The organism is Bacillus sp. SN1, assembly GCF_002796895.1.
GTDB classification, from domain to species: Bacteria; Bacillota; Bacilli; order Bacillales; family Bacillaceae; genus Bacillus; species Bacillus inaquosorum.
On record NZ_PHIE01000003.1, the window covers coordinates 402,126 to 459,286 of the forward strand.

A 57,161-nucleotide genomic window follows, 5' to 3' on the forward strand; every position below is an offset into this window, starting at 1 on the left:
GCAAATTCTCCGAAACGTTATTATAAAACTTCCTTTATGCAAGGATCACTTAGCAACATTCTCAATCCTAAAACTGTTTTGGTTTATGTTACAATCATGCCCCAATTTATCAATCTGAAGGGAAATATAAACCAGCAGCTCATTATTCTAGCTTCAATCTTAACCTTAATAGCGGTGTTGTGGTTCCTCTTTCTCGTTTATATTATTGATTACGCAAAAAAATGGATGAAAAACTCGAAGTTCCAGAAAGCTTTTCAAAAAGTAACTGGCATTATATTAGTTGGTTTCGGCATCAAAACTGGTTTGAATTAATATTCGGTTCCGTTGGGTGTTTGGTGCACACAAAAAAGACAAGGGAGTGAGTATCCCTTGTCTTTTTGTTATTTCATCTTATGTCTCCTGATGGTTTGCACCTTATATAAAATAATCAATAAAACAAACCAGACCGGAGTGACAAACAAAGCAACACGTGTATCATTCGCCAGTGCCAATACGACGAGAATGAATGCGAGAAATGCAAGTGTTAAGTAGTTGGATAATGGGTAAAAAGGCATTTTAAATTTGCTTGCTTTCGCTTCATGCGGCCTTGTTTTTCGATATTTCAAATGGCAAATCACCGTAATGCCCCAAATGAAAATGAAGCATATTGTAGAAACACTAGTAATCAGTGTAAAGACTTGCTCCGGTATAATATAATTCAGGCTAACGCCGATCAGAATGGCGATGGTTGAAAAGAACAGCGCATTGCTTGGAACTCTAGAAGAAGTCAGTTTCTTTAGCAAGCCAGGTGCGTGATGATCCTTGGCAAGAGAATAGACCATGCGGCTTGTGCTGAATAAAGCGCTATTGGCCGCTGATGCAGCTGATGTTAATACAACAAAATTGATCATACTGGCAGCGGCAACGATGCCTACAGCAGAGAACACTTGAACAAACGGGCTTTCATTTGGATTCAAAACATTCCAAGGGTAGATACACATAATCACAAAAAGTGCGCCGACATAAAAAAGTAAAATCCGGGCAGGGATTTGATTGATGGCTTTAGGGATCACTTTTTGGGGATTTTCAGTTTCACCTGCTGTCAGTCCGACAAGTTCAATTCCCACAAAAGCGAAGACAACCATTTGAAATGAAAGAATAAATCCATGCCATCCATTTGGAAACATGCCGCCATGGCTCCAAAGATTCGTGAGGCTGGCTGAGCTGGAAGCTGCAGAAAAACCTTTCGCAATCAAGAAAATACCAGTTACGATAAGAGCCAGTATGGCAATGACTTTGATCAATGCAAACCAGAATTCTAATTCCCCGAAAAGTTTAACGGTGGCAAGGTTCATGATCAGCAAGATGATCAGCGCAAGAAGACCCGGCAGCCATTGAGGCACATCGGGAAGCCAATATTGCATATAAATACCGACCGCCGTTAAATCAGCCATCGCGAGAGAAATCCAGCAGAACCAGTAGGTCCAGCCAGTGATAAACGCTGCCATGTCGCCTAAATAGTCCCTTACAAAATCAACGAAAGAGTGATACCCCGCATTTGATAAGAGCAGTTCTCCGAGCGAACGCATAATGAAAAAGCAAAAGACTCCCGTGATCAAGTAAGCAAATAAAATGGATGGTCCCGCAAAGTGGATGGATTTCCCTGAACCTAAGAATAAGCCTGTTCCGATTGCACCCCCAATCGCCATTAATTGTATATGCCTGTTTTTAAGGCCTCTAGACAATTTTTGCTGTTGTCCCAAATTGCCTTTATTAGAATTGCCTGTCAATTTTATTTTCCTCCAATAATAAAAGATGAATAAAGTTTTATCGGATATTATACCATTTAAGAGAATATAATGTTTAATTTTTAAATATTAAAAATAAATTTTCCTTGTTCGTAAAGCAGTTGAATGCCTTTTATGTTCTATATTACTTGCTAGTTATATTGAATAGTAGAAAAACAGGAAAATCATCAGTGTTGTTCATGTTGAAAAAAATGCAAAATATTTTTAGCCAGAAAAGGAGGAACCCGATCAAAAAGACATCGTTTTGACGATGTCTTTTTTGTTTTGCTAGGATATATGATGACAGTATGCTTATGAGGGCCAGCTCATTTATAAGGATACAGGCGAAATGTATGACACGAGGCAGGACATAGAATGAAATTGCAAACAGCACAGCTATTGACTATTTTATCTGAATACCAGTTTTTTGATTGGGAGCATCATGAGAAGAATAAATATCGCCAGAGGAGCTGGTGAATCTGATTTTTTATTGTGAATCACTATGGCGGACACATAAAGTGTCCGCCATTTTTTGTTTTCAAAAGATGTCATGTCCAGCGGGGATGTGTTTTTGGGAAAATTGTCCTGATCTATTAGAATCATTTTCTGTCATTCGGGATTTTGCCATCATTACGTTCCTGAAGAATGATAAACTGTTTACTGATTATTACTTTGGAAGGGGCGCAGGCTTGAAGAACTCCGAATCTAAAATACTAATATGAAATATAAATGATTCGAAGTGATAAACACATAGGCATAAAAGGTCAGTATGTCAATCTGCTATAAAGACCTTTCTGGAAGTGTATCAATAGATAATTTCAAGGCTGTCCGCCATAAAAATTCGGAATATTCTTGTTAAGGGCTTACCTAATAAGGACAAAGGATGATAGACGTGAAAAGAATAGAGAAAATATACCTTCAGCTCATGCATAATTTTCATGACTCCAGCTTAGATCATCTTTTAAAAGTACAGGGGAATTCAGCAAAGGAAATTGCTGAGCAGCTGAAAATGGAGCGGTCCAATGTCAGTTTTGAATTGAACAATCTCGTTCGGTCCAAAAAGGTCATAAAAATTAAAACGTTTCCTGTACGATACATCCCAGTCAAAATAGCGGAAAGGTTATGTAACAAGAAATGGGATACAGAGATGATGGAAGTGAAAGACCTTGAGCCGTTTTCCGGGAATCCAAAACAGAATCATCAACATATTTCCACGAATCCTCTAGAACTTATGATTGGGGCAAAAGGCAGTTTGAAGAAAGCAATTTCCCAGGCAAAAGCAGCTGTCTTTTATCCGCCGAACGGTCTGCATATGCTCCTCTTAGGGCCTACAGGTTCCGGTAAATCCCTTTTTGCGAACCGGATTTACCAGTTTGCCATTTACTCTGACATTTTGAAGGCGGGCGCACCGTTTATTACATTTAACTGTGCAGATTACTACAACAATCCTCAATTATTGCTTTCTCAATTATTCGGGCACAAAAAAGGTTCATTTACAGGCGCAGGGGAGGATAAGGCTGGTTTAGTCGAACAGGCCAATGGGGGCATTCTTTTTATGGATGAAATCCACCGTCTTCCTCCTGAGGGACAAGAAATGCTGTTTTATTTTATTGACAGCGGTTCTTATAACCGGCTTGGAGAATCTGAACATAAACGAACATCGAACGTATTGTTTATTTGCGCTACTACAGAAAATCCGAGTTCTGCACTATTGAAAACATTTTTGCGAAGAATCCCAATGACCATTCATATTCCTTCGCTTGAAGAACGATCCCTTAAAGAAAGAGTGGATCTGACGACGTTTTTATTAGGGAAAGAAGCAGAGCGAATTAAGAAAAATCTGAGTGTGCACATAGATGTCTATAATGCGCTTATTCATTCTGCAAAATTTGGGAATGTGGGGCAGCTGAAATCAAATGTCCAGTTAGTTTGCGCACACGGATTTTTGCACAACCTTGACCGAGATGAGGTTATTGAACTGACTGTCCGGGATCTGCCAGATGAAATCAAGCAAGAATGGATGTCCAGCAGCAAAAACATGCAAAGAAGCAAAGCCATTTCTGAATATGTCAATATTACAACGATTATATCTCCGATTGTAGAAGATGAAACAACAAAAATTGACGAAGACCTCTCATTTAACTTGTATCATTTGATCGAGGAAAAAGTGAAAACCCTCATGAAAGAAGGATTATCCAAAAAGGATATTAACCAATACATCTTGACTGATGTCCATTTGCATGTCAGAAGTTTTTTTCAACACCGGGCGTTTCAAAAGGACAGCCTGCTGACATTCGTTGAAGACGACGTGATTCAAATGACAAAACAATTAAAAGAAATAGCTGAACATGAGCTTGATTGCTCATTTGACCGTAAATTTATTTATTTCTTGAGTATGCATATTGACGCATTTTTAAAGCGCGGAAAGCAAATTGATGTTTTAAATACACAGGAGACTGATGAAATCCGTGAGACTCATGTGAAAGAATACAGGGTGGCGATGATTTTTAAAGATAAAATTCAGGAATATTTTAAAGTCGCCATTCCGGAAATAGAAGTCATCTACTTAACGATGCTGATTCATTCCATCAAATCGTTAAAAGAGAACAAAAGAGTAGGGATTATCGTGGCTGCTCATGGAAACAGCACGGCGAGTTCAATGGTTGAAGTCGCAACAGAATTGTTAGGCAGCACTCCAATCGCAGCAGTTGATATGCCGCTTACTGTTTCACCTTCGGAAATTATCGAATGCTTAGCGGAAAAAATGAAACACGTTGATGAAGGCGAAGGTGTTTTAATGCTGGTAGACATGGGGTCACTTGCAATGCTGGAAAGCAAGCTGGAGGAAAAGACTGGCATTGCCATCAAAACAATCAGCAATGTTACAACCTCAATGGTGCTTGATGCCGTCAGAAAGGTGAACTATTTGAATTTAAATTTGCATGCGATATATCAATCGGTCACGAAAGATTTTATCGAGTTATGGGAGCGGCAGCCAGCGGCATTCGGCAAACAGAAGGCATTGGTCTCCATCTGCACGACAGGCAGCGGAACGGCCAAAAAGCTGGAAGACATCCTGACAACGATCGTCAACAAGGCCTCCGATACCCCGATTCACATACTGACCGTTTCATCCATTAAATTGGCAAACAGCATTAAAGAAATTGAAAAAGAGTATGAGATCCTTGCGACAGTCGGAACGAAAGACCCTAAAATCAATGCTCCGCATGTATCTTTAGAAGTGTTAATTGAAGGGGAGGGAGAGAAGCTGATTCAACAGGCGATTACAAAAGGCAGCATTCCGTTAAGCAGCGGATTAAACGGAGCAAATATCATTGTCAGGGAGCTTTGCGAGGATAGCTTGAAAAAGTATCTTGTCTTCTTGAACCCTCACCATATTATTGAAATGTTATTAGAGTGGCTGCAAACCGTTCAGGATGAGCTGGGAGTCATTTTCAATAATGCAGTTTTGATCAAAGTCATCATGCATACGGCTTTCGCCTTTGAAAGGGTAATTAAGCAGAATCCGATTGCTTTCTCAGAGGAAGAAGAAATAAATGATCAGCTGAAAGAAATGTTTAACGTGACAGAGCGGACATTAGCCCCATATGAACAAAAGCTTGGACTTCGCATAAGTGATGATGAAAAATTATTTATTGCCGCCATATTCGCTGAAGAAGTGCATGGCCAGCTGTTTTAAAAGCGGTTTTTTCAAGTGAACCTGTATTAAATGGAACGCCATTTTAATACAGGTTTATTTTTTTGATCTCAAGTGTTTCAACAGCAGACTGTCATGGGCTGAAATTTAAATGAAAACGCTTAACACAACTTTGTTGGCACGATCCTTGCATTATAAATAGATGTACAAAACAAAGAAAGGAGCAATGGATATGATTTCAGTTATTATCAGTGGTCATGGAGATTTTCCCATAGCATTAAAAGAATCTTCAGGGATGATATTCGGTGAAGAAAATAATCTGATTGCAGTGCCGTTTTTTAAAGGAGAAGGCATTCAAACGCTGCAAGAAAAATATCATCAGGCGCTCAAGGACATTCCGGAAGAAAATGAAGTGCTTTTTTTAGTTGATATTTTTGGAGGGACGCCGTATAACGCGGCAGCTTCATTCATTGCTGAGGATCAAAGAATGGATATGGCAGCCGGCGTAAACCTGCCGATTCTGCTGGAGGTATTAAGCCTGAGAGAACATGTGACTCTCAAAGATTTGCTAAACAACTTAAAAACAATGAGCCAGCAAAGCTTTCAAGTGTGCAGTGAACATTTAGAAAAAGTGAAAACAGCCAATCAAGAAACAAGAGAGGATGAATTGTGATGAACATTGTGTTAGCAAGAATTGATGACCGCTTTATTCACGGCCAAATCCTGACAAGGTGGATTAAAGTCCATGCGGCAGACCGAATCATCGTTGTCTCCGATGATGTTGCACAGGACGAAATGAGAAAAACGCTGATCCTTTCTGTTGCGCCTTCAAATGTAAAGGCGAGTGCCGTTTCGGTTTCAAAAATGGCAAAAGCGTTTCATAGTCCGCGCTATGAAGGGGTAACGGCAATGCTCTTGTTTGAAAATCCGTCCGATATTGTATCGCTTATAGAAGCAGGCGTGCCGATCAAAACCGTAAACGTCGGGGGAATGCGTTTTGAAAATCATCGCAGGCAAATTACAAAATCAGTCAGTGTCACAGAACAAGACATAAAGGCGTTTGAAACATTAAGTAACCTGGGGGTGAAACTGGAACTGAGGCAGCTGCCTTCAGATGCCAGCGAGGACTTTGTACAGATTTTACGGAACGTAACAAAATAATCAAGGGGATGAGAATATGTCTTCATTACAAATTATTTTGTTGTTAATCATTGCAGCAATCACCGGCATCGCAAGTGTATTGGATGAAGGGCAGACACACCGGCCGCTTGTGGCCTGCACGCTAGTCGGCTTGGTGCTTGGGGATCTAAAAACAGGAATTATTCTCGGAGGCACCCTAGAGCTGATGGCGCTGGGCTGGATGAACGTCGGCCTTGCCATGGCGCCTGATACAGCGATCGCCTCTGTCATCTCAACCATTTTAGTCATTACCGCTGATCAGGGAATTGGCGAAGGCATTGCCGTCGCTGTTGCTTTGGCAGCTGCGGGTCAGGCGCTTACTATTTTTGTGCGGACGATCACTGTCTTTTTCATTCACCGCGCTGATCGATATGCAAAAGAAGGGAATATAAAAGGAATTGAAATTATGCATATTACCGCGATGGTGTTTCAAGCGCTGCGCGTCATGATTCCTACATTGATTGTAGCTTTGATTAGTGTCAGCGCTGTTCAGGCGTTCCTGGGAAATATTCCAGATGTCATTACAAAAGGGCTGCAAATAGGCGGAGGCATTATCGTTGTTGTCGGATATGCCATGGTGATCAATATGATGAATATTCCTTACTTAAAGCCATTTTTCTATATTGGATTTTTATTAGCGGCGTTTACTGATTTCAACTTAGTAGGATTTGGAGCACTTGGTCTCTGTCTAGCACTTTTATACCAGCAGGTGATGCAAAGACATAACGCGCACGGAGCGGTGGCCGCCGCTTCAGACAGTGGGAATGTTGCTGTTTATGATGACGATGATGACGATCTTGATGCCTAGACAATGAGGGGGGATGAAAAAATGGAGAAAGAAAAACGATTAACGAAAAAAGAAATTTTCAGCATGTTTATTCGTTCAAATTTTTTGCTCGGCTCCTTTAACTTCGAACGTGTGCAGGCCATGGGATATTGCTATGTCATGATACCGGCGATCAAAAAATTGTACGGTCCCGGAGCGAAAAGAAATGAAGCATTACAGCGGCATTTGGAATGGTTTAATACACATCCATGGCTGACAGCGCCTATATTTGGCGTGACGGCAGCCATGGAAGAAGAAATGGCGAACAATAAAGGAATTGATGGAAAAGCAATAAGCGGAATGAAAATCGGTTTGATGGGCCCGATAGCGGGTGTAGGCGACCCGATCTTCTGGGGAACGATTCGTCCGGTCTTAGCAGCGTTAGGGGCATCGCTTGCTTTAGGAGGAAACATTGCCGGCCCTTTGCTATTCTTTTTCTTGCTGAACGCCATTAGATTAAGCACAAAATATTATGGATTAAAGTATGGCTATGTAAAGGGAATGGAGATTCTTCAGGATTTAGCGGGGAATCGCATTCAAAAGCTTACAGAAGGCGCTTCGATTCTCGGATTATTTGTAATGGGAGCTCTCGTTTCCAAATGGACCACCATCAACATTCCAATCGTTGTGTCCAGGATTAAGGATGAAAGCGGAAAAGTGGATGTTCAAACCGTACAAAATATATTAGACAGCATCATGCCGGGTGCGCTGCCTCTCGGATTAACGTTATTGGTGGCGTGGATGCTGCGCAAAGGGGTGAATCCCCTTCTCATTATATGCGGCATCTTTATCATCGGGATTCTTGGGTATTGGGCTGGATTCTTAGCATAAGCTTTGTGACGTAAGAAAGAAGAGGGAAACTGCAGCCGTCTTTTCATATATGAATCATTCAGATAGCAGCGAAACAAAGGAAGAGTGTCAGAAACGGATCAACTTGCGCAGCAGTCTCTCTTGAAATTGTTCAAACATGAAGAGAGGAGCGAAGAAACAAATGAAAAAAAGACTTATTCAAGTCGTCATCATGTTCACCCTGCTGTTCACTTTGGCATTTCCAGTTGAGGCAGCCGATTCAAGCTACTATGATGAGGATTATCGTCCTCAATATCATTTCACGCCGGAGGCAAACTGGATGAATGATCCAAACGGAATGGTCTATTATGCTGGAGAATATCATTTGTTCTATCAATACCACCCATACGGTATGCAGTGGGGCCCCATGCATTGGGGGCATGCCGTGAGCAAAGATTTGGTTACGTGGAAGCACCTTCCTGTTGCGCTGTATCCGGATGAAAAAGGCACGATCTTTTCCGGAGGCGCAGTTGTAGATAGGAATAACACAAGCGGTTTTCAGACAGGCGAAGAGAAGCCGCTTGTGGCCATTTATACACAGGATCGGGAAGGCCATCAAGTGCAAAGCATTGCCTATAGCAATGACAAAGGAAGAACGTGGACGAAATACGCAGGCAACCCTGTCATTCCGAATCCGGGAAAAAAAGATTTTCGAGATCCAAAAGTCTTTTGGTATGAAAAAGAAAATAAGTGGGTGATGCTGCTTGCGGCCGGTGACCGAATCCTTATTTATACATCCAAAAATCTGAAGGAATGGACGTATGCAAGTGAATTTGGACAGGGGCAAGGAAGCCATGGGGGAGTATGGGAATGCCCGGATTTGTTTGAGCTTCCGGTAGACGGAAATCCGAATCAAAAAAAATGGGTGATGCAGGTCAGTGTCGGAAACGGAGCGGTTTCGGGAGGATCAGGCATGCAATATTTTGTGGGGGACTTTGATGGAACTCATTTTAAAAATGAAAATCCGTCAGACAAAGTTCTCTGGACAGATTACGGCAAAGACTTTTATGCGGCTGTATCCTGGTCCGATATTCCGTCCTCAGACGGCCGGCGGCTTTGGTTGGGCTGGATGAGCAATTGGCAATATGCGAATGATGTTCCTACATCCCCATGGAGAAGTGCAGCGTCCATTCCACGAGAGTTAAAATTGAAAACGCTTACTGGAGGAGTTAGAGTTGTCCAAACACCAGTAAAAGAGCTACAAACCATTCGCGGGACCTCTAAGAAGTGGAAGAATCAGACCATATCGCCCGCAAGCCAAAATGTGTTAGCAGGCCTGTCTGGAGATGCGTATGAATTACATGCAGAATTTCAAGTATCTCCAGGTTCAGCTCCTGAATTTGGTTTTAAGGTTCGAACAGGCGAAAATCAATTCACGAAAGTCGGCTATGACCGAAAGAATACCAAACTGTTCGTTGACCGGAGCGAATCGGGAAACGTCACCTTTAATCCAACATTTAACACTGGGATACAAACAGCTCCGCTCAAGCCGGTAAATGGAACCATAAAGATGCGCATCTTTGTCGACCGCTCTTCAGTTGAGGTATTTGGGAATGACGGACAGCAGGTCATAACCGATATCATTCTCCCTGATAGATCAAGCAAAGGTCTTGAATTATATGCTGTAAATGGAGGTGTAAAGCTAAAATCTTTAACGATATATCCTTTAAAAAAGGTGTGGGGAACGTCGCCTTTTATCTCTAATTTGACTGGCTGGACAACTGTAAATGGCACGTGGGCCGATACAATTGAGGGGAAACAAGGGAGGTCGGACGGCGACTCCTTTATCTTGTCTTCAGCATCTGGATCAGACTTCATCTATGAATCTGATATTACCATTAAGGATGGAAACGGAAGAGGGGCAGGAGCGCTTATATTCCGCTCTGACAAAGACGTCAAAAATGCTTATCTTGCCAACGTCGATGCGAAGCATGACCTAGTGAAATTTTTTAAATTTGAGAACGGTGTTGCTTCTGTCATTGCCGAATACAAAACGCCGATAGACGTGAATAAAAAGTATCATCTGAAAACTGAGGCCAAGGGCGATCACTTTAAAATCTATTTAGATGATCGTCTTGTGATCGATGCAAATGATTCCACATTCTCTGAAGGTCAACTTGGCTTGAATGTGTGGGATGCGACTGCTGTCTTTCAGAATGTAAACAAGGGATCTTAAAATAGCGGGATTTTCATGAAGTTCAATTCCCTGACTTGCAACATTTTCTCTTGAAAAAAGGCACAGACCCAAACGGTCTGTGCCTTCTCATTAATTCAACAAATTCAATGATTCGCGATTAAATGCTTCCAAATCATCAGGTGTTCTGCTTGTGACAATGTTGTGGCTGACGACTACTTCTGCATCTTTGTAGTTTGCGCCGGCATTGATTAAATCTTTGCGGATGCTGCGGTAGCCTGTGATATCTTTGCCTTTCAGAAGATCCGTATCAATCAATACTTGTGGGCCGTGGCAAATAGCGAAAATAGGTTTTTCATTTTCGACAAAGGCTTTAGCAAATTCACCCGGACGGTCATCTGCACGAAGCAAATCCGGAGAGAATCCTCCAGGAATTAAAAGTGCATCAAATTCACTTGCGTCCACATCAGAGATTGCTTTGTCGATCTTTACTTTCTCGCCATGCTTACCGGTAACTTCTTTTCCGGCTTCTAAATCGATAGTTACGACACTGTAGCCAGCTTCCTCGTATGCTTTTACCGGACTTGTATATTCGATATCTTCGAATTGGTCTGTAACGAGAACTGCAATTTTTTTGCTCATATAAAAAACCTCCTATAACCTCTCTATGCCTATAGGATAACAGGTAGATTGACCGGCCTTCAAAACATTTGCTTAAGGAGATCGTTTTTCAGTGAGTTTCCATACACCCATTGAAGAAACGATGGAAGCATTGCATGATGTGGTGAAGGCCGGGAAGGCAAGGTATATTGGCGCTTCTGCGATGTATGCGTGGCAGTTCCAGAAGGCGTTACATGTTGCAGAGAAGAATGGATGGACCAAATTTATGTCGATGCAGAATCACTTAAACCTGATATACCGAGAAGAGGAGAGGGAAATGCTGCCGCTTTGCAAAGAAGAAAAAATTGGAGTGACTCCGTACAGCCCGCTCGCATCTGGAAGATTGACACGTGAATGGTCTGAAACAACGCATCGCTCTGAAACCGATCAAATCCAGAAATCCAAATACGATGCGACTGCTGATGCTGACCGTCTGGTCGTGGAGCGGCTTGCGGAAATTGCAGAAAAACACGGAGTTTCCCGAACCCATATCGCGCTTGCTTGGCTGCTGCAGAAGGAACCAGTAACAGCTCCTATTATTGGTGCTACGAAAATGTCCCACCTCGAAGATGCTGTCAGAGCTCTATCTGTTAAGTTAACATCTGAAGAAATCGCGCTTTTGGAAGAACCATATGTACCCCATCCGATAGTCGGCCACCATTAAATGCCGTTACTATGGAGATAAGGAGCATGGGAGCATGATTGAAAAACAGTATACAATTATTGCAAGTACAGGGTTTGCACGTGCAGCAACCTTGCTGGTTCGTGCAGCCTGCAAGTTTCATTCTCACGTATTTCTTCTACATCAAAAGAAATGCGTTAATCTGAAAAATCCGCCAAAGTCCCTTATTGATGTGATGTCATTAGGCATTACACCTGGTACTCACATTCAAATCAGAGCTGAAGGGATTGACGAGGAACAGGCTTTGCAAACGATAGAAAACCAGGTGGGAAGAAGCGGGTTCATAGACAGCTCATGAATCGGGCGGAGAAGGAGAAGCGGAGGAATTATTATGATTCCTCATAGTCGCCCTCACTTCTATTCAGCTTTTTCTTAACATACAGAAGCTGAGGCACAGTTATAGTCAATCAAGACTGTTCCTCAGCAAATCAATCATTGTCCGTTAAAGGGTTGGCAATTGAATCGCCGTATTAATATTTTGTAAATTCAGCTTGACTTGTTCGTCTGTATTCCAAGGATGGTACCAGCCCTTTTCCATCATATAGCTTGAGATTTGTTCGTGCATATCGAGGGCTTCCTCTAAATGCCGGATAAGGATCTCTTTCACTTCAGGCGTTCCCGCTTCCGTTGCGGCCATCGCATAATTTCTGACTCCGTTTTTTGCTGCAATCAATAAGTCCATGGCGATGATTTGGTCTGTTAGAACATTCATGCCGGTCAGATATTCAATGATAGGATTCATTATTCACTCATCTCCTCATTCATGCTTTGCATTAGATAAAATAGAGGCAAATTCCTGCAGCTGCCGTGTGGTGATGTCAACGTCTTGCTGCATGATTGCTTTAAGCTTTGGATCAGACACCAGTGCCTTCATTGTTTTGGATTTCGTTAAACAAAGTGTCTTAAATGCAGTCATTTCTTGGACTTCTAGCACTTCATGTAAGGCGTATTCCATTCCCGTCACCTCCGTTTTCTTAAGGTTTTAACACAACTTTTATACAATCATCCATTTTGGTATCAAAAATGTCATAGCCATGCTTGGCCTCACTGAGCGGCAGAACATGACTTACAACGTCTCCCGGATCAATTTTACCGGTTGACACTAACTCAAACATGTATGGCATATAGTGGATCACCGGAGCTTGTCCAGAGCGTATATTGACGTTTCGTTGCATAATATCACCTAATGGAAAACCGTTATATCGGCCGCCATATACACCTGTAATTTGTATGGTTCCTCCTTTGCGAACGGCCTGGGAAGCAATGACCAATGCACTCATCGTTCCGCCATGAAGCTTTAATCCGCTGGCAAGGAACTCGAGGTCGCTCATTTTCCCATCCATCCCAACAGCGTCAATGACAACGTCCGCTCCGCCTTTGGTGATTTCCTTCAAGTAACTCCCTGTATTCTCATGGTCTTCAAAATTAACGATTTCTACTTTGTTTGTTCGTTTGGCATGCAGTAAGCGATAGTTTACATAGTCAACTGCTATGACGCGTTTTGCGCCCTTTAGCCAACAAAACTTTTGAGCAAACAGGCCGACTGGTCCGCAGCCGAGAACAATAACTGTATCGCCGTCTTTAACCCCGGCATTGTCAACACTCCAAAAGCCGGTGGTCATGGCATCCGCAATCACGCTTAATTTTTCATCGGGTTCCTCGCAGGTTTCAGGAATTTTAAAATGGGTAAAATTCGCAAACGGCACTCTTAAATATTCTGCCTGCCCGCCTGGATAACCGCCGGTATGCCCTGAATAGCCGAAATAGGCGCCCATTTCTCCATTGTCATTAGATTGATCACATTGGCTTTCCAGTTGGTTTTTGCAAAAAAAGCATTCACCGCAGGCGATCGTAAAAGGAATAATGACGCGGTCACCTTTTTTCACCTGTGTAACCCCTGGTCCAACTTCTTCCACGATTCCCATCGGTTCATGGCCGATGACATAGTCTTCTTGTAGATTAGGAATCAATCCATGGATTAAATGTAAATCTGATCCGCAAATGGCTGTACTTGTGACTTTTATAATCATGTCATCGGACTTTTCAATCTTTGGATCTGGCACATCTTTGACAACAACATTTTTAATGCCTTGATACGTTACTGCCTTCATGCTGTAAAACCTCCAGTGTTAGTGTTCATCAGGTGTCCGGTCAAACATCCCTTTTCGATTTGTGTCCTCAGGAAAGAGGTTCATGTTGCCGACCATGATCGTGTTTTTTGCAGAGAGCTGATCCAGCTTATACTGTTCGCTTAGTTCATATGGATGGAACCATTTTTTGCTTATCATCAATTCCGTAATTTCTTGGTGCATCGTGATTCCTTGCATCAGCTGCTTCCGCAACAAAGCTCTTACATCTGGTGATGCGGTTTCAGTCAAGGCAACAGCAGTATTCCTCACGCCTTCTTTTGCTCGAATAAGAAAATCCATCGCAAATGTGGTATCTGCAAGTTCAGGCACATGTAGCGAATTAATTGGGTCTAAGTGATCATGATTCAAAGGGGCTTACCTTCCTTTCAATTGATGATTGGCGTTGGGCGGCTTTGAGGGACGGGGGCTTGAAATGGCGCACGCTCATAAACCGCTTGTAAATCAGTAAGGTCTTGAATGGATTGCTGCACATCTTTTTGCATCAAGTCCTTTAGGTCCTGGTCAAACACAAGTCCCTGCATTAATTTCGATTTCGCTACACAAAGTGTTTTAAAGTTAACAATTTCATGTAAGTCTACAGCCTCGTGAGCAGCTAATGTTTGATGATCCATCTTTAATTACCTCCTTTAATCAACGTTACATTTCCCGAAATGAAGATGAAGCATACAGAAAGAACTTTTCTCTGCTAAAAATGGCATATTCGGAATGTCCACAAGTCGCTTTATTCTCATCAAACATACAAAGCGCTTTTACGCAGTGACGTTTATTCTCGTTTCTAATTAAACAGCTTCTGTTGCACAGTTAATGAAATGATCACAAAAAAGTGATTTATTGCCTTGTCTCATTAAAAATGGACAGGTCATATTTGCAAATTCTGAAAACGCACGATGTCACGAGTTTTTTGTCGAAAACATAGGAATAATTCCACTTTTGAAAGATCTAGTTTATGGTACATTGATAAATATATGGTAGAGAGAGGGGGCGCGGTTTTTCCTTAACTGGATGTAAGAAAGTCAAACGCACGACATTTAAGGGGGAGGATATAAGGTGAAGACATTAAAAACACTAAGTACACTAACGGTGATGATTGCATCATTGCTCATTTTTTCTAGCCATGCACTTGCCGCTCAGTATTATACGGTCTCAACAAGCAGCGGTGCGCCTGTAAATATGCGCAGCGGCCCAGGTACAAGTTGGGGGATCGTAACGACTATTCCGAGCGGAACCCGCATCCCGATCTATTGCTACAAAACCGGTACAACTGTAACTGGAAAGTATGGAACGAGTAATATTTGGAATTACACAGAGCGGACGCTTGCCAGCGGGGAGATCGTTCCTGGATTTGTCTCTGATACATATATGTATACAGGCTCAGACGGTCCGGTTGTTCCTAAATGCAGCTGGTAGCATCTGTTCTATCATTCTTAAAATGAAGGAATTGAAGAAAGAGGGATGACATTGACTAAACTGAAAATGCTGAGTATGTTAACCGTTATGATTGCATCATTATTTATTTTTTCTAGTCAAGCACTTGCCGTTCAGTACTTTACTGTCTCAACAAGCAGCGGTGCGCCTGTAAATATGCGCAGCGGTCCAGGTACAAACTATCCTATTATGCTTTCCATTCCTAGCGGCTCGCGTGTTCCTTACTATTGTTACGCTTATGGAACGACTGTTACCGGGAAGTATGGAACGAGTAATATTTGGGATCAAATCCAGTGGAAAGATTCCCGGGGGATCGTGAATATTGGATATGTTTCTGACACATATGTATACACAGGTTCAGACGGCCCTGTCGGTTACAAATGCAATTAGCTTCGGATCAAAAGTAATATCGAGATAACCGGCCCTCTCTTAGGTGGCCTACTTAAAGAAACCATACCAAGTATTATCGGTATGGTTTTTTATGTTTATATATTTGGATTTGCCAGAACAGCTGAGACGTTTAATAAGCAGATCAAGGAGAGGCTTGAGCATAAAAAACATGTTATCGGTACTCTGAAAACTTGAACTAACTTGTATATACAAGTTAGAATATAGCAGTATGAATAGTGAAAAGGTTAAGGAGATTACATCATGAAAACTGAAAAACAAAAAATGTTAGATGGCGAACTTTACAACGCAGACGACCCTGAATTAAGAAGGGAAAGAATGAACGCTAGAAGATTAACTAGAATGTTTAATGAGTCACTTGAAACGGATAGCAAGAAAAGAACCCGTTTATTAAAAGAATTGTTTGGTTCTACTGGGGAACATGTTTACGTAGAGCCGACATTTCGTTGTGATTATGGCTACAACATACACGTTGGAGAAAATTTCTTTGCTAATTTTGATTGTGTGTTTCTTGACGTTCATGAGATTCGAATAGGAGATAACTGTTTTATTGCACCAGGAGTTCATATTTATACTGCGACTCACCCGCTCCATGCACATACAAGAATATCGGGAGCGGAATACGGAATTCCAGTCATAATCGGTCATAATGTCTGGATTGGCGGGAGAGCTGTTATTAACCCAGGGGTAAAAATCGGCAATAATGTTGTAATCGCTTCGGGTGCAGTTGTCACAAAGGATGTACCAGATAACGTCGTGGCGGGTGGAAATCCTGCGAAGATACTGAAGCGGATTGTAGAATAGCTGATAGGGTATATCCTCAAAATAACTCACCATGTTTTGATGACAAAAAAACGTATAGGAGTTAAAACATAAATACGAAGAAATTATGATTTAACTGGCAAGCAGATTAGATTCTCTCATTTACTTCATTACGTTTTTCTTTTAAACTATCAATACCTTCATTTTTTGACAGAGGTGAATAAACATGTTCTGGGCTCCATTATTTGAAAATGATGTACCAGTAGCACTTCTCCGCCCTTAGTGGAGTAAGGTGACTACTTCTCTCCGTTAGGGGCATTTATTGACCTAAATGAAAAACGGAGGGTGCAAAAATGAAAAACACTTTGTTAGGTTCTATATATTTGGCTTTAGCCGCCAGCATTTGGGGTGGTATGTACGTTGTCGTAAAGGTTGTCGTATCGGTTATACCCCCCTTAGAGCTGGTATGGATGCGATATGCTGTAGCAATTCTCGCATTGCTCATTATCGGTTTGGTAAAAAAGCTATCCTGGCGAATTCACAAACGTGACCTTTTATTAATCATAGCCATTGGGATCATCGGGAATACAATTTCAATCGTTACACAGGAAGTCGGCACTAACCTATCTTCGGCACAAATGGGAGCCATTATTACTTCTTCCACACCTGCATTTATGGTGATCTTTGCTAGGCTTTTGCTAAAAGAACGGTTGAATGTAAAAAAGGGAATATCTGTGGCTTTGGCGACTATCGGCGTTTTCATGATTGTAGGGAACGGTCACATTGACATGACGAATCAAATGGGCGGAATTTCGCTGCTAATTGCTGCTTTAACATGGGCGCTGATGTCTGTTCTTTTAAAACGTGTTCCAAATCATTATTCTCCCATTGTGGTGACAACTTACTCAATCTTGGTTGCCATGATTATTTTGACTCCTTTTGTATGGATGAACGTAAATGAAATTCATTTCTCGCAGCTGGCCCATCCGACAATATGGGGCGGGCTATTATACTTGGGGATTGTTTCAACAGCTTGTGCATTTATATTTTGGAATCGCGGATTACAAATGCTGAATGCATCAAGTGGAGGATTATTTTTCTTTTTTCAGCCTCTCGTTGGAACATTGCTCGGATGGCTTTTGTTAGGAGAACGTATAGGCGGAACCTTCTGGGCAGGCTCAACTTTGATTCTAGTTGGTGTGCTATTAGTTATACGGGAAAAAAGTAGATGAATAAAAAAGAAACCTGCGGATTCACAAAGTCCAAAGGTTTCTTTTTTATTTTAAGATCATATAACAAAAATAGCTAAAGAGTAAAAAACGCTCTTGCGAATTCCTCCGATAAAGTTAGTTGTACATGGTCCTATGTTTATTTTCTAACATATCGTGTAACCTCTCAGCGAATTCTTTATGATGCATTGTGTTATAACCTGCGTGGTTTCCAGGAAATTCAACAATTTCCGTTTCCAATTGTTCCGCTAAGGCGTTTGCGCAACGATAAGGAAAAAAATCCCGTGAAGCATTTCCGCCAGCTGGGAGTACCTTCATCGGAGCAGATGTAAACACCATCTTTAATGCTTCGATATCTAATGTATAGTTGAGAATTCCCTGAATTTCATATTCAGTGAAATACGTTGAATTACCGAGAAGCCGCTCTGTCAGCACATCCTTTGATTGTTCGTCTGTTTCTAAACTTGACAATAATGTAATGACCTCATTCCGGTGATTTTTCTTAAGGTCTTCCATGAATTGCTTGGCTTGTTTCAGCTCATTTCCATTTAAAAACTGCAATAAGACTGGTTCGTGAGGGATCATGACACTTACCTGTTCGGGATGGCGTATGCACAGATCAAGCCCGATAACAGCGCCGGAGCTGTTTCCAAATACGTATGCCGGCTTGTCGGTGAGTTTGGCGAGAAGACGGTGGGCGTCATCACTGTGTGTTTCCACACGGTAATCCTCAGTCTGATTGGTGAGATTGCTGCGGGAATGGCCTCGGCGATCGTAAGTAACAACCGTGTACCAGTTGGCCAGATGGTCTGCAACATGATGGAACTTGTCGGCATCACCGCCTCCGCCATGGATCAAAAGAATGATTGGACCTGTGCCACGCACTTTATAGTGGATGTTCGCTCCAGGTACTTGCAATGTTCCATTGTTTACTATATTCATTTGTAAATCCTTCCTTTCTTCTCATCTCCCTTAACTTTACACAATTGGCCAATGGTATCATATGCAGAAAATAACTAAGAAATAAACTCGCCATATCAAAAAGCACTGATTACATTTCATCAGTGCTTTCGTTTTGTTTATTTAGAGTAGACAATTTTTTTTATTGTTTCAGTAGAGAGGTGATATTCATCAGATAATTGATTAATTGTTTTGCCGTTTTTAAATGCTTTTTTAATAGAAGTGTTTCTGTCATCGATTAGCTTTCTTGTTCCTGAACACGCACCCCATTTTTGATGAGAGGTTTCAGGCTTAGGGATATATATTGTTTTTCCTTGAACGTACTTTTGAATTTCTGATATCAGCTTTTCAGGTAAAATAGCGGTTGCTTTTACATATGCCATATCTGCCAGCTCCTTATTTTTTTATAGCCAAATAAGGTGCAAAGCCACTATATCGAAAAGCTTACTTGGGCGATCTTTTAGAAAGTCTACCCCATGCAAAGTATCGCCTTTCCAATAATAGGCTTTGCATGGGACGTTGCGGAATCTAGCATTCTTATCTTACTTGCCATTTTCATCACCTCCCAACTATTCGATGATCATTTCCATTATAAAATAGATTAAAGCCTTATTGCATTTTGTTAAATAAAGTTGCAGCAAAAGGGATTCTCCCAGAGAGAGGGGGGCTAAGGCTGATTGGCAATAAAAAAAGAGTAAAATTCAAGCTGCCAGCCTTTTATTATTACTTTAGATTCAAAATATTGACAAAACGATGTATTTTCAACAATAGAGCAGCCCCTTGCTGTATACTGTGTCTGTATTTACAATATTTAGTAGGAGGTAATCGAATGAAAATCAGTTTGAAGAAAAAAGCGGGTTTTTGGAAGAAAGCAGCGATTTCATCACTTGTTTTCACCCTGTTTTTAACCTTGATGATGAGTGAAACGGTTTTTGCGGCGGGACTGAATAAGGATCAAAAGCGCCGGGCAGAACAGCTGACCAGTATCTTTGAAAACGGCACGACGGAGATCCAATACGGATATGTGGAGCCATTGGATGATGGAAGAGGCTATACATGCGGACGGGCAGGCTTTACAACAGCTACCGGGGATGCATTGGAAGTAGTGGAAGTATACACAAAGGCGGTACCGAATAACAAACTGAAAAAGTACTTGCCTGAATTGCGCCGTCTGGCCAAAGAAGAAAGCGATGACATCAGCAATCTCAAGGGATTCGCTTCCGCCTGAGAGTCGCTTGGAAATGATAAGGAATTCCGCGCTGCTCAAGACGCAGTAAATGACAGCTTGTATTATCAGCCTGCCATGAAACGATCCGATCATGCCGGACTGAAAACGGCACTGGCAAGAGCTGTGATGTACGATACAGTTATTCAGCATGGCGATGGTGATGACCCCGACTCCTTTTATGCCTTGATCAAACGCACGAACAAAAAAGCGGGCGGTTCACCTAAAGACGGAATTGATGAGAAGAAATGGTTACATAAATTCCTGGATGTGCGATATGACGACCTGATGAATCCGGCAGATCCTGACACCCGTGATGAGTGGAGAGAATCGGTTGCCCGTGTGGACGTGCTTCGCTCAATCGCCAAGGAGAACAACTATAATTTAAACGGACCGATTCATGTTCGTTCAAAGGAATACGGTAATTTTGTAATCAATTAAGCAGAGAGTGAAAAGAAACCGCTACAGATGAACTAAATCTAAAAGATACCAAAGATGTTGGTATCTTTTTTTATTTGCAGTAAAAAAGTATTCAATTTTCTCTATAACGATTAGGTTTTGGTATCCTCTGGGGTAATTATCCAGATGGATCAGGTTTAGTGTCCGGTTCGGTTTTTGGGTAGACTGCTGGGTCCAAATCCTCAAAATTTTTGAAGCAGACAGTTTGGGAAAGAAGCTGCAATATGTAAAGGGGAGCTTATTACAGAGCCCTCCTTTACATCATTTGATAGTCACCCTGTGTATAAACTGCTCCGTCCATAATACGTCGTGCGGTACGGACGATTTTTATACCAGAGGGCTCCAACATTGTTTCGATGATACCAGAAGAATGAGCCAGTCGAACCTTTGTAGAATGGATTTTTGCTATTCTTGCAGGGATTGTACCTTCCACTGAAAGTGCTGTCGTTGTACATATCGCCCCAGTGACAGCTAGTGCTTGATGAGGCTTTTGCATGGACATCATCCTAATGTGTAAGTCCATCTCAACGTTTGAATGCCAAGCACCTGTACTATCCTTATATTTCTCTGGTTTTGATACTATAGCTAGTTTGGGGACAGCTGGTGATAACTTTGTAGCAGAAAATCGATTGGCAAAGCCGCATTTCTCTGCAGCAATGGATCTTAATTCTTCAAATTGAGCCAGCTGTAGATCAGTAAATTCTTCTGCAAGTTCTGTTCCATCCAGGCCGATACTGCTCGCTTCCACAAAAACTAATGGATTTGCATAGTCGATAATAGACACCTCTATTTGACCTTGACTTGTATCTAAAAACTCCGAACTATTTCCAGTAGGCAATAAATGACCAGTGACTGAACCAGCAGCATCATGAAAGTTTAAATAGATTGGAGATCCAGATCCAGGTACTCCAGATATAGTAACATCTCCGTCATATTTGACCTGACCGTCTTCCACTTCCACTTCCGCAATGATCATTTTATTCGTATTGGTATTCAGTATCCTTACCGTAGTCATTGGTTCTGTCGCTTTTACAAGTCCTTCTTCGATAGCAAATGGACCAACAGCAGCGGAGATATTTCCGCAGTTCCCCTTAAAGTCCACTTTTTTTTCCGAAATACTGACTTGACCGAACGTGTAGTGAACATCAATATCCGATGTATATGCTTTCTTTATTATTGCCACTTTACTAGTAAGGGAATTACCGCCACCCAAACCATCTATTTGTCTTTTATCAGGACTTCCCATGACATCAAGCAAAAAGGGCTCCCATTCGTTTTTATTGTTAGGCATAGCTGATTCATGGAAAAAAACGCCTTTGCTTGTTCCGCCTCTCATGATTGTTACGTTCGTCTTAACCATCTTCATCATCCTCATCCTAAAGGTAGTATTTTATGTTTTTTAGTGTAGAAGGTAAAAAGATGAAAATAAAATATAAATTTTCTTAATATTCAATAAAAAAACTTTTATAATTGTGAAAGAATGACTAGAAAGGAAGATGAAAATGGATGAAAAAGATTGGATTTTATTGAAAATTCTTTACGAAGAACAAAGTGTAACAAAAACAGCAGAGCGATTATTTACGTCACAGCCTTCCATCACTTATCGGTTGAATAAGATTGAGGAGAATTTCGGAATTGAATTATTCACCAAAAGGCATAAAGGAATTACCTTTACTGCGGAAGGAGAACACTTAGTTTCTTATGCAAGAAGAATGTTACAGGAACTCCAAGATACCAAAGATAATATCTCTAATCTAAGCAAAGAGGTGCAAGGACATCTAAGACTGGGGGTTTCAAGCAATTTCGCTCAATATAAGCTCCCTAAGTTATTAAGGGAATTTTCCATTATGTATCCTAATGTCCAATATAGTGTACAAACAGGCTGGAGTACAGATGTCATGAAATTATTAGATGCTGGTATTGTACAAGTCGGTATACTGAGAGGAAGCCATCGCTGGAAAGGGGAGAAGGAACGGCTGACACGGGAAAAATTACATATCATCTCAAAAAAACCAATAACGATAGATCAACTTCCTTTTTTACCTTTTATCAAATATAAAACGGATGCTTCTTTAAAAACGATAATAGATGATTGGATGCATACTAATCTAAAACAAGCACCCATCATTGCAATGGAAGTGGATCGACAAGAGACTTGCAAAGAGATGGTAAAGCATGGTCTTGGTTACTCCATAGCACCAGAAATTTGCCTGCGGGAATCTGATCATTTGTACACAATGGAACTATATAATGCTAAGGGTAAGCCATTAATGAGAGATACTTGGCTAATGTACGATCAAAAATCATTAGGAATCAAAATCGTTAAAGCATTCATTGATTTCTTAAAGGGTGAACAAATGGTAACCATTTAATATGATCATAGAATTTGTTTTGCAACACAGTAAAAAAATATTTATTTAACTTATTACACCGTATAGGATATGTTAATCAAAAAGTCATTTGAAAGCGCATTCATGGAGGTGTAATATGCTTACTATTTTAGGTTTTTTGATGGTAACTGTTTTTACAATATTAATAATGACAAAGAAAGTCTCGCCTATTGTTGCCTTAACCATCACTCCTATTGTTTTTGCTCTTATTGGAGGTTTTGGTAAGGATATTGGTGACATGATTTTAGAAGGAATACAAACAGTTGCAAGTTCAGCGGCATTGCTGTTGTTTGCAATTCTTTTTTTCGGAATTTTAATCGATGCAGGTTTATTTGATCCACTAATAAAAAAAATCTTATCTATAGTAAAGGGAGACCCTGTGAAAATAGCGATAGGGTCTGCCGTATTGGCAATGCTTATCGCTTTAGATGGAGACGGTACAACTACCTATATGATAACAGTCTCAGCAATGTTACCTTTGTATAAAAGAATTGGTATGAATCCCATGGTTATGGCGACATTAGCAATGCTGTCGTTGAGTATCATTAGCGGAATGACTCCATGGGGTGGACCAGCTACAAGAGCTATTTCAGTGCTAGGTTTAGATCCTTCAGATTTCTTTGTGCCATTACTTCCGACCATGATTGGAGGAATTGCATGTGTAATATTTCTGGCCTTTCTAATGGGCAGGAAAGAAAGGAATCGAATAGGCATCGTTAAATTAGAGCCTAGAAATATAACAAAAGACAGCTCTCAATCTTATATGGCAGCTACGTTGGATGGCGAGCAATTGAAAAGACCACGCTTAATATATCTTAATTTATTCCTTGTTATAAGTATCATGGTGTTGATTGTGCTTGGAACTAAGCATCCATCCGTTTTATTTTTAATTGGTTTTGTTCTTGCCCTTACTATAAATTATCCGAATTTAAAGATGCAGAAGGAGCGAATCGCCGAGCATTCTGGTAATGCAATTACTGTAGTATTATTGGTATTCTCAGCTGGAGTATTTGCTGGTATATTATCCGGGACAAAGATGGTGGATGCCATAGCAGGATCATTAGTATCCATCATCCCCTCATCAATGGGGCAGTTATTTCCAGGTATTGTAGCACTCACTAGTATTCCGTTTACTTTTGTTTTATCAAATGATGCATATTACTTTGGAATGGTACCTATCTTTGCAGAAGCTGCCTCAGCATATGGTATAGAACCAGTAGAAATTGCAAGGGCTTCTATAATGGGGCAGCCAGTTCATCTGATGAGTCCATTAGTTGCATCAACACTACTGTTAGTAAGTATGCTTAAAATTGACTTAGGATCCTTTCAAAGGTTTGCCGTTAAGTGGGCTGTAATTACATCTTTAGTTATTACTTTGTTAGCAATAATTACAGGGGCTATCACTATTTTGTAAAGAGACACTCCTCTGCATTTTGATGACAATGCAGAGGAAGCAGCGGTTTGGATTCGCTCGACCATCAAAAGGTTGCCGGAAAAGTATCGAGAGGCGCTCGAACTGACTGAATTTCAAGGGTTATCACAAAAAGAGTTAAGTGAAAAGCTCGGCATTTCTTACTCGGGCGCAAAATCAAGGGTACAACGCGGACGGGGAAAATTAAAACAGCTGCTTGAAGGTTGCTGTCATTTTGAAGCGGATCGATATGGAAATATCGTAGACTTTCGTATTGTAAAGGAAACTGACTGACAAAGTCAGTTTTTTAATGAAATTGGCCATCAGCTGCCAGATACGATTCAGTCATATGAGGAGCATTTTCCCTTTGATGTTTGCAAGGGATATATGTATAATATAAATCGTAACGTTTTCGATTTAATGAAAAAGGAGTGTTGGAATGAAGATTTTAATTGCAAAGAGGTTAGGTATATTAACTATTGGTTCATTACTCGTATTGGCAGGATGTCAGACTTCCGGTTCATCTAAAGGTGAGTCTCATAAAACAACATCATCCTCAGCAGTTGAAGAAGACTCTTCTAAAACGCAAGAGCAAACATCTGAAAGTCATACACACGAACATTCTCACGATCATAGTCATGCACATGATGAAGAAACAGAAAAAATTTATGAAGGCTATTTTAAAAACAGCCAAGTAAAGGATCGCTCACTTTCTGATTGGAAAGGAGATTGGCAATCTGTATATCCATACCTGCAAGATGGTACTCTTGACGAAGTGTTTTCATATAAATCGGAACACGAAGGCGACAAGACAGCTGAAGAATATAAAGAGTATTATAAAAAAGGGTATAAAACAGATGTTGAGCGTATTGTAATTCAGAAAGATACTGTAACGTTCTTCAAAAATGGAAAAGAATATTCTGGTAAGTATACGTATGACGGGTACGAAATTTTAACATATGATGCAGGCAATAGAGGGGTGAGATACATATTCAAACTAGCTAAAAAAGCTGAAGGGCTTCCTCAGTATATTCAGTTTAGTGATCATAGTATCTTTCCGACTAAAGCTAGTCATTATCATCTCTATTGGGGTGACGACCGTGAAGCTTTACTTGATGAAGTCAAACACTGGCCTACCTACTACCCGTCAAAAATGGATGGACACGATATTGCCCATGATATGATGGCGCATTAAATGATGATTACCATGAAATATGATGTTCTTTTATAATAAAGTTGTTCTGTAATTTATAGAATGCGGAAACACGCCTAGACCTTTATGAATGCTTAGATGCCCCTGTGTTAGCTGCTGGCTCCTCGTCAGCAGCTTTTTGCTTCTGTAGTTTTCTTCCGTTTTTTTCTCTCCGCCTGTCGGTGACTTCTATTTCATTGACGCCTAGAAAAAATAAACAAAACATTAATAAAACAACGCTATTTCATTAATAAATGTAAGATACGATCAATAATAACTTGACGGTTGGGGAAAAGCTTTTTGAGATAAGAGTAAGGGAGAGTATGATGAAAAAATGAAATTACTAAGGATGAAGAAGCATTTAGTAGTGGCTTTATTTTCTCTGGTATTATTTCAGAGGCTCCCGGAAACCTTGGAAGGGCTTCATGGCTTGGTTAAATTTAATAGAATCCTCATTCATGGACGAAATCTATTAAAAGTACGAATAGATTATGAGGAGCCTAATCCACCTTGCTATTTTTCCTAATGAGGCATGAAAAACATTTTGTCGTTTAAACATAAAATAATAAACGGTTTAGAGGGTGTAGAAAAAGAACCAATGGTTTAAAGCCAACGGTTCTTTTTCTTTGTCATATTTAAAGCAGGAAAAATGGTTGAAATGCGGCATGTGCAGCCGTGAGTTGAAGGAATGTAACAGATCGCAGTCATCATTTGATGCAGTTAACGGTGCAACCGTTCTATTGATATCAGCACTCCATGCTTTGAACAACAAAAGACATGCCGTACTTGTTAAAGCAAATATCATGAAAAAACGATGTAACCGGGAATGCTATATCTACACGCGATTTTCTTATTGTAGCATCGTCCCTCTTCCTATCGAACGAAAGCGCGGGTGTTCTGCAAGTATGGAGCTTCTCATTTCTTTTACTGCTGGATGGTCTGATGCAAAGAACTGAAGTTTGGACTCGTAAAGCTCAACTAATTTTCCGTTATCCAGTACACCTAGTGTGTCACTCAATTGATAAGCGGCTTTCAAATCATGCGTAATAAAAAAATACGATAACCCAAACTCGTCTTTGAGCTCTTTTAACAAATCGAGTATAAGCGTTTGGGTAACCATGTCCAGACTGCTGACTGATTCGTCTAATACGATCAGTTTCGGTTTGAGCGAGATTGCTCTGGCGATATTGATCCGCTGCAATTGACCGCCGCTGAATTGGTGCGGATATTTTGTTAAATCATTTTCGCTTAGGCCTACCCTTTCCAGCAACTCGATAATAGTTCGTCTTTGTTCCGCCGTAGTGAGGGTTTCATAGTTTTCTAATGGTTCTGCAATAATCCGTTCCGCCGTCATTCGCGGGTTGACGGACGAGTATGAATCTTGAAAGACAGCTTGAAGGTCACGACGGATTTTTCGCCGGATCGATTTATCTGCGCTATACATATCATGGCCTTGAAAAAGGATTTGACCTGATTGCGGCCGTTCTAAACCAAGCAACACTTTTCCCAATGTACTCTTACCGGCTCCACTTGCCCCAATCAAGCCTAAGCATGTACCCTTCTCAATCGAAAAGCTGACATCGGAAAGGACTTGTTTAGATTGAAATTTCCATTTGAACAATGAACGCTCCGCATAACGATGAGAGACTTCTTTCACTTGTAATAAACTCACTTGTTCACCTCATTAAAATGCCGCTCTTTTGTCAAATTGACCCAATGGCACGTTCATCAATTGGCAATGTCAAACGTGCACTTAATAGCTTCTTTGTATATTCATGCTTTGGTGCATCAAACAGCTGAAACACATCTGCTTTTTCTGCGATTCTCCCTTTCTGCATCACAGCGACTTCATCCGCCATTTCAGCAATGACGCCCAGATCATGAGATATAAGCAAAATCGCCGTTCCACATTCAGAGCGCATGGCGTCTAAATGTTTCAGCACGGTCTTCTGATTATTTACGTCTAGTGCAGTTGTGGGTTCATCCGCAATGAGAATGCTTGGATGTAAGCATACAGCGGTTGCAATCATCACCCGTTGAAGCATTCCGCCGCTTAATTGAAAAGGGTAAGATTTTAAAAGTTTAACAGGATTGGATAAGCTCACATTATGCAATGCTTCTATTGCAAGCTCCTTTGCCTGCTTTTTGTTAAAAGACGTATGAGAGCGAATCGTTTCAATCATTTGATGACCAATCGTAAAAACGGGTGTAAAAGCGTTCATCGGATTTTGCATAATATAGGCAATATCTTTACCACGGATATTACGCATTTCTTTATCTGCCAATCCATTTAATTCTCGGCCTTGTAATGAAATGCTTCCTTCCACCTTGGTTGTTTTCTGATGAAGCATCTGAAGAATGGACATGCCTGTTACTGTTTTTCCGCATCCGCTCTCACCAATCAGGCCAAGGACTTGACCGCGCTTCAGTTCGAAATTGACGTGTTGCACTAGAGTTGAAACTCCTTCGTGCGTTTTGGCCTGTACATGCAAATCTCTAACTTGCAGCACTGGTGATTGTTCTGTTCCCAACTTCTTCATTCCTTTTATCATCGACGTTTGATTCCGTATTTTTCTGATAAGCTCTCGCCCAATAAATTGAACGTTACAACCACAATCATGATCATCATCCCTGGATAAATCATCAACTCAGGGTTCGTCCGGATATACGATTTACCTTCATGAATCATCGCTCCCCATTCCGCAGCCGGTGGCTGGACGCCTAATCCAAGAAACGACATAGCGGATATGTCCATAATGGCCCAGCCCATTTCCAATGTACCCATGACAACGAGGGGAGGGAGCACATTAGGTATGATATGTTTTTTCAGAATCTTCCATTGTGATGATCCATTGATTTTTGCGGCTTTAATAAAGTTTTCCTCTTTCAGACTAAGCACCATTCCTCTAAAGATTCTCGCATAGTAGACCCATTGCACAAGCATGAGGGCAAGAATGACTTGAGGAAGTCCAGGTCCGAATATGCCTACTAGACCAAGAACTAAAATTAAGTTCGGAAAGGCCATCACACCATCACAACATCTCATTAACAAATGATCAATCCATCCGCCTTTATATCCCGAAATCGTACCGACGATGAGACCGATCACAAGTGAGGAAATAAAAATGAGCACTGCAAATCCCAAAGAAATTCGTGTTCCGTACAAAAGGCGGGATAAGTTGCATCTTCCTAAATGATCAGTTCCTAAAGGGAACTCCATGGATGGAGGGTGCAGCTTATATGCCAAATGAACAGCAACAGGGTTATTCGGCGCAATCCAAGGGGCAAATACAGCGATGAGAAATAGGATTGATAATATGATGATACATGCCGTTATCACTTTTTGACTTTTATATATCATGCGTATGCTTGTGATCATCGATACTGCCCTTCTTTCCTGGAAATGCGCGGATCAATATACATTTGAATGAGATCAACGATTAAGCTGCTCAATATAAAAAATGTGGCGGCTATGAACACATAGCATTGAATGACAGGGATGTCACGATTGAAAATGGCCTCAATAAAATAACGGCCAAAGCCAGGCCAAGAAAAAACCACTTCAACAATAATTGTTCCGGTGAGAAGTTTGCCAAGATTCATTCCTAGGCCTGTAATCATCGGAGAAATGGCCATTTTCAATACATGCTTAGCCATAATGCTTTTATTCTTCAGTCCTCTGATTTTTGCGTATTGTACATACGGTTCTTGCAGGTTTTCTATAACACTGGCGCGCAAAAGCCTTGTATACATTGCAATTAAAGGAAGCGCCAGCGTCATTGACGGCAGTACGAGGTGCTGCCATGTTCCAATTCCTTCTACTGGAAAAAGATCTAATTGAACAGAAAAGAAAAAAACCAACATATACCCTAACCAAAAAGTCGGAATGGATGCCCCGAAAAAGGAAATGAAGCGACTGATATGATCAATTGCGCGATTTCTTTTGATTCCCGCAAAGAAGCCGAGAGGCACACTGACAAGCACCGCGATCAATAAACTCCCAAGAGCAAGTTCGATCGTTGCTGGCATTCGGAGTGTTACCTCGTCCCAAACCGGCTTATTCGAAACATAAGAAATGCCGAAATCCAATTGGCATATCTTCAAAATAGAGTTTACATATTGAATAAAGAATGGTTGATCTAAGCCAAACTCATGTCTTTTTTGCTCTAGAATGTCATCGGTTGGCTGGATATGCGCTGCGGCTACATATGCTTCAGCCGGGTCAACCGGTGAGAGTTGAATCATTCCTGTTGTCAGAAGCGTGGCTAAAAGAAACACTGGTATGATGGACATGATTCGTTTTAATATATAGATGCCCATAAAAGCCTCCTACTGCTTAATGCGAATACCTGAAAATGGATGTTCGTCACGGTTGGCAGGGAAAGTAAAGTCTGTAATATTCTTTTGGTAGATCGCTGTCTTTTTTATATAAGAGATAGGAACGATGGCTCCCTGATCTTGAAGGGATGTTAAAATAGATGAGTAAAGATGTTGACGCTCTTTTTCATCAGTTGTTTTGGGAACCCTTTCCATCTGCTTCAATAGCTCATCCTTGTTTGGATATGCCGAAATCGCTTCATTAAATCCAAATCCTTTTGACGCGACAATGTTTACAAATGTATGCGGGTCATAAGGCGCGCCATAGTTGCTAAAGAAGTTCATATCAAATTCATTCGCTTTGAACCGTTTAACCTGAGTTGCCAATTCTACTCCTTCAAGATTCAACTTCACCCCAATCGCTGCCCACTCTGCTTGCAGCGTTTCTGCCATTGCTTTTTGAATGGATTCCGCTGAATCATACATTAAACTAAATTCAAGAGGCTTTCCGTCTTTCTCACGCACCGTCTTGCCATTAGGAAGCTTCCAGCCTGCTGCATCTAATAACGCTGCCGCTTTTTCCGCATCATATTTCACTGGCTTTACATCAATATCAGACGTGTATGGGAAGGTTGTCGGCAAAATATAATCTGCTTTTTCTTCTAACCTGGAGGTAATGCCTTCCACCATGGCGTCTTTATTAAAACCATAGTGCAGGGCTTGGCGAACACGTTCATCAGAAAGCTGTTCTTTTTTCGTATTCATGACAAGCTGTCTCGTCGCCACCGGTTCGGAAAGGCTTGTTTCATATTGTCCTGTCGATTGCAGCTGCTTATATGCATCCAAACTGATGACGCCTTCACCGTAAATTAAGTCCAGTTCACCTTTTTCAAATGCGAGTACTCTTGTTTCTGCGTCTGGGATGACTTTCACCTTGATTTTCTCGGCTTTAGGCTTTTCACCCCAATAATTTTCATTGCGTTTAAAAATCGCATATTCATCGGTTTTATGCTCTTCCAATACCCATGGACCCGTCCCAACTGGTTTTGCTACACCTTTTGATGTATCACCATCTTTAGGGAATCCAGCCTCTCCTAAAAACCGAACAGGCCGTACAACTGCCAGCTCCTGAATGGTTGGATAATATGATTCAGTCAGTGTCAATTGAAATGTATGATCATCGATCACTTTTGTTTGAGCTATTTTTGTAATAAATCCTAACCAGCTATGTAACTCAGGATGTTTTAAAATGGAGTCAAAATTCTTTTTCGCGATTTTTGCATTAAATGTTGTCCCATCAGAAAATGTTACATTCTTACGCAAATGAAACGTATACACTTTGCCGTCATTAGATATATCCCAAGACTCAGCTAAATGCGGTTTAAGCTTTCCGCCCGCTTCATAAGAGACCAAAGGCTCATACACCATTGACTGCGTAAACAATTGGGAAGGATTATAGACATGTGGGTTTATTTCTCCTATATCTCTAGGCCAAGCAATTGTGACCATATTGTTAGGATCTTTCTTCTCTGTTTGTCCTGCATTTGTACATCCTGCTAATAAAATAGAAAAGATGAGCATCGATAAGAAAGTAAATTTAATTTTCAAACGAATTTTCCCGCTAAGCATCTGTATTTCCTCCTAAGTGATGTTGATAATCATTTTCATTTTATGGAGGCAGCATAACCTTGTCAATGTAAGAATATAGGTATTGATTTTGAACCCGATGTTCTGCCAACGGCTGTGGGTAGTAATCGCAACAAAAACAAGTATTGGAGAATAAATGTATAGATAAAATGCCAAAGCTCGTTGCAATCCAGGCAGAGAATGATGCGCCGTTGGCAAGGCATTTATGTCGAACCTACAACAGCTGCAAACTCCGTAAACAATGGAACCACAAAAACCAGTAAAGTAAAACGTGACACAACTCAAAAACTTTTTCATACCTAATCGCATGCTTTCATTTTATTTGAATATAGTGTCTCTACTAATTCCTCCTGATTCTATGGATATTCATCGTCCCTTTATTCCATCTAACACAATGACTTGGACTTCTAACCAATAGATCTGACAAATCATCAATATTGGGGTTAACTTTTATATTTTCTGATTGAGTTCATTCATTTTTGTATCCATGAATCAAAAAAGGATAACCTCTAGTAGTAAACGAAATAAGCCTCATCGACGTTGGTTTTTAAGACAGATTCCAAAACGGATTTTGAAGGTAACCGTGTATAGTGGAAGAAAGAATTCTTAGAACTAAGAAGAAAGGAAGAGATTGATGAAGGAATATTTTACAATTGGAGAAACGGCCCGCTTAAATAACATCTCAATTCAAACATTGCGCTATTATGATAGGATCGGAATTTTCAAGCCTCATTATACTGATCAGGATAATGGCTATCGATATTACCATGTGAAACAGTTCTTTTATTTAGATATTATCAAGTATCTAAAATATATTAGAACACCTCTGGAAGAAATCAAGCGTTTCAGCTCCTATACTTGCACCCCGGAAGATATGCAAAACTTTCTTGAGGGGCAAGAAAGCGTTATTGTGCAAGAAATGGAAAAACTCGAACGCGCTCGTCAATTACTTCATAGGAGAAGGAAACAGCTTAATGAACAATTAGACATATGCAGTAAAAAAGATGAAGGTTTCGTTTATTTTAAGTATATAGATGAACAGACAATATTAAAAGTAGAGACGCCTCAAGTGAATCCTCATGAGCAATCCGGTTTGTATTACAGAAAGCTAGCTGATGTTGTGGAGAAAATAGGAGATGTAGTAGATAACTATTATGGATTCATTTATGATTTCAAGCTCTATAAGGATTCTCGTGACATTTATTGCAATAGTATTTATACAACTGTTTGCAATGGAAAAAAGATAGACATAGGAGAAAAAAACATAAGGTTAGACACGATCCCATCCGGTGAATATGTATGTATCGCATTTGATTGGTCTGCAAAAAATTATGATGAATATTATCAAAAACTTTATCAATATATTAAATCTCATGGCATCCAAACAGATGGAAAAGTATATCAAGTTTCTCTTCCAATCGACTTCAACTCATTAAGAGAAGAAAATTTCCTCACAGAATTAAGAGTGCTAAAAAAATAACGAACCCTTGACCCTATAGTTGCTATAGGGTTTATGATTTGTTCATCATTCTTATGAATATTTGAAAGGAAGGTGTATAAGATGACAAATAAAGAAGATAAGACGCTTCGGTTACTCATGCCGCAATGGCAAGGCGGAAACAACCCTCCGTATGTACTGGGAGCACACTTATTAAACTGGCTTGCTCCTAAAACGAATGGTCCATTTGAAGAAGTACCTGTCGATTTAGATGCGAACCTTGAAAAAGAGCAGGGGATTGTTGGCAGGAGTGTTTTATTAAAGCAAGCTCGATCTGCCAAAAGCTTAATTCAAAAGCACAGGCCTGATCGTGTTATCGTTCTTGGCGGCGATTGCGGTGTAGAACTTGCTCCTTTTGCATACTTAAACGAAAAATACGATGGAGATACCGCTTTGTTATGGGTCGATTTACATCCTGACGTGTCCATTTCTGAGGATTGGCCAAACCACCATGCTCATGTACTTACTAATTTAATGGGTATCGGTGATAAGGAATTCGTCGCTGAGGTACCTCGTCCATTTAAACCGGAACAGGTATTGTTTGTCGGGTTGAACGATATGATGGAAGCACTTCACTCTAAACCGTTGCAGAATATGAAATTCGATATTGCAACCCCAGATGATATTGAAGAAGACAGTTCAAAGGTACTTCAGTGGCTGGATTCACGCAAACCTTCTAAGGTTATCGTTCATTTTGATTTAGATGTACTGGACCTAAGGGAATTCCGTTCTCTCTTAATTGGCGAATCCTGATACTTACGATGAAATGGTTGGAAAAGCTCCAAAAGCATCCAGCATCGAAACAATTATACGGGTGCTTCAAGATGTAGCCAAAGCCCATGATGTTGCAGGATTAGGGATTAAAGAACATTTTCCATGGGATGCGTATAACTTACAAAATATGTTGCAGCGACTTCCATTACTGGGGGATATCAATAAAAAGGATAAAGCCCCATTTAACTGGATCTTTTAAACATGATGAAAAAACTAGAATACTAAAGAACCAACTAATTTCTACATGATCGTCAAGAGAAACGGGATTTTAAGTTTTCCGTTTCGCCGTTAATAAAGGGAAAAGGCTTTACCTATTTTAAAACGAGAATGATTTTACATGATGCAGAAGGTTGTTGTTTACTAAATATCCGTTCGTTGTAGTATCAATGGACGTAATGAATGAGAGAAGAAGTTATTTAACAGTTCACTGCTGTTAATAAAAGCCTGATTAAAGCACACCAGCTCTTGAAGTGACAAATTAGCTCAAAAGTATGGTGAAGGAAGATAGACTCCTCAGAACAATGAAGTTTCATATTAGAGCTGTACGTGCTGCTTTAGCTTTTGATAGCGTTTACGTTGAAACACGTTTTATCGTATCTCAAATTTTAATAAAAAATGAATCTAAAACAAAAGGAGCGATGAATATGAGAGCACCGATAGATGAACCAATTTGGTACGCCTACCCTGGAATGGTAGCTGTAGTTACGGCTCAATATCAAGGTGAAAAAAACGCAATGGCTTCCGGTTGGCATACGTATATCGGATCTTCTCCTGGAATGTATGGGATATCAGTAAACAAAGAGACATATACTTACAAAATGATTGAGAAAAGTGGTGTTTTCGGTGTGAATTTCCTTCCAGGGAAATGTTCGGAATTCATCCAAGCATTAGGCACCCATAGTGGCAGAGATATAAATAAGTTTGAAGAATTTAATATTCAATACGAAGAAGGGCTAAAAGCTGAGATACCAATTTTAACTGATGCGTATTTTGCTTATGAGTGTAAAGTACACAGTATTTCCACTTTGGGCGATCAAGAGTGGATTGTGGGAGAAGTTTTACAGAGATATCAAGATAAAGAGCTTTTCTTAAAAAATGGAATGCCAAATTTAGAAAAATTGGATATTCCGCTTCATATTGGAAAGTCTAGCTACCGAATATTAAATAATAAAGCAGAGGAACGTCAACACGACTTTTATCCCAAAACTGATTGAAACATTCAGGTTCCTCCACATTCATTGTTACGTGGCATACATGCTCATAAAACCACTATGCCTTGGGGTGCAGTGGATTCCGCTGGAAATCCATTGACTTATACTAAGCAAAAAGAAACCTTAGACCGCAAAGCTTCTTCAAGAAAGCTTTGCGGTTTATATTTCTAAGCCCCGATTCACCTCACTCTGAAAAGGTATTTCAACTTTCTCTTTCATCAACAAAGTCCATAAAGAACATTCCCTCACAAAATGAAAAGAAGGATCATGTAATGCGTTATTTCTCTTATCTATTAGCGTTTTTAGCAGGAACAGCTCTTAGCTTTGAAGGAGGCATATATTCCGAAAAACAATAGGGAAATTGGAAACTAGTTTTTACAACTTCTCTATGGGGTCCAAAAAAAGAGGGGAGAGATCCAGTATTTGATCCGGAAAAACTAGGGATAAAGAATGCACATTTTTGGGAGAAAGAGTATCAAGTAATAAAAAACGATGAAGAAGAAAGTAAGGTCAAGGAAGTGCTTTAATATTCTAGGTGAACGAACGATATCCTTAGAATATTCTGGTTAGCTGAAGAACCAAGGGTTTTTAGCCATTGGTTCTTTTACTATTAGATGTTATTAATATGAGGACCAAAAGATTATGGTTTTATTTCATAGTATCGTTCGACAAATTCCGCGAATTGTAGACAACTTCCTGATTATTTGGATAATTATCTGGATAGGAGGGGAAAAGTTGTCATATTTCATTATACTTATATTTGTTGCATTAATCGGAGCATTGGTAACAGCAGCAGTCGGTGTCATATCTTTAAAAGTGGAGATGATCTCTCCGAAAACTCCAATAGAGTCTAAAGAGGAAGAACAGAAAAGCTTTTATACGCTGAAATAAAAGAGAAGAGCATCTCCTGCGGGGTGCTTTTTAATACAGAGGAGTTGGAAAATCTGAATCAAACTAATTTATTTTTAAGATTCGCCCTTGAAATCGCTGCACTCATTTCCATAGGTGTGTTTGCATGGACCCACTTTAATGGTTTTTTTAAATATGTTCTAACATTAGTTTTACCGATTGCAGTTATGATGATCTGGTCCGTGTTTGCAGTGCCTAATGATCCTAGTCGAAGTGGACAAACTGTGATAGCTGTAAACGGGGTAACAAGATTAGTTATTGAATTATTGATCTTTGCAATGGCTGTTGCAGCGCTTTATTTTAGTCATGTAAAAACGGTTGGTATTATGTTTTTTTGTCTAATATTGCTACACTACATAATTTCAGCTGATCGTATAAAATGGCTTCTAAATCAATAGTAAATTAGCAAACACAGTGGACGATTTTTAAAAACATATCGCTCAATATACAGTAATTTCCCTGGTTCAGAAACTTTGCAGGGTGAGTTAGACACATAACAAAACAGACGCCATAAAGATTTCTTATGGCGTCTGATGGATATGGGGTAAGGTGAGTTCTTAACAGCTACCGAAGAAAGATGTCCCAACGATAATTAATAGGATGAATAGCACCACAATTAATGGAAATGACCGCATAACATCACCTTCCTTAAAAGAGGATAGTACATGATATGCTGATCGAGCTCATTCGATAGTGATGATAGTTTAATTGATTATAAAATGAGTTTTTAGTCTAAGTGGAATAATTAATAATACTTTAAACAAACTCAAACTCATCCGGGAATGGGCTTTGTTCTGAAGTGAAAACCTTGTTCCATCGTATATTTAGTACCAAGTAATCCTACTAAACGAATACCTTTTCTAATCATTTCTTGGATATAGCCATTCACATTATGCATAGTATTTATACGTATTACAATAAAATCTGCACCGACTTTTTCTAATGACCTCGCAACTTCCCCCAAAGCTTTACCGATTTTATCCAAAGCTCCTTCGGATTGATAATGCTCACTCCTTAAAATCAACACTATATAAAAGACATTGCCGAGTGCAGCCCCCTAACTTCTTTTTTATTTCCTCATTGATAATTCGATAGTACTCAGCTGAAGATTCAATGGAACAGGAGTTGTCCACAAAAAAAGAGGAAAATCCCCTTATCTCTCAGATACTTTTAATACCAACCTTGATATAAGCCAGTCCATGTGCCGTCACTGTTCTGCCAGGCATCTTTTAAATAGTATTTAACACCAGCAAATACCGTTACATCGGCAAGTTCTCCGCGTGTGTTAGCTGTGAGATATATAGTTTTTATCTCAGCTTGAGGAGTTACTGCCTTCTGACTGGCGCTATCTACAGTAGGGGTTGCAGCAAAAGCAGGAGTAGCGGAAACGAGTAAAGCAAGGGACAGCGCGGAACCAGTTAAAACTTTGTTCAATTTCATTCTAAACACTCCTTTTGTTTTTTAATACAACTGTATTATTACATGAAATACAAAAATATCCAAGGTATTTTTTGTTAATTTTTTGTGAACTTAGTTCACTATAAAAATCCGCCCGATGTGTCTGCTTTTTTTGTTTGATCAAAAATGTAATGATCATAGTTTCAAAGGAGCTAATGGACATGAGTGAAAAACAAAACGAAAAGGTATACGATCTTTCATTCTTTATGCCAGAACAAACAATTGAAGCGGAAGAAGTAAAAGTGGCGATTTCTAAACGATTCGTAGATGAAGAGGGCAACGTTGTTCCATTCATTTTCAAAGCAATTACAACTCAACGAATTGACGAGTTAGAGAAAGAGAATACAACTACAAAAATGTAAAAGGCCGCGGCCGCGTAAAGGAGTTGGACAGCCAACGCTTTTATGGTCGCATTTGAAACAACTGCTTACCCGAACTTTAAATCTAAGGAATTGTGTGAAGCTTACAAAACAGAAGGTTCAGTGGAAGTTGCAAAACATGTTCTTTCTGTCGGCGGTGAATATGCAAACTGGTTCAACAAAGCAATTGATTTTGGCAAAGAGGGGAAGAATAGCTGGTTCACATTCGCAAACAAAGAGGAAACACTATTTTCGTAAGTATTAAGTAAGAATTGCTGCTCGGATATTCACCAAAAGGCATAATATGATAGAGTGTTAGCATTGTTTTATAAACAGCACCTTCTTATAATTGAGTGAAAAAGGATGCGTATCATGCCGATTAATTCTTTTGAAAACTATCCGATGAGCTGGAAGCCATCGATTGATAAAACGGAAAAGCCTATCTATAAAGCACTTGCAGGGCAATTGGAACAGGATATCGTAAACGGAGTTTTATTACCAGGAACAAAACTTCCTCCACAGAGAGAACTGGCTGATTATTTGGATTTAAATGTAAGTACCATTTCAAAAGCGTTTAAAGTTTGCGAGTTAAAGGGCTTGCTAAGTGCATCTGTGGGAAACGGCACATTTGTATCATACGATGCGTTATCAAATGCGTATTTACTTGAAGATACAAAGCCGAAACATTTAATTGAAATGGGAGCAACACTGCCTGATAATGCTTCTTACGAGCCCCTGTTACTCCAACTAAAAAACATGCTGCAAGATGAAGATTACGGAAAATGGTTTGGTTATGGTCGGGCGGGCGAAAGCCTTTGGCAAAAGGATGCAGCTGTAAAGCTAATCCGAAGAGGCGGGTTTGAAACAGCCGTTGATCACATTTTATTTGCAAATGGGGGGCAAAATGCGATTGCTGCTGCATTGGCGAGTCTTTGTAAGCCTGGAGATCGCATTGGTGTTGACCATCATACGTACCCTGGATTAAAAACTGTTGCATCAATGCTTAGTGTGCAAATCGTACCGATAAAATCAGAGAACTATGAAATGAGTCCGGAGTCACTTGAATATGCTTGTAAAAATGAAAATATTAAAGGCATTTATTTGATCCCAGATTATCATAATCCGACAGCTTCCTTTATGTCTGTTGAGAAACGAAGAATGATTGCAGAAATTGCAAAGAAATATAATCTGTTTGTTATTGAAGATGCAACGTACCATCTTCTCAACAAAAATCCACTTCCAGCACTTGCATCATTCGCGCCGGAACAGGTTATCCATATTGCAAGTTTATCAAAATCGTTAGCACCAGGGCTGCGACTGGCCTATGTAGCAGTGCCGAGTCAATTTAAGGAGCAAATGTCAAAGGCGCTCTATAATTTAAATATAACCGTTTCCCCGCTATTAGCTGAACTTACTGCACGCACGATTGTATCAAATCAATTTGAAGTCTTAATTGAGGGGCATCGGGAACAAACCATTCGCAGAAACCAAATCGTCAACCGATATTTTGCGGACTATACATGTTTAGGTGTAGAAACAGGCATTTTTCGTTGGTTGTTGTTGCCGGGTAAAATGACTGGTGCTGAATTTGAAGAATTAGCTGCACAGCATGGAGTGCAAGTGTATGCGGCTGAACGCTTTGTAGTGGGAAATAGTTGTCCGGAAAGGGCTGTAAGGGTTTCTGTATGTGCACCAAAAACTCTCGAAGAGCTTGAGCAAGGATTAATGATCCTTAAACGTTTGATAAACGGTATTACCTAATATTGTTCGCCATACAATTATTATATTGTATGGCTTTTTTGTGCGTGTTATGATGATCCACATCTAGAGGGAGGTTTATAAATTAGGCTTTACGAAAGGCAGGTAAGAGTATGTTAAAAACAACAGACGTTCAAACAGCTTCATTACAAAGTTACATCAGTTCTCCAGAAAAACAAAAAGCATTATACAAGCGTACATTATTCGTTGTAAGTATTTCACAAATTTTTGGCGGTGCAGGGCTGGCGGCAGGAGTTACTGTCGGTGCGCTTATTGCACAGCAAATGCTTGGTACAGATGCGTTTGCTGGTCTGCCTTCTGCTTTATTTACTTTAGGATCAGCAGGATCTGCATTATTTGTCGGGAGACTATCTCAACGCTATGGCCGCCGTACAGGTCTTTCAGCTGGCTTTGTGATTGGCGGACTTGGAGCAATAGGAGTCATCATTGCAGCCATCATAAATAGTATTTTCTTGTTATTTACTTCATTGATTATTTACGGTGCTGGAACAGCGACAAATTTACAAGCTCGTTATGCAGGTACGGACTTAGCAAATAATAAACAGCGGGCGACTGCTGTTAGTATTACGATGGTTTTTACAACATTTGGCGCAGTTGCGGGTCCAAGTTTAGTGAATGTCATGGGGAATTTTGCTATTTCTATTGGTGTTCCATCACTTGCTGGCCCTTTCATTTTAGCAGCAGCAGCATATATCTTAGCTGGTGTTGTCCTTTTCATCATGCTTCGTCCAGATCCATTAGTGATAGCAAGAACAATCGAAGCGACCAACCAAGAACCTAGTGATAAAGGACATTTGGAAACAACCGAGCACACAGAAAACAAAAGAGGCATAATTGTTGGTGCTGCGATTATGGTTCTTACCCAAATTGTAATGGTGGCTATTATGACAATGACACCAGTCCATATGAGTCATCATGGACATGGCTTGGGTGCAGTCGGTCTTGTCATTGGTTTTCATATAGGTGCCATGTATCTCCCTTCACTGGTTACTGGTGTTCTTGTTGATAAGCTGGGACGTACTGCAATGGCGATTGCTTCTGGAATGACGTTGCTTCTGGCAGGCTTAATGGCAGCATTTGCACCAGGAGATTCTATGGTTCTTCTCGTCATTGCTCTTTCTTTACTTGGATTAGGATGGAATTTTGGTTTGATAAGTGGGACTGCACTTATTGTTGATTCAACTGAAACGGCCACACGGGCTAAAACTCAAGGTACAGTAGATGTTCTGATTGCGTTGTCAGGAGCTGCTGGCGGAGCATTGTCTGGAATGATTGTGGCAGGTTCAAGTTTCCTAACATTATCATTTACTGGAGGGATTTTATCCTTATTGCTCATTCCAGTGGTGGTATGGTCTCGTAGAGGTAAAAAATAAGCCCAAATTGTTTTGTGAACAGTAAAATTGTGGAACTGGTTGGCTCCGATAGTTTTTTAGGAATGGGGATTACATATTAGTCTTCTTAAATATGTAATCTCCTGTATAAAAAATAGAGAAAGCCAGAATACTAAATCTTTTTTATTAATTTGCCTAATTTTAAATGGCTTTATGGAAATCATCTAAGAACCTATAGTTCTTTTACCATTACCTTCTCGCCATTAAAATCGAGTTCACCATTAAAGTGAAAACCAAACCTCTGATAAAGGCATAGAGCATGAATATTATTTTCAAATATACTTAAATAAATCCTCTTACTTTTATATAGCTTAGCAAGGTGCTGAATAAGAGCTTTAAGTATTTTCTTTCCTAATCCCTTTCCCTGATAGTGTTCGTCAATAAAGAATCGATCAAGCCAGACTCTCCCATTCTCATTGTCTTCATCATACTCAGGAAACAATCCATACATTGCAAAACCGACTAGATCTCCTTCATAGTAAAGTCCGACAGGTTTATAGTAGTGACATTCTTTTGCATCCTCTAAACATACTTTTGTTGATTCAATATATGATGCTTGATTCTCGCTGACATGCAAAGCAAGAATAGCGGCACGATTATCACCAGTTACTGCTTTTATTTCGATACTCATACTACACGCTCCTTATTTTTCTTATTCTGCAAAGGATAATATACATTCACGGGTTTATATGCATGTTGGAGTGAGTATGGAGACTTTCAGTGATTAATCCACTGGATAGTCACCATGTTTGTAAAAATAGATGCGATGTTTAAAAATTAATTCGTGACTTTTATAAGAATGTCGTGATGCCATTTTTCCTTAGATAATTTTTGTTAAAGTATGTTCTTTTTAACTAAACGGGGCACTATAATTGAATTATAGGTTCATAGATATCACAAAAAATTTATAAGGGGGATTTTTGTGTTTCAAACCTTAGACCATTTTTTCAAATCTTGGGAGTTCGAAGCCGATGCTACACAAAAACTACTAAATAGTCTAACTGATGAATCGCTTAAACAAGAAATAACTTCACAAAATTGGACTTTAGGCCGTATAGCTTGGCATACTGTTGCTGCTATTCGCATCATTACCTCAAACACAGACTTAACGTTTCACGCTCCAGCTGAAGATTATCCTGTTCCTTCTTCAGCTCAGTTTATCGCTGACAGCTATGATCAAGCAAGTAATGCATTTGTACAGGCGTTAAAAGACCAGTGGACTGACCATACACTTCAAGAATGTATCAACTTTATTGGTCAACAATTGCCAAATGGTTCACTTTTGATGTTCTTAATTCAACATCAAAATCACCATCGAGGACAAATGACTGTTCTTATGAGACAAGCAGGTTTAACTGTTCCAGGTATTTATGGTCCAGCAAAAGAGGAATGGACAAAATTCGGTTTGGAAGCCCCGAAAATGTAATCAAACTTTTTTATAAAGAAGTTAAGCTATTACAACATGTTCTTTTATTACTGTTATTAACATCAATTTGATTAATTTTTATTCGAAACACTTCAAATTCTTTACAAAAAAGGCTTTTGTAACTGGAAATATACCTCTACTTTAAAGGGACTCGAACTAACAAAGAAGATACAAAACGATACTTTGTATCTTCTTTGTTTTTTCTTTAGAGTTATATACCCTTATATGGTATCCATGACATGGCAACAATTTCAAGTAAGAAGTAGTTAACTAGGGGTTTCAGGGATAGAAAAGAACAAAGTTTCCTTAAGAATTAACGAGGTGAGATTATCAATATGAAGATAACTAGAGAAAAATTAGAAAAACAACAAATTTGGATATATGGTATATCTCTTATTTTCATAGGAGATACCAGGAGTAGCATCAGCCATTTTAGTTAGACCAATGTTAGTTCCCATCGCCATCATTGCAGCGGGGTTTTGGTACTTAAAATGGATGAGTTTTTAGTGCTTTTGTTTAAAAATAACCAAGTACCATAAACAGTCGTTTTTAGAATTTGCTAATTGAATGTATCTGATTGAAAAATTACAGTTGACCATAAAACCAATATCCGATATATTGGTTTTATGAAAAAAGATATTATTAAACCCATTAAACGTACGTCATTAAGAGATGAAGTATATCTAACTTTGAAAAAAGCAATTGTTACATTAGAGCTGCAACCGGAGCAACGCTTAAATGACAAAGAGTTAGCAGAAGAATTCGGAATTAGCCGTACTCCGGTTAGAGAGGCTCTAAAACGTCTTGAAGATGAAGGACTGGTTGAATCTATTCCTGGTTCAGTGACTCGTGTTGCACCATTAAATCTTGAGGAGGCAAAACACGCATTTACTGTGGTAGCAGCTTTACATTCATTAGCAGCTCGTTTAGCAGTACCATTACTCAAAGAGACAGATATTCAAGAATTAGAGTTCAGTAATAAAGCCTTACTACTATCTATTGAGAAAAAAGATATTATAAAAGCAATTGAAGCCGATGAGTTATTCCACAATGTTTTTCTAGATGTGGCGGGAAATCCTGAAATCATTCGCGCGCTAGAACGAAGTATATCTAAGATTCAACGCCTTGAAATTTCTCAGTTCACTTCTATAAATGGTTTGAAATCAGTAGAACAACATCAGCACATTATAGAAGCATGCAAAAATAAAGATAAAGAAACAACAGCACATCTTGTAGAACAAAACTGGTTAAGTCTGGGGGAATTACTGACTTATGAGACAGATTGAGGTGAGAAATTTGCGCCCTATTTTTTTAGGTATATGTGCTGCTTTCTTTTTTGCTTTCACATTTATATTGAATCGAGCAATGGAATTATCAGGTGGTAGCTGGATATGGAGTGCCTCATTACGATTTGTTTTCATGCTTCCATTTCTTTTACTTCTTGTTATGAGTAGGAAAAAATTAAAAGTATTATTACAAGTTATGAGAGAGAATTTAAGAGCATGGTTTTTATGGAGTTTCGTAGGTTTTGGTCTATTTTACGCTCCATTATGCTTTGCCGCTGTACATGCACCAGGATGGATAATTGCTGGGACATGGCAAATTACTATTATATCAGGATCTTTGTTAGCTCCTCTTTTTATTCAAACCATTGAAACACCAGATGGAATTCTTAAGAAAAGAGGAAAAATCCCAATGAAAGGTATGGGGATGTCATTAATTATTCTTCTTGGTATTTTCTTTATGCAAATGGAACAAGCAAAATCGCTTGCTGTAAAAGATATTTTGTTAGGTATTATCCCTGTTATTGTAGCATCTTTCGCTTACCCGCTCGGGAATCGTAAGATGATGGAGGTTTGTGGAAATCGTCTAGATGCTTATCAGCGTGTCCTTGGAATGACATTAGCAAGCTTACCATTTTGGTTTTTACTATCCTTGTATGGTCTTTTTACAGAAGGATTGCCTAGTAAAGAGCAAACTATGCAATCTATTTTAGTTGCTATTTGTTCGGGTGTAATTGCAACTATCTTATTTTTTAAAGCGACTGATATGGTTAAAGGAGATATGCAGAAACTTGCAACTGTTGAAGCAACACAATCCATGGAGGTACTTTTTGCTGTTATCGGAGAACTAATTTTATTACATTCTTCATTTCCTTCTATTTTATCTTGGTGTGGTATGTTTGTAATAATGCTAGGAATGATAGCACATAGTTATGTTTCCCATAAAGGTGAAACAGCGCATAACCCAAATATTAGTGCTTAATTGATATTTTAAAATGTATAGTATGAACCCTTTTCTAGTTAGTATAGGTAATTTTATTACTTTTTGAAAAATGTAGCACTCTAAGTTTTATGTCAAAATTTAATAACTAAGTAAAAGGATACGAACAAAAACCGATGTCCCGCACATATAGGAACATCGGTTTTTTCTTTATGAAATGAAATTTTGCTTTAGCGTACGAAATTCGCGTTTTGTTGGTGCTTCCCCATTGACATCCAATTCAAAAACGAAATTACATTAATTAAAAAAAGGAGAAGTGATTATGGCACTAACAGAGGTAGTTGTAAGAGAGATTTTAGATAGGTTTTTTGATAGTACAGCAATGGGGAACGAATCATTCTATGCTGAGATCCTCTTGGACTATCAGGTATGTGTAGCTACACGAACTTGACACTAATGGCTAGTTGAACAGCTTATTAAAAAAATAGAAGGGAGCACCTTAAACAAGGACTTTATTTCAAATCGTAAAATAACCTTATCAATTAATTCCCATATGAATTTTTTTGTATGAGAATGGTGTCATATTCATAGCTTGTTGAAATTTACTTATGAAATAACTGGTACTGTTAAATCCAACTTGATAAGACACTTCTGTAACATTGGTTTCCGGGTGTTGCAGTAACAATAAGCTTTTTTGGATTCTATAATCCAGTACATAACGTAACGGCGTCTTATTCAGCATTCGTTTAAAATAACGGCAGCACTCAGATCGGCTCAATTGGCCAGCTTTTGCAATGTCCTCTAATGTAATTTTTTCAGCATAATGGAGATGTATCCAGTTTAACATTTGTTTCATTCGATGACTTTTTATCATTTCAGATTGATCATACTCTAAATGAAAACCATTGACGACCAAGTTTTTCCATATCGAAGTTAATTGCATGGTAATGTCAATTTCATAAAGCGATTTCTTTTGTTGAACCAATTGATTTATTTTTTTTACAGCTTTTAGAATGTTTTTTGCCCAATGCTGATTTCCATCCAAAAATAAATAGGATAAATTTGTTGAAAAAATATAGGGCTGAACATAGCTTGAAAACAGTTCTTGAGATAACACGAACTGGGGTAAAACATTTAAGCAAATATACGTACAATCTGAGCCATCCTTTTCTTCTGCCATGTGCAGGCAGCCACTATTGATAAATAATCCATCCCCTTCTAAAACCACTATTTTTTCTTCATTTATTTGAAAGACAGCTTCCCCTTTTAGTATCAATACAAATTGAATTTCATCATGCCAATGAAGCGGTATATAGCCATTTATATTTTGATTGATCCTTGTCTCGTAACATGCAACTGGTAATTCTACCGTTCGGTGCTCTGTTAATTCTTTTAAGTTTTGATCAATCATAAAACTTTTCATTTGGACATTCTCACCTCAATATATTTATATTTTTTCATTCGATTTGAGTATTTTTTATGAGAATCTGAATTTATTATAACACTATTATTATATTTATTAGTGAGGAGTCATGTATGAATACTTCTAAAAGAAGAATGGGATTGTTCTATGTTATAACAGGAGCGACATGTTGGGGAATTGGGGGTACAGTAGCAAAAAAACTTTTTCAAGATGATCAAGTTGATGTAAATTGGCTTGTAACGATACGCTTGCTTACGGCAGGCATTTTACTCTTAATGCTCCAATTGTTCAGAAAGAATCGGTCTCAGGTTATTGAGGTTTGGAAAAACAAAGCGTCAGCTGGTCAGCTTCTAATTTTCGGGTTGTTTGGAATGCTTGCTGTGCAGTACACATATATGGCATCCATTCAACATGGGAATGCTGCTGTTGCTACGTTATTACAATATTTATCCCCAGTAATCGTCATTATCTACTCGGTTTTGCGAAAAAGAACTGCTCTGACCAAACAAGATATCATAACAGTATTGCTTGCGCTGACGGGGTGCTTTTTTCTGCTAACAAATGGTTCCATTTCTCAACTTTCAGTACCGGAAATTGCGGTAGTATGGGGAGTTTTATCAGGATTCGCGGCAGCTTTTTATACTTTATATGCTGTTGGTTTATTAAATAAATTTGATTCCCTTGTTGTTGTAGGTTGGGCTATGATTATTGGCGGTTTTGCATTAAGTTTTATTCATCCGCCATGGCAAATGGATTTTAAAAGCTTAACTGCTCAGGCATATGTATATATTTTATTTGTTACGATATTTGGAACAATGATTGCGTTCTGGTTCTATATAAAAAGTTTGCAAAGCCTTTCACCCAAAGAAACAAGCCTGTTAGGCAGTTTAGAGCCTCTATCAGCAGTAGTAACAACTGTCGTTTGGCTAAAAGAACCATTTGGTTTTTTTCAATGGGTTGGTGCTTTCTGTATTATAGGTATAACTTTAATATTGACTTTAAATAAAGAGCCTTCTATGCAGAGTGAAAAATCTATATTGAAGATTGGGGAATAATGCAAATAAGTTTCTGTCTATAAAAAGGTCGTCGTGATGTTGGTGTTCGTAAAAATATTGTTGAGACCTATTGTTAGCTGTTATTGGGGAGCAACTAATAATTAAAAGAGGAGAGATAGATTAAAAAGGTAAATGACTTAATGGATTCTGTGCTTTATAAATTCTTAACAGAACTAATGATTAGAATAATAAAAATAAAGAAGACGAAGAATATGTATGTTTAAAAAAATTGGTGTTTTTATATTACTCTCTTTAATAAGCGTTTCAGCTTTTTCACAAACGACATCTGCTCATACAGTTAACCCCGTGAATCCTAATGCTCAGGCGACAACGAAGGAGTTGATGAATTGGCTAGCTGAGAATCGCATACTGTCAGGTGCATTCGGCGGATTCACAAATGCATCGTTTTCAAAAATTGAAGCCCAATACTGGACAGTCACCAGCCGTGTACGGTTGTGACTATTCGAGTGGATGGTTGGAGAAACCTGATATTTCTGATATTAATGATACCATTGACTATAGTTGTAATAGTGACTTAATCTCATATTGGAAGAGCGGTGGAATACCTCAGATTTAGTCTACATCTAGCTAATCCCACGTCCAGTACTTTTGGAAAAAATGCTTCCCATATTAGGTTTGGACAATTATTTTATAAATTTTGACAAGGTATATAATCCGCATTTTAGAAATGGGCTAAAAAAATATTTTAAACATCGGTTGCTAGGTAAGCAAAACTTTTCTGGAGGGACCGCAGTCAATTATATGACTTATATTCCTAATTTTTTGAATGTCATCTCCAAACTCGAGCCTAAATGGCTTGATTTAAAACGGCTAAGACGTGTACATATTCTTAAGTTTATGGAATGGCTTCACATACATTCAAAAAACACTATTAAACATAAAGCTAATAATCCCAATGGATATATTCGGCAGTCTCTGCATATTGTGCAAAAATTTCTGATAGATATACAGAATTATCAATATGATATGGCACCAGAAACAGATATCAGAATCCTTATCTTCCCTGAAGATAAACCGAGAGAAAAGAAAAAGGCGTATGATCAAGTCGATTATATTCCTGATTTCGTACTAGAGCAGTTGTTTCGAGAAATCGATTACCTGCATAAAGAAATACAGCCAATAGTGTGGATTGCATTTAAAACCGGATTACGGATATCTGATGTTCTCACTTTGAAACATGACTGTTTAGTAAAACTAAATGGCAAATACCAGATAGTCACAGATATCCAAAAAACGTATGTAAATGGGCATTAAATCCCTATTGATGACGAGTTGGCGGCTATTATCGCAGTCTTTATTGACAATTCATGTAAGCGCAGCAATGAAGAGAATAATCCAGAAGAATTTATCTTTGTTCGTTACCGTGGGCCAAGAAAAGGGAAACCATATAGCCAGGAATGGATTAGACAGAATCTAAATGCACTTTCGATTGAACGAGAAATATTAGGCGAGGATGGTAAAACATTTCACTTCAAAACTCATCAATTCAGGCATACATATGCTGTTAAACTGCTAAACAATGGGACAGATATTTTAACGGTTAAAGAGCTTCTAGCTCATGCTTCTCCTGAGATGACAATGCGATATGCAAAGCTATTAGATACCACCAAGCGTAAGGCCTTTGAGGAGGCTGTTAAACAAGGAATCTTTAGCTTTGATATGAATGGTGAAGTAAATGAAATAAAGCCCAATGAAGACATTCCAAGCGATGTATTAGAAATGTTGTGGAGGGAACAGAAATTAACTGCGGTAGACAACGCCTATGGAACCTGTCATGCCCGTATTAATGGTAACTGTCCTTACTCCGAAGAACCTCCCTGCCTAACTTGTAACGGGGGTAGTCCATGTAAGGATCTCGCTATTGGGTTTTCAAACTTAGATCTTCAAAAGTATGAGCTGTTAGTTAAAACGGCCACAAAAACTATTGAAGCATTGCAACTACGTGGCAGAAGTGAAATTGCGGAAAAGAATAAAAGGAATTTGGACCGTTTTCAAAGCATTTTGAACACTCTTGAGGGTGGCAATATCATCTTCGGCCGTTTAGAGCGCATTAAACGAAAGAAGGTGTTAAACAATGACTGACTATAATCGGAAGGCTCAGCTAAAACAAGTACATCGAAACAGAAAAGCAAAAACCAGTCAGAAAGTAGATGAAGCGATTAAAAAGCTCGTGCGTTCGAATGAAAGAATTAATTTCAATAGTGTAGCTAGTGAAGCTGGGGTAGCAAAAGCAACCCTATATAACAATATTGAATTACATGAGCACATTGAAACTCTTCGCAGGCAACAAGTAAAAAGCACCAACTCCAAAACAGATTAAAAGAGAAATGAATGAAAATAACAAAGATGCTCTCATTGAATCATTAAAACGTAAAATTAAGAGAATAGAAGATGAAAATAAAGGTTTGAGAGAACAATTAAAGGTCGCTTACGCAGAGGTATACAAGAAGATATAAGGGGGATAACGTTCCCTCTTTCTTGTTAAACTAACGCACCCGTTAGTTCTATAAGAAAAGCGATTCTTATTAAAGAATCGCGCCCTTTAGTGAAATAACCCCATAGATAATTACAACTCACTGTTACTTCCTTTTATGTAAATACTCGCCTTTTCAAAACATATATTAACTGTCCGTTCGTTTGAACGAGTACGATGCATTGTATTAGCAGGAACAGTAAATATTTCACCTGGTTTCAAAGTAACTGTTTCATTGTTTTCTAAGTCTATGAAAAGTTCACCTTCTAATACATAAAATAATTCATCGCAATCGTCGTGTTTATGCCAATGAAATTCTCCATTTATCACAGCTATTCTAAGAGCGTGGTCATTTACTTCACTTACGATAAAGTTTGTGTAGTCCTTTTGGTCTTGTATTAATTCATGTAAGTTAAAAACTTCTAATTGTCCCTTTTTTTGCATACTCTTTCTCCTTTGAAAATCTAATCTTCTTAAATAGACTAAATTCGACAATAGAACGAAATAACCTTTTTTTCTTCAACTGACCGTTCATTAAGCCTTACTCCATTAAATGGCCCAATTGTTGAACAAAAACAAACAACACTCTTAAACTAAACTGCCCCTATAGTTGCATAAGATCCTTTAAAAGCACAATCAGCTAGTCCAGTATGTTCATAGAATATAAGGGTTCTCATTTAAAACCAATTTTATAAGACAAAGGATGTTATAATTTTTTCCTTTTTCGAAGATCTATCAGTAATAAAGATGATGTATTTATTGGTACTGATACAAAGATCAAGCTGTAAGATATTTTTTGCAGTGGACATAGTGATTGAATGGAGTTCGGATTTAAAAACAGATCAGTAATAATTATAAGGATAAGAAAGGAGAATGAAGAAAAATGGTCATTGAAATTTTTAGAAGGAGAGAGCAGAAGTATTTAATTACAAAAGAACAGTATGCGGAATTAGTGGAGAATATATCTTCTTATATGCGCTCAGATAAATATGGGAAGGACGGCAAATATACCGTAAAAAGTTTATATTTTGAAAGCCCAGATAACAAAATTTACTTTGAAACAAAGAACAAATTAAAATTTCGGCAAAAGCTTCGTTTACGTGTATACGAGAACACAGATATTAACGGTACTGCTTTTTTTGAAATAAAACAAAAGCATAAAAAGGTAGTAAACAAAAGACGATTGATCCTTCCCATAGCTGAAGCTTATCGCTATTTATACTCATCAGAAGAGATATTAGAGGATTATGAGACATCGAATACACAGGTATTGCGGGAAATTCATCATTTTCGACATTTGTATAACTTACAGCCTGAGATGATTATAATTTACGATCGACATGCGTTTCATGGATTATTTGACCCTGATTTGCGTGTAACATTTGACTTAAATTTACGCTGCCGTAATGATGATCTGTTTTTGGAAAACGGTTCACAAGGCGAAAACTTTATTGATCCAAATCTAGTCGTACTAGAAGTGAAAGTAAATGATAGTGTTCCGTTATGGCTGACGCGTATATTACAGGATTTAAACTGCCAACAAGGAAGTACTTCAAAGTATTGCGCGAGTTCAGAGTTATTAAAAAGGAAAGATATTCCCATTAGAATTACGAAAGAAGACGTACTAGTTAGGGGAGGGGAATAATGGATTTTTTAAATCAGTTTTTCTCAACGAGTGATGTTGGAAGTGGAACAGAAATATATATGACCTTATTGGCCATGCTGACGGCAACGGTATTAAGTCTTGTCATTACAAAAGTATATCAATTAACCTTTACTGGAGCGCGGTATTCCCAAGCATTTGTTCATACGATTATTATGATGAGTGTAATTGTATCTGTTGTCATGAATGTGATTAGTGGAAATGCAGGCGTAGCTTTTGGATTATTTGCTGTATTCTCACTCATCCGGTTTAGAAGTGCAGTAACAGATGCAAAAGACATCGCTTATATCTTTTTTGGTCTATGTGTAGGGATGACAAGTGGACTGTTTCATTTCGATCTAGCCATCGTCTTAACCTTATTTGCAAGTTTAATATTTTACCTACTATACAAATTTCAGTATGGAAAAGGAAAAGATACACAAGTTTTAAAAGTTACCGTTCCTGAGAACTTGAATTATCAAAATTTGCTTGATGACATATTTGAAAAATATACAGAGAGTCATATTCTATGTCAGGTAGAAACGACCAATTTGGGTACAATGATTTTATATACCTATATTATTCGAAGTAAGAATGCGACAAAAGACAAAGAATTGCTTGACCGCATTCGAGAAAAAAACGCGAACTTAAAAGTATCCCTAACTTATTTAGATATAGAGAAATAAAAGAAGTAATTCTTCTGTCCAGGGAAGTACTTCTTTCAAAAGAGCGTTTATTGTGAGGGAAACTGCAGAGTATCGAAATGAGAAAAAGGGATTTTCTTGATCTTATCATTCATTTTCATGATTAAACTCCTTTGAAGTCCATTTTTTATCCTTGCCCCTTACTTGATCAACTAGTGCTTTCCGCGTTCATCTATCTGCAAGCTCCTGCATTTTTAACCCGTGGGTACGAACAAGTGAATAAATGTGGCTTGGCTATTTAAAGTATCCCCTTCGTTTGCGAAGAAACGTTTGACCATTTATTACAGGAAGCTGACCCAACATTTATTTAATCAATCAGTGACGGTAATCTGTGCACCCCCCTTTTGTAATTAATAATGAAATTCTTATGCATTTACGCGCATTGAAAAAAACAAAAAAGGACGTTTCCCTTCATGATCCGATCGGGCAGGATAAGGAAGGGAATGAAATAAGCCTGATCGATGTACTAAAATCAGAAAATGAAGACGTGATTGATACGATCCAGCTCAATATGGAGCTTGAAAAAGTGAAACAATACATTGACATTTTAGATGATCGTGAGAAGGAAGTGATTGTCGGACGGTTTGGACTTGATTTGAAGAAGGAAAAAACGCAGCGTGAGATTGCCAAAGAACTCGGTATCTCGCGCAGCTATGTATCGCGGATTGAAAAACGGGCGCTGATGAAGATGTTTCATGAGTTTTATCGGGCGGAGAAGGAGAAGCGGAAAAAGGCGAAAGGAAAATGATTTAGCAGAGGCCGGATCTAAAATTCCGGCTTTCTCTATTTCTTTTAAAAGAAGCAGAGAAAGAAAATATATAAGAGTTATGAAAATCATTTTTTGTCATCGCTGATAAGCTCTCCGAGAAGCAGATGACTTAACTTATAAGCCCTTTACTTGCATCCTCTCTCAAGCAATCCAAAGCCTGGCGTTTAAAAGCTCGCGCCGCAAATCGAGTTGACACGAAAAAGCTCAAAGAGCAGTTTCCGGATATATATGAGAAGGTTAAAAAGAAAACTCATTTCAGACGTTTTGGACATCATCCTATACACCTGCTCACTACAGTCAAGTTGATACCTCTACTATTACACTCCATAAAATAACCTTTTGACAATGAGAACTACATTACCGAAATTTTGAAAACTTGTGAGTGCATTATTAATAAAATAATCCCTCACCAGTACCATGAGTTATTATATAAAAATCTTTTGCATAAATGTCATATCTATATAAATAGCCTAAGGAGCAGTTATTTTATACAGTTTATTTTAATAAGAATCCAATGAGGCTTATTCTTATTAGACCCAAGCCGCACGACCTGCGAGTTAAAGCCTTGTTTGCTACTGTAGGCTCTTTTGTTTTCAATTAACGGGGCATGTTTGTGCAAGAAGCTTAGGATGGCAAAAATCGCACAACTAGTACATAATCTGGTCTGCTTTCTACTCTGAAACCTCACTCCAGATAATAGTCAACAAAACTAATAAAATGCGTATTAAATGATCTTTTGTAACCGTATTTAAAAGGACAATAAGTACAATTTTTAAAATTTGATTATCTTTACTTTGGATGATCACTAGAATGTCTAATAACGAAATAACAGTCCCAATAATATAATCCTTATATTGATTATCGTTCATGATTTTTCCTCCATTTTTTATAAAGTATTACTTTACTGTAAAAATGGTGTGTGGATTTGAACAAAAAATTTTTTTACACAGTTGGCCAAAAGTTGAAACTGAAAGGTTCCAGCTCATCCAACAGCAATCATCATATGCGCTTTCTTCTGGTGACTTTAAATTGACAAGCCCTATGGGAAAAGGAGTGTCCGTTACACAAATTCAAATAGCGCTAGCGGCTCTTTATTTCTACCAGATAAAGGAGCCAAGAATAACGGCATAGACGGCATTTAGGGGCCTGAAACGAAAGCGAAAATCCAGGCATTATTGACGTAAGAAAAAACCTTCACATCAAAATATCAACGTAAAAAGGGGATATCTCGATGTGAAGGGCTATTCCTTCGCTTCTCTATAAAAAAATCACATTTATTTATTTTGATTAGCATTTAAATTTTTGTTGTTTTTTTCGTTATTCTGGTTATTTTGCGTTTTAAACATATTTTGGTTAGTTGTTAATTCATTAGAAAATTCAGTGCTATTTAATATTGGAATGGAAGGCTTTACATTATTTTGTTTGAAATTTTTAGCTAAATTTTGAATAGGTTGTAACATATTTGGGTTGTTTTTTTTGTTGTTATTTTTTCTCAAAAAAATGGTAGCGAGACTAACCCCTAAACCTAAAAGAGACACCCACACCATCCCTCTATTTTTTTTGCCAGATAGAAGGGGTAGTTTTTTTGCTTTAAAAAGAGTTGTTATCCACTGGAAATTATTCATCGTAGAGCCACTTCCTATGAGAATTTTTATTTCGATACTTAATTTTCGCAAAAGAAGAATTAATATGCTGGAAATTTTAATGATGGAATCAAGAAAAGCATATAAGATTGCACGAATTAAAGTAGACATACTGGACAAACTTATAGGGATTAAAAAGAAGAGAGGAGGGTGGGAATGAATAAAAAATGGTTGCAAATAATAACTACGTTATTTCTATCCAGTTTTATATTAATGGGCTGTAATTTCGGTCAGGATAATAATAATGATAACAATACTCCAGATGTTAATGAGAACGATCAAAATAATAACGATAACAATGCTCCAGATGTTAATGAAAACGATCAAAATAATAACGATAACAACATCCCAGGTGTTGATGAGAACGATACCATCAATAAAGATGATGAACAAGATAATGATCCCGATCCTGAAGATCCGGTTGAGGATCCTGAAGATACCGATAAAGATAAAAAAGATGAGTAAGGAAACTACACATGTATAAGAAAGCTTCAAACGGTTTTTGTTTCTTACTAGAATCCCCCATTCCTTTAATTACCTTTCATCTTTTTGATGAAAATGAAAAATATAAAGGATGTTATCTAATTTTAAGGAGGAATTTTTATGACTAAGAATAATCAGCAGCAGAGTCAGCAGCAAAAGGAGAAGCAAAAGCAAAAACATACGGAATTGCTGGGCAAAAACGTTACAGATACTGAGCTTGCACAAGAACTAGGAAGCCTTCAGCAGAAGCTTGCTAACTTAGAACAAAATGTATCTCAATTAGGGTCACCTCAACAACAAAGTGGCCAAGTTCAGCAAGGTTCTCAATTGAATCAATTAAAGCAGCAGATTCAGCAATTTAGTTCTCAATCTCAACAGCAAATGCAGCAAACAGATCAACAAATACAGCAAAGCATCCAACAAGCTGTCCAACAGCTTAATCAAGCTCTTCAAGGTATTCAAACTAATCAGGCCATGAATCAAATGAGTCAAGCGCTTCAACAGGCTCAACAATCATTTAATCAACAAGGTCAACAAGGCCAACAAAACCAACAAAACCAACAAAACCAACCTCCGTTACAATAAAGACGTCCGTGTGAAAGACAAGATTGTATGTGGCCGAATATTGGTGAAATTATCTGTTGTTTAGGCAGTGCGAATCATTTAGTTGGCGATACAAAAAAAGCCCTTTTCTATTAAGATAAGGGCCTTTTAAAATTATAGTTCCACTTGATTCACGGCGGCATCTACGGACCAAAAGCGAAAGCAAAATTTCAAGCTAAACTGAGATAAAAAAGAGGCCCCAATTTATGAGGGGGCCTAGTGGGGGAAAAACCGCTGGTTTTATACTATCGGTTTTTTTTACTGCTTTTTTATACTCATTGACAGTTATTACATAGCATTACCCAAGGGGAATGCACTTTATGAAGGTAATCATCATCGAGGGATCGTTGTTCAATTCGACTTTTTTGGCTGTCCAAGCATATGTTATAAATTCCGCTGTGTTTAAGTGCGAAGCTTGTAACAGGTTTAAATGAAACTGATATCTAAAGCCTCGGCAATCCGTTCAAAATTAATTTGTTCAGGCTCTGTAATATCAATCTTCCTGTATAAGTTTTCAATCCAATCCTCTAAATGACTGTTTGTATACCTCAAGATAAAAAACCTCCTTAAAGACGACAATCTAAAAATTGGATTCGTTTAAATATTATAGGGGAATCAAGACTTTTTTCATAGGAAAATGCGTCTAAGGAGATGGAATATGAATCCGTTTAATAATGGCTGTTATCGTAAGTATGATGGTTTTAACACGCATCTGGATTTCCCTAGAAAAGTAAAGGTCTTTAGGGATTTATGTCAAAATAATAGTAAGTACCTTATGCAACAAACAGGGAGTTTGATTGCTTAATAAGGAGGGGGAACTATGAAAAGAAACATTCACATATTGGGAGCCTCTGGTGTAGGAACTTCAACATTGGGTGTTGCATTATCAAAGCATTTGCCTCATACGCATCTCGATACTGATGATTACTATTGGATAGATAAATTCACTAAAAAAAGAGAAATTCCTGAAAGAAGAAAGTTGCTTGAAAAAGACTTAACAATAAATGAGAAATGGATTCTTTCTGGTGCAGTGTGTGGCTGGGGCGATGATCTAAAAAGTTATTTTGACCTTGTCGTCTTCTTATGGGTTCCACAAAATATACGGCTTGAGAGATTAAGGCATAGGGAATTTCAGCGTTATGGAAACGAAGTGTTAGCCGGTGGCAGTAAATATGAACAATCAAAAACATTTTTAGAGTGGGCTTCTTTATATGATAATGCTGGAATGGAAGTTAGAAGTAGAGCTTTGCATGAACATTGGATGGCAGGTTTAACTTGTCCAGTGCTAAAGATTGAAGGCGATCACTCAGTCAATGAAAGAGTTGACCGTGTCTTGGATTATCTGAATTCTAATTGAACAAGCAGCAGTTTAGCGGAAGAAGGAGAAAAATCAGTTGACTTACTTGAATACTAAATAGGTGTAAAAAGTGGTTATTAATACGAAGGATTGAAAAAGAAGAACACGCAGCAGATTCACTTGCTCTTGTTGGGGGGCAAGTGTTGACAACCCTATTAGCTGGTTTAATTAAAGAAGGAGTATAAAACCTGTATCAATGATGTTACTAGATATTTACGACACAGGTTTTATATTTAGGTAACTAATATTCTTATATATTTAACATTACATTTTTTTATTATGCAATAGTTCATTCTATTTCTGCTTTCAATTTTTCGAACCACTCTAAATTAACCAAGTGATGTGAACGGGAATTTTCGTTCATACGGCGAAAGTAATTGATTGTGCCGGGAATTTCTTGAGTGATGGACAGGTATTCATCAAGGAGCTCGATTCGAGTTTTAGTCTGGTCGATTTGTGATTGGATCAGATCCAGTAATTTATTTTTGTCGAATTCATCGGCAAAGAGTAACGCTCCATAAAATTGCAGGTTCACATATTCCGATTTGGTGCCGTATTTGATCATTAATTTTTCGAATTCTGCCCTTCCCGATTCTGTGACTTTAAAGTTACGGATTTCACGCCCACTGGT

The 57,161-nt window shown here is 38.7% G+C and carries 58 protein-coding genes and 13 pseudogenes (2 of these 71 cut by a window edge); 46 read left to right on the forward strand and 25 right to left on the reverse strand.

From position 1 onward, the window contains the following. Positions 1-312, forward strand: the 3' portion of a protein-coding gene (locus CVV77_RS13655; protein WP_003237327.1) for a LysE family transporter. The gene continues 321 nt to the left of window position 1, outside the view; 312 of the gene's 633 nt are visible here — the last part of the coding sequence; the start codon falls outside the window, past its left edge; its stop codon occupies positions 310-312. A gap of 68 nt (positions 313-380) precedes the next feature. On the opposite strand, the gene CVV77_RS13660 is transcribed toward CVV77_RS13655, so the two are convergent. Further along, positions 381-1,769, reverse strand: coding sequence for an amino acid permease (locus CVV77_RS13660; RefSeq protein ID WP_100275630.1), 1,389 nt, complete (start codon positions 1,767-1,769; stop codon positions 381-383). Between the two features lie 889 nt (positions 1,770-2,658). On the opposite strand from CVV77_RS13660, the gene levR reads away from it, so the two are divergent. From levR to CVV77_RS13690, 7 genes are all read left to right on the forward strand, one after another. Then, complete coding sequence (gene levR, locus CVV77_RS13665; protein ID WP_100275631.1) at positions 2,659-5,466, forward strand: transcriptional regulator LevR; 2,808 nt, start codon at positions 2,659-2,661, stop codon at positions 5,464-5,466. 190 nt (positions 5,467-5,656) lie between these two features. Beyond that, entirely contained in the window at positions 5,657-6,097 is a 441-nt protein-coding gene (gene levD / locus CVV77_RS13670) for a PTS fructose transporter subunit IIA (protein WP_003237317.1), read from the forward strand. Further along, on the forward strand, positions 6,097-6,585 hold the full coding sequence (levE, locus tag CVV77_RS13675; protein ID WP_100275632.1) for a PTS fructose transporter subunit IIB: 489 nt from the start codon (positions 6,097-6,099) through the stop codon (positions 6,583-6,585). The genes levD and levE overlap by 1 nt, the downstream gene beginning before the upstream one ends. A gap of 16 nt (positions 6,586-6,601) precedes the next feature. Continuing rightward, positions 6,602-7,411, forward strand: coding sequence for a PTS fructose transporter subunit IIC (gene levF / locus CVV77_RS13680; protein ID WP_003237312.1), 810 nt, complete (start codon positions 6,602-6,604; stop codon positions 7,409-7,411). Positions 7,412-7,432: 21 nt separating this feature from the next. Then, on the forward strand, positions 7,433-8,260 hold the full coding sequence (gene levG / locus CVV77_RS13685; RefSeq protein ID WP_003237310.1) for a PTS fructose transporter subunit IID: 828 nt from the start codon (positions 7,433-7,435) through the stop codon (positions 8,258-8,260). Positions 8,261-8,344: 84 nt separating this feature from the next. Continuing rightward, positions 8,345-8,488: a hypothetical protein gene (locus CVV77_RS22060; protein ID WP_142397322.1), complete on the forward strand. Its 144-nt coding sequence runs from the start codon at positions 8,345-8,347 to the stop codon at positions 8,486-8,488. Continuing rightward, the gene (locus CVV77_RS13690; protein WP_100275633.1) at positions 8,421-10,454 is read left to right on the forward strand and encodes a glycoside hydrolase family 32 protein; all 2,034 of its coding nucleotides are present in this window, start codon (positions 8,421-8,423) and stop codon (positions 10,452-10,454) included. The genes CVV77_RS22060 and CVV77_RS13690 overlap by 68 nt, the downstream gene beginning before the upstream one ends. A 90-nt stretch (positions 10,455-10,544) precedes the next feature. Here the strand turns inward: CVV77_RS13690 and yraA are convergent, their stop codons facing one another. Next, positions 10,545-11,054 (reverse strand): cysteine protease YraA, encoded by a 510-nt coding sequence (yraA, locus tag CVV77_RS13695; protein ID WP_100275634.1) that lies wholly within the window; start codon positions 11,052-11,054, stop codon positions 10,545-10,547. Positions 11,055-11,151: 97 nt separating this feature from the next. Here yraA and CVV77_RS13700 point away from each other — a divergent pair. Together CVV77_RS13700 and CVV77_RS13705 are read left to right on the forward strand one after the other, a co-directional pair. Beyond that, positions 11,152-11,736, forward strand: a pseudogene (locus CVV77_RS13700) (aldo/keto reductase); the annotation flags it as partial. A 34-nt stretch (positions 11,737-11,770) separates the two neighbouring features. Next, positions 11,771-12,052 carry an HPr family phosphocarrier protein gene (locus CVV77_RS13705; RefSeq protein ID WP_100275635.1) on the forward strand — a complete coding sequence of 94 codons (282 nt, stop codon included), beginning with the start codon at positions 11,771-11,773 and terminating at the stop codon, positions 12,050-12,052. Between the two features lie 144 nt (positions 12,053-12,196). On the opposite strand, the gene CVV77_RS13710 is transcribed toward CVV77_RS13705, so the two are convergent. From CVV77_RS13710 to CVV77_RS13730, 5 genes are read right to left on the reverse strand one after another with little or no spacing between them, the layout of a single operon-like run. Then, positions 12,197-12,496 carry a spore coat protein gene (locus CVV77_RS13710; protein WP_100275636.1) on the reverse strand — a complete coding sequence of 100 codons (300 nt, stop codon included), beginning with the start codon at positions 12,494-12,496 and terminating at the stop codon, positions 12,197-12,199. 15 nt (positions 12,497-12,511) lie between these two features. Continuing rightward, on the reverse strand, positions 12,512-12,709 hold the full coding sequence (locus CVV77_RS13715) for a hypothetical protein (RefSeq protein ID WP_003237284.1): 198 nt from the start codon (positions 12,707-12,709) through the stop codon (positions 12,512-12,514). A 19-nt stretch (positions 12,710-12,728) separates the two neighbouring features. Next, positions 12,729-13,865, reverse strand: coding sequence for a zinc-dependent alcohol dehydrogenase (locus CVV77_RS13720; protein WP_019259000.1), 1,137 nt, complete (start codon positions 13,863-13,865; stop codon positions 12,729-12,731). Between the two features lie 18 nt (positions 13,866-13,883). Beyond that, complete coding sequence (locus CVV77_RS13725; RefSeq protein ID WP_100275637.1) at positions 13,884-14,252, reverse strand: spore coat protein; 369 nt, start codon at positions 14,250-14,252, stop codon at positions 13,884-13,886. Between the two features lie 17 nt (positions 14,253-14,269). After that, complete coding sequence (locus CVV77_RS13730; RefSeq protein ID WP_003237277.1) at positions 14,270-14,515, reverse strand: hypothetical protein; 246 nt, start codon at positions 14,513-14,515, stop codon at positions 14,270-14,272. A gap of 436 nt (positions 14,516-14,951) precedes the next feature. Here CVV77_RS13730 and CVV77_RS13735 point away from each other — a divergent pair, with 436 nt between their 5' ends. The 4 genes from CVV77_RS13735 (at position 14,952) to CVV77_RS13750 (ending at position 17,731) form a co-directional block, all read left to right on the forward strand. Further along, a complete protein-coding gene (locus tag CVV77_RS13735; RefSeq protein ID WP_003237274.1) occupies positions 14,952-15,311 on the forward strand; it encodes an SH3 domain-containing protein in 360 nt (119 codons plus the stop codon). 51 nt (positions 15,312-15,362) lie between these two features. Beyond that, on the forward strand, positions 15,363-15,719 hold the full coding sequence (locus CVV77_RS13740; protein ID WP_014664754.1) for an SH3 domain-containing protein: 357 nt from the start codon (positions 15,363-15,365) through the stop codon (positions 15,717-15,719). 261 nt (positions 15,720-15,980) lie between these two features. Further along, entirely contained in the window at positions 15,981-16,541 is a 561-nt protein-coding gene (locus tag CVV77_RS13745) for a sugar O-acetyltransferase (protein ID WP_088112375.1), read from the forward strand. Between the two features lie 311 nt (positions 16,542-16,852). After that, positions 16,853-17,731 carry a DMT family transporter gene (locus CVV77_RS13750; RefSeq protein ID WP_100275638.1) on the forward strand — a complete coding sequence of 293 codons (879 nt, stop codon included), beginning with the start codon at positions 16,853-16,855 and terminating at the stop codon, positions 17,729-17,731. A 114-nt stretch (positions 17,732-17,845) separates the two neighbouring features. On the opposite strand, the gene CVV77_RS13755 is transcribed toward CVV77_RS13750, so the two are convergent. Together CVV77_RS13755 and CVV77_RS13760 are read right to left on the reverse strand one after the other, a co-directional pair. Further along, positions 17,846-18,670 (reverse strand): alpha/beta fold hydrolase, encoded by an 825-nt coding sequence (locus tag CVV77_RS13755; protein ID WP_100275639.1) that lies wholly within the window; start codon positions 18,668-18,670, stop codon positions 17,846-17,848. 137 nt (positions 18,671-18,807) lie between these two features. Further along, a complete protein-coding gene (locus CVV77_RS13760; RefSeq protein WP_019258993.1) occupies positions 18,808-19,071 on the reverse strand; it encodes a CD3324 family protein in 264 nt (87 codons plus the stop codon). Positions 19,072-19,517: 446 nt separating this feature from the next. On the opposite strand from CVV77_RS13760, the pseudogene csn reads away from it, so the two are divergent. Next, positions 19,518-20,354, forward strand: a pseudogene (gene csn, locus CVV77_RS13765) (chitosanase). Between the two features lie 274 nt (positions 20,355-20,628). Here the strand turns inward: csn and CVV77_RS13770 are convergent. Next, on the reverse strand, positions 20,629-21,732 hold the full coding sequence (locus CVV77_RS13770; protein WP_100275692.1) for a 2-methylaconitate cis-trans isomerase PrpF family protein: 1,104 nt from the start codon (positions 21,730-21,732) through the stop codon (positions 20,629-20,631). A 142-nt stretch (positions 21,733-21,874) separates the two neighbouring features. Here CVV77_RS13770 and CVV77_RS13775 point away from each other — a divergent pair, with 142 nt between their 5' ends. The 4 genes and pseudogenes from CVV77_RS13775 (at position 21,875) to CVV77_RS13790 (ending at position 25,368) form a co-directional block, all read left to right on the forward strand. Beyond that, positions 21,875-22,744, forward strand: coding sequence for a LysR family transcriptional regulator (locus tag CVV77_RS13775; RefSeq protein WP_019258990.1), 870 nt, complete (start codon positions 21,875-21,877; stop codon positions 22,742-22,744). A gap of 115 nt (positions 22,745-22,859) precedes the next feature. Beyond that, positions 22,860-24,176, forward strand: coding sequence for a citrate:proton symporter (locus CVV77_RS13780; protein ID WP_019258989.1), 1,317 nt, complete (start codon positions 22,860-22,862; stop codon positions 24,174-24,176). Between the two features lie 12 nt (positions 24,177-24,188). Beyond that, a pseudogene (locus CVV77_RS13785) lies at positions 24,189-24,467 on the forward strand (sigma-70 family RNA polymerase sigma factor); the annotation flags it as partial. 145 nt (positions 24,468-24,612) lie between these two features. Then, positions 24,613-25,368 (forward strand): metal-binding protein ZinT, encoded by a 756-nt coding sequence (locus CVV77_RS13790; RefSeq protein WP_100275640.1) that lies wholly within the window; start codon positions 24,613-24,615, stop codon positions 25,366-25,368. An 847-nt stretch (positions 25,369-26,215) separates the two neighbouring features. Here CVV77_RS13790 and nikE read toward each other — a convergent pair. The 5 genes from nikE to nikA are packed head-to-tail and all read right to left on the reverse strand — an operon-like array spanning position 26,216 to position 31,311. Then, a complete protein-coding gene (gene nikE, locus CVV77_RS13795; protein ID WP_019258985.1) occupies positions 26,216-27,037 on the reverse strand; it encodes a nickel import ATP-binding protein NikE in 822 nt (273 codons plus the stop codon). Between the two features lie 31 nt (positions 27,038-27,068). Further along, positions 27,069-27,896, reverse strand: coding sequence for a nickel import ATP-binding protein NikD (gene nikD, locus CVV77_RS13800; RefSeq protein WP_100275693.1), 828 nt, complete (start codon positions 27,894-27,896; stop codon positions 27,069-27,071). Positions 27,897-27,913: 17 nt separating this feature from the next. Then, the gene (gene nikC, locus CVV77_RS13805; protein ID WP_019258983.1) at positions 27,914-28,744 is read right to left on the reverse strand and encodes a nickel ABC transporter permease subunit NikC; all 831 of its coding nucleotides are present in this window, start codon (positions 28,742-28,744) and stop codon (positions 27,914-27,916) included. Next, positions 28,741-29,685 (reverse strand): nickel ABC transporter permease subunit NikB, encoded by a 945-nt coding sequence (gene nikB / locus CVV77_RS13810; RefSeq protein ID WP_019258982.1) that lies wholly within the window; start codon positions 29,683-29,685, stop codon positions 28,741-28,743. Before nikB ends, nikC begins: the two co-directional genes overlap by 4 nt. 9 nt (positions 29,686-29,694) lie before the next feature. After that, on the reverse strand, positions 29,695-31,311 hold the full coding sequence (nikA, locus tag CVV77_RS13815; RefSeq protein WP_100275641.1) for a nickel ABC transporter substrate-binding protein: 1,617 nt from the start codon (positions 31,309-31,311) through the stop codon (positions 29,695-29,697). Between the two features lie 652 nt (positions 31,312-31,963). Between nikA and CVV77_RS13820 the strand changes: the two genes are divergently transcribed. The 7 genes and pseudogenes from CVV77_RS13820 (at position 31,964) to CVV77_RS13835 (ending at position 36,119) form a co-directional block, all read left to right on the forward strand. Continuing rightward, the gene (locus CVV77_RS13820; RefSeq protein WP_084994264.1) at positions 31,964-32,809 is read left to right on the forward strand and encodes a MerR family transcriptional regulator; all 846 of its coding nucleotides are present in this window, start codon (positions 31,964-31,966) and stop codon (positions 32,807-32,809) included. Between the two features lie 81 nt (positions 32,810-32,890). Further along, complete coding sequence (locus tag CVV77_RS13825) at positions 32,891-33,580, forward strand: arginase family protein (RefSeq protein WP_250622094.1); 690 nt, start codon at positions 32,891-32,893, stop codon at positions 33,578-33,580. Beyond that, on the forward strand, positions 33,567-33,800 hold the full coding sequence (locus CVV77_RS22425) for a hypothetical protein (protein ID WP_250622093.1): 234 nt from the start codon (positions 33,567-33,569) through the stop codon (positions 33,798-33,800). The genes CVV77_RS13825 and CVV77_RS22425 overlap by 14 nt, the downstream gene beginning before the upstream one ends. Before the next feature lie 445 nt (positions 33,801-34,245). Next, positions 34,246-34,815: a flavin reductase family protein gene (locus CVV77_RS13830; RefSeq protein ID WP_100275694.1), complete on the forward strand. Its 570-nt coding sequence runs from the start codon at positions 34,246-34,248 to the stop codon at positions 34,813-34,815. A gap of 395 nt (positions 34,816-35,210) precedes the next feature. After that, a pseudogene (locus CVV77_RS22430) lies at positions 35,211-35,339 on the forward strand (hypothetical protein); the annotation flags it as partial. A 208-nt stretch (positions 35,340-35,547) separates the two neighbouring features. Continuing rightward, a complete protein-coding gene (locus CVV77_RS22180; protein WP_019258976.1) occupies positions 35,548-35,703 on the forward strand; it encodes a hypothetical protein in 156 nt (51 codons plus the stop codon). Between the two features lie 44 nt (positions 35,704-35,747). Continuing rightward, on the forward strand, positions 35,748-36,119 hold the full coding sequence (locus CVV77_RS13835; RefSeq protein WP_029316869.1) for a YrdB family protein: 372 nt from the start codon (positions 35,748-35,750) through the stop codon (positions 36,117-36,119). Between the two features lie 159 nt (positions 36,120-36,278). Here CVV77_RS13835 and CVV77_RS13840 read toward each other — a convergent pair whose 3' ends face one another. The 3 genes and pseudogenes from CVV77_RS13840 to CVV77_RS13850 form a co-directional block, all read right to left on the reverse strand. After that, positions 36,279-36,356 carry a YjcZ family sporulation protein gene (locus tag CVV77_RS13840; protein WP_080010850.1) on the reverse strand — a complete coding sequence of 26 codons (78 nt, stop codon included), beginning with the start codon at positions 36,354-36,356 and terminating at the stop codon, positions 36,279-36,281. Between the two features lie 164 nt (positions 36,357-36,520). Continuing rightward, positions 36,521-36,854: pseudogene (locus CVV77_RS13845) on the reverse strand (aspartate/glutamate racemase family protein); the annotation flags it as partial. Between the two features lie 37 nt (positions 36,855-36,891). Further along, entirely contained in the window at positions 36,892-37,161 is a 270-nt protein-coding gene (locus tag CVV77_RS13850; RefSeq protein WP_100275642.1) for an LCI fold-containing protein, read from the reverse strand. A 224-nt stretch (positions 37,162-37,385) separates the two neighbouring features. Here CVV77_RS13850 and CVV77_RS13855 point away from each other — a divergent pair. The 3 genes and pseudogenes from CVV77_RS13855 to CVV77_RS13865 all read left to right on the forward strand — a co-directional run bounded on the left by CVV77_RS13855 (position 37,386) and on the right by CVV77_RS13865 (position 40,690). Further along, positions 37,386-37,796: pseudogene (locus tag CVV77_RS13855) on the forward strand (phage tail assembly chaperone). Positions 37,797-37,910: 114 nt separating this feature from the next. Then, positions 37,911-39,299, forward strand: a complete 1,389-nt coding sequence (locus CVV77_RS13860; protein ID WP_142397321.1) for an aminotransferase-like domain-containing protein — start codon at positions 37,911-37,913, stop codon at positions 39,297-39,299. 110 nt (positions 39,300-39,409) lie between these two features. Next, positions 39,410-40,690: an MFS transporter gene (locus CVV77_RS13865; RefSeq protein WP_100275644.1), complete on the forward strand. Its 1,281-nt coding sequence runs from the start codon at positions 39,410-39,412 to the stop codon at positions 40,688-40,690. A 190-nt stretch (positions 40,691-40,880) separates the two neighbouring features. On the opposite strand, the gene bltD is transcribed toward CVV77_RS13865, so the two are convergent. Then, positions 40,881-41,339, reverse strand: a complete 459-nt coding sequence (bltD, locus tag CVV77_RS13870; RefSeq protein WP_100275645.1) for a spermine/spermidine acetyltransferase — start codon at positions 41,337-41,339, stop codon at positions 40,881-40,883. A 291-nt stretch (positions 41,340-41,630) separates the two neighbouring features. Here bltD and CVV77_RS13875 point away from each other — a divergent pair, with 291 nt between their 5' ends. The 3 genes from CVV77_RS13875 to CVV77_RS13885 all read left to right on the forward strand — a co-directional run bounded on the left by CVV77_RS13875 (position 41,631) and on the right by CVV77_RS13885 (position 44,399). Continuing rightward, on the forward strand, positions 41,631-42,134 hold the full coding sequence (locus CVV77_RS13875) for a DinB family protein (protein WP_100275646.1): 504 nt from the start codon (positions 41,631-41,633) through the stop codon (positions 42,132-42,134). Positions 42,135-42,760: 626 nt separating this feature from the next. Continuing rightward, a complete protein-coding gene (locus CVV77_RS13880) occupies positions 42,761-43,420 on the forward strand; it encodes a GntR family transcriptional regulator (RefSeq protein ID WP_100275647.1) in 660 nt (219 codons plus the stop codon). Beyond that, complete coding sequence (locus CVV77_RS13885) at positions 43,407-44,399, forward strand: DMT family transporter (RefSeq protein WP_029878411.1); 993 nt, start codon at positions 43,407-43,409, stop codon at positions 44,397-44,399. The genes CVV77_RS13880 and CVV77_RS13885 overlap by 14 nt, the downstream gene beginning before the upstream one ends. Positions 44,400-44,895: 496 nt before the next feature. On the opposite strand, the gene CVV77_RS13890 is transcribed toward CVV77_RS13885, so the two are convergent. Beyond that, on the reverse strand, positions 44,896-45,780 hold the full coding sequence (locus CVV77_RS13890; RefSeq protein ID WP_100275648.1) for an AraC family transcriptional regulator: 885 nt from the start codon (positions 45,778-45,780) through the stop codon (positions 44,896-44,898). A gap of 113 nt (positions 45,781-45,893) precedes the next feature. On the opposite strand from CVV77_RS13890, the gene CVV77_RS13895 reads away from it, so the two are divergent. The 5 genes and pseudogenes from CVV77_RS13895 (at position 45,894) to CVV77_RS13910 (ending at position 49,312) form a co-directional block, all read left to right on the forward strand. Further along, positions 45,894-46,835, forward strand: coding sequence for a DMT family transporter (locus tag CVV77_RS13895; RefSeq protein ID WP_029316868.1), 942 nt, complete (start codon positions 45,894-45,896; stop codon positions 46,833-46,835). Positions 46,836-47,051: 216 nt separating this feature from the next. Beyond that, a pseudogene (locus CVV77_RS13900) lies at positions 47,052-47,431 on the forward strand (glycosyl hydrolase); the annotation flags it as partial. A 13-nt stretch (positions 47,432-47,444) separates the two neighbouring features. After that, the gene (locus tag CVV77_RS22590) at positions 47,445-48,110 is read left to right on the forward strand and encodes a hypothetical protein (protein ID WP_309300185.1); all 666 of its coding nucleotides are present in this window, start codon (positions 47,445-47,447) and stop codon (positions 48,108-48,110) included. 6 nt (positions 48,111-48,116) lie between these two features. After that, positions 48,117-48,938, forward strand: a complete 822-nt coding sequence (locus tag CVV77_RS22595; protein WP_309300186.1) for a tyrosine-type recombinase/integrase — start codon at positions 48,117-48,119, stop codon at positions 48,936-48,938. Beyond that, positions 48,931-49,312 (forward strand): annotated as a pseudogene (locus tag CVV77_RS13910) (DUF6262 family protein). The gene CVV77_RS22595 and the pseudogene CVV77_RS13910 overlap by 8 nt, the downstream one beginning before the upstream one ends. A 110-nt stretch (positions 49,313-49,422) precedes the next feature. On the opposite strand, the gene CVV77_RS13915 reads toward CVV77_RS13910, so the two are convergent. Then, the gene (locus CVV77_RS13915) at positions 49,423-49,773 is read right to left on the reverse strand and encodes a cupin domain-containing protein (RefSeq protein WP_100275649.1); all 351 of its coding nucleotides are present in this window, start codon (positions 49,771-49,773) and stop codon (positions 49,423-49,425) included. A gap of 439 nt (positions 49,774-50,212) precedes the next feature. Between CVV77_RS13915 and CVV77_RS13920 the strand changes: the two genes are divergently transcribed. The 5 genes and pseudogenes from CVV77_RS13920 to CVV77_RS22435 all read left to right on the forward strand — a co-directional run. Next, entirely contained in the window at positions 50,213-50,974 is a 762-nt protein-coding gene (locus tag CVV77_RS13920) for a polyphosphate polymerase domain-containing protein (protein ID WP_100275650.1), read from the forward strand. Continuing rightward, a complete protein-coding gene (locus CVV77_RS13925) occupies positions 50,974-51,657 on the forward strand; it encodes a DUF4956 domain-containing protein (RefSeq protein WP_084994238.1) in 684 nt (227 codons plus the stop codon). The genes CVV77_RS13920 and CVV77_RS13925 overlap by 1 nt, the downstream gene beginning before the upstream one ends. Before the next feature lie 240 nt (positions 51,658-51,897). Then, a pseudogene (locus CVV77_RS22065) lies at positions 51,898-52,029 on the forward strand (ImmA/IrrE family metallo-endopeptidase); the annotation flags it as partial. Then, positions 52,025-52,423 (forward strand): annotated as a pseudogene (locus CVV77_RS13930) (sigma-70 family RNA polymerase sigma factor); the annotation flags it as partial. The pseudogenes CVV77_RS22065 and CVV77_RS13930, both read left to right, overlap by 5 nt. Positions 52,424-52,626: 203 nt before the next feature. Then, a pseudogene (locus tag CVV77_RS22435) lies at positions 52,627-52,779 on the forward strand (hypothetical protein); the annotation flags it as partial. A 336-nt stretch (positions 52,780-53,115) separates the two neighbouring features. Here the strand turns inward: CVV77_RS22435 and CVV77_RS13935 are convergent. Next, entirely contained in the window at positions 53,116-53,313 is a 198-nt protein-coding gene (locus CVV77_RS13935; RefSeq protein WP_100275651.1) for a hypothetical protein, read from the reverse strand. Between the two features lie 80 nt (positions 53,314-53,393). Between CVV77_RS13935 and CVV77_RS22440 the strand changes: the two are divergent. Next, positions 53,394-53,583, forward strand: a pseudogene (locus CVV77_RS22440) (N-acetylmuramoyl-L-alanine amidase); the annotation flags it as partial. Between the two features lie 135 nt (positions 53,584-53,718). On the opposite strand, the gene CVV77_RS22445 reads toward CVV77_RS22440, so the two are convergent. Beyond that, positions 53,719-54,069, reverse strand: a complete 351-nt coding sequence (locus tag CVV77_RS22445; RefSeq protein ID WP_250622108.1) for a hypothetical protein — start codon at positions 54,067-54,069, stop codon at positions 53,719-53,721. 174 nt (positions 54,070-54,243) lie between these two features. Here CVV77_RS22445 and CVV77_RS13950 point away from each other — a divergent pair, with 174 nt between their 5' ends. Then, positions 54,244-54,552 (forward strand): hypothetical protein, encoded by a 309-nt coding sequence (locus CVV77_RS13950; RefSeq protein ID WP_100275652.1) that lies wholly within the window; start codon positions 54,244-54,246, stop codon positions 54,550-54,552. Between the two features lie 138 nt (positions 54,553-54,690). Next, positions 54,691-55,155, forward strand: coding sequence for a hypothetical protein (locus CVV77_RS13955; protein WP_100275653.1), 465 nt, complete (start codon positions 54,691-54,693; stop codon positions 55,153-55,155). Positions 55,156-55,520: 365 nt separating this feature from the next. On the opposite strand, the pseudogene CVV77_RS13960 reads toward CVV77_RS13955, so the two are convergent. Next, positions 55,521-55,725: pseudogene (locus tag CVV77_RS13960) on the reverse strand (ImmA/IrrE family metallo-endopeptidase); the annotation flags it as partial. Between the two features lie 268 nt (positions 55,726-55,993). On the opposite strand from CVV77_RS13960, the gene CVV77_RS13965 reads away from it, so the two are divergent. Beyond that, positions 55,994-56,530 carry an ATP-binding protein gene (locus CVV77_RS13965; protein ID WP_100275654.1) on the forward strand — a complete coding sequence of 179 codons (537 nt, stop codon included), beginning with the start codon at positions 55,994-55,996 and terminating at the stop codon, positions 56,528-56,530. Between the two features lie 289 nt (positions 56,531-56,819). Here the strand turns inward: CVV77_RS13965 and CVV77_RS13970 are convergent, their stop codons facing one another. Next, positions 56,820-57,161 carry the 3' portion of a PadR family transcriptional regulator gene (locus CVV77_RS13970; protein WP_003237203.1) on the reverse strand. Its footprint extends 186 nt past the window's final position, so the window shows 342 of its 528 coding nt (coding positions 187-528); the start codon falls outside the window, past its right edge; its stop codon occupies positions 56,820-56,822.

Excerpts from the sequence above, each read along its gene's own strand:
- levD (WP_003237317.1), top strand. The coding sequence starts at position 5,657 with ATGATTTCAGTTATTATCAGTGGTCATGGAGATTTTCCCATAGCATTA.
- levE (WP_100275632.1), top strand. The coding sequence starts at position 6,097 with ATGAACATTGTGTTAGCAAGAATTGATGACCGCTTTATTCACGGCCAA.
- levF (WP_003237312.1), top strand. The coding sequence starts at position 6,602 with ATGTCTTCATTACAAATTATTTTGTTGTTAATCATTGCAGCAATCACC.
- levG (WP_003237310.1), top strand. The coding sequence starts at position 7,433 with ATGGAGAAAGAAAAACGATTAACGAAAAAAGAAATTTTCAGCATGTTT.
- CVV77_RS13690 (WP_100275633.1), top strand. The coding sequence starts at position 8,421 with ATGAAAAAAAGACTTATTCAAGTCGTCATCATGTTCACCCTGCTGTTC.
- yraA (WP_100275634.1), bottom strand. The coding sequence starts at position 11,054 with ATGAGCAAAAAAATTGCAGTTCTCGTTACAGACCAATTCGAAGATATC.
- CVV77_RS13705 (WP_100275635.1), top strand. The coding sequence starts at position 11,771 with ATGATTGAAAAACAGTATACAATTATTGCAAGTACAGGGTTTGCACGT.
- CVV77_RS13710 (WP_100275636.1), bottom strand. The coding sequence starts at position 12,496 with ATGAATCCTATCATTGAATATCTGACCGGCATGAATGTTCTAACAGAC.
- CVV77_RS13715 (WP_003237284.1), bottom strand. The coding sequence starts at position 12,709 with ATGGAATACGCCTTACATGAAGTGCTAGAAGTCCAAGAAATGACTGCA.
- CVV77_RS13720 (WP_019259000.1), bottom strand. The coding sequence starts at position 13,865 with ATGAAGGCAGTAACGTATCAAGGCATTAAAAATGTTGTTGTCAAAGAT.
- CVV77_RS13730 (WP_003237277.1), bottom strand. The coding sequence starts at position 14,515 with ATGGATCATCAAACATTAGCTGCTCACGAGGCTGTAGACTTACATGAA.
- CVV77_RS13745 (WP_088112375.1), top strand. The coding sequence starts at position 15,981 with ATGAAAACTGAAAAACAAAAAATGTTAGATGGCGAACTTTACAACGCA.
- CVV77_RS13750 (WP_100275638.1), top strand. The coding sequence starts at position 16,853 with ATGAAAAACACTTTGTTAGGTTCTATATATTTGGCTTTAGCCGCCAGC.
- CVV77_RS13755 (WP_100275639.1), bottom strand. The coding sequence starts at position 18,670 with ATGAATATAGTAAACAATGGAACATTGCAAGTACCTGGAGCGAACATC.
- CVV77_RS13760 (WP_019258993.1), bottom strand. The coding sequence starts at position 19,071 with ATGGCATATGTAAAAGCAACCGCTATTTTACCTGAAAAGCTGATATCA.
- CVV77_RS13770 (WP_100275692.1), bottom strand. The coding sequence starts at position 21,732 with ATGGTTAAGACGAACGTAACAATCATGAGAGGCGGAACAAGCAAAGGC.
- CVV77_RS13775 (WP_019258990.1), top strand. The coding sequence starts at position 21,875 with ATGGATGAAAAAGATTGGATTTTATTGAAAATTCTTTACGAAGAACAA.
- CVV77_RS13780 (WP_019258989.1), top strand. The coding sequence starts at position 22,860 with ATGCTTACTATTTTAGGTTTTTTGATGGTAACTGTTTTTACAATATTA.
- CVV77_RS13790 (WP_100275640.1), top strand. The coding sequence starts at position 24,613 with ATGAAGATTTTAATTGCAAAGAGGTTAGGTATATTAACTATTGGTTCA.
- nikC (WP_019258983.1), bottom strand. The coding sequence starts at position 28,744 with ATGATCACAAGCATACGCATGATATATAAAAGTCAAAAAGTGATAACG.
- nikB (WP_019258982.1), bottom strand. The coding sequence starts at position 29,685 with ATGGGCATCTATATATTAAAACGAATCATGTCCATCATACCAGTGTTT.
- nikA (WP_100275641.1), bottom strand. The coding sequence starts at position 31,311 with ATGCTTAGCGGGAAAATTCGTTTGAAAATTAAATTTACTTTCTTATCG.
- CVV77_RS13820 (WP_084994264.1), top strand. The coding sequence starts at position 31,964 with ATGAAGGAATATTTTACAATTGGAGAAACGGCCCGCTTAAATAACATC.
- CVV77_RS13825 (WP_250622094.1), top strand. The coding sequence starts at position 32,891 with ATGACAAATAAAGAAGATAAGACGCTTCGGTTACTCATGCCGCAATGG.
- CVV77_RS13830 (WP_100275694.1), top strand. The coding sequence starts at position 34,246 with ATGAGAGCACCGATAGATGAACCAATTTGGTACGCCTACCCTGGAATG.
- CVV77_RS13840 (WP_080010850.1), bottom strand. The coding sequence starts at position 36,356 with ATGCGGTCATTTCCATTAATTGTGGTGCTATTCATCCTATTAATTATC.
- CVV77_RS13850 (WP_100275642.1), bottom strand. The coding sequence starts at position 37,161 with ATGAAATTGAACAAAGTTTTAACTGGTTCCGCGCTGTCCCTTGCTTTA.
- CVV77_RS13860 (WP_142397321.1), top strand. The coding sequence starts at position 37,911 with ATGCCGATTAATTCTTTTGAAAACTATCCGATGAGCTGGAAGCCATCG.
- CVV77_RS13865 (WP_100275644.1), top strand. The coding sequence starts at position 39,410 with ATGTTAAAAACAACAGACGTTCAAACAGCTTCATTACAAAGTTACATC.
- bltD (WP_100275645.1), bottom strand. The coding sequence starts at position 41,339 with ATGAGTATCGAAATAAAAGCAGTAACTGGTGATAATCGTGCCGCTATT.
- CVV77_RS13880 (WP_100275647.1), top strand. The coding sequence starts at position 42,761 with ATGAAAAAAGATATTATTAAACCCATTAAACGTACGTCATTAAGAGAT.
- CVV77_RS13885 (WP_029878411.1), top strand. The coding sequence starts at position 43,407 with ATGAGACAGATTGAGGTGAGAAATTTGCGCCCTATTTTTTTAGGTATA.
- CVV77_RS13890 (WP_100275648.1), bottom strand. The coding sequence starts at position 45,780 with ATGAAAAGTTTTATGATTGATCAAAACTTAAAAGAATTAACAGAGCAC.
- CVV77_RS13895 (WP_029316868.1), top strand. The coding sequence starts at position 45,894 with ATGAATACTTCTAAAAGAAGAATGGGATTGTTCTATGTTATAACAGGA.
- CVV77_RS13915 (WP_100275649.1), bottom strand. The coding sequence starts at position 49,773 with ATGCAAAAAAAGGGACAATTAGAAGTTTTTAACTTACATGAATTAATA.
- CVV77_RS13920 (WP_100275650.1), top strand. The coding sequence starts at position 50,213 with ATGGTCATTGAAATTTTTAGAAGGAGAGAGCAGAAGTATTTAATTACA.
- CVV77_RS13925 (WP_084994238.1), top strand. The coding sequence starts at position 50,974 with ATGGATTTTTTAAATCAGTTTTTCTCAACGAGTGATGTTGGAAGTGGA.
- CVV77_RS13935 (WP_100275651.1), bottom strand. The coding sequence starts at position 53,313 with ATGAACGATAATCAATATAAGGATTATATTATTGGGACTGTTATTTCG.
- CVV77_RS22445 (WP_250622108.1), bottom strand. The coding sequence starts at position 54,069 with ATGAATAATTTCCAGTGGATAACAACTCTTTTTAAAGCAAAAAAACTA.
- CVV77_RS13950 (WP_100275652.1), top strand. The coding sequence starts at position 54,244 with ATGAATAAAAAATGGTTGCAAATAATAACTACGTTATTTCTATCCAGT.
- CVV77_RS13955 (WP_100275653.1), top strand. The coding sequence starts at position 54,691 with ATGACTAAGAATAATCAGCAGCAGAGTCAGCAGCAAAAGGAGAAGCAA.
- CVV77_RS13965 (WP_100275654.1), top strand. The coding sequence starts at position 55,994 with ATGAAAAGAAACATTCACATATTGGGAGCCTCTGGTGTAGGAACTTCA.